Origin of the sequence: Streptomyces sp. NPDC013157, assembly GCF_042899865.1 — a bacterium.
Classification (GTDB): Bacteria; Actinomycetota; Actinomycetes; order Streptomycetales; family Streptomycetaceae; genus Streptomyces.
The window spans coordinates 1-57,671 of the sequence record NZ_JBIBAK010000023.1; the positions used below are offsets into that span (position 1 = coordinate 1).

Genomic DNA, 57,671 nt, shown 5'->3' on the forward strand with positions numbered 1-57,671 from the left:
CTACCCGGTATGACAAGACCGCCACCTCCTACGAAGCAGCGGTCTCTCTCGCCTCATTCCTGCTCTGGGCAAGATCCGTTTGAAGACGGACCCTAAAAGAGCTGGTCAGGCTGGAGAGGGGCTCCGGAGAGATCCGGGGCCCTTCGGCGTTACTGCACGTCCGATGAGGCGAGCTTGACGAACTGCTCCAGAACTTCTCGCGCCTGCGCACCGAGGTCACTCAGCTCCGTTTTGTCGGCTGCCTTGTGCACGGTGGATGTCAGGGCGTAGGCGTCTTGTGCGGTATCGATCAGTGCCCGCGCGCTTGCCATGAGCTGGACCCAGAACAACGCGTGGAGGGCGATCCCGCGGAGTCGGTAAGCCTCCGTGCGAGCTTCGATGAAAGCGGAGCCGTCTGGATCCTCGCTCCTGCGGTGCCAGCGATCCTGCTGCCCGCGCCGGAACTCTGTCAGTGCTCCGGCGATATCGCTGTAGACGTTCATCCGGTCCGAGCGGAGTTGTTGCTGAGACGCGAACAACTGGTCCCGGGCAGACGCGTTGCGCTGAAACGCGTAGGTGAGGGCGGAGCCCAACAACGTCCCTGCAATGGCGATTAAGGCTGAGATGACACCATCCACGGCAGTATGAGATCACAAGATCGTTTGCATGCCCAGGTCCATAATGAGCCTTGCTCGGGACCTTCGAAACGGTGCCTGGCCTGCGAAGAGAGCCTTCAAGATCATTACGTCGTCATTACGTGATCACTGTCATGGAGCTGCATCGAGCCGCATCCGCCTGCACAAACAACAAGACCCCGCACCCAGCAAACTCGCTGGCGGCGGGGTCTTTAGGCACCTCATGCGAAGTGCCCCCGGCAGGATTCGAACCTGCGCACACGGCTCCGGAGCGTCCGATTCCCGCGTGGTTCCGCAGGTCAGCGGCCTAGCTGACGCTCCGTCGGGCCCGCCGTCCCGCGTATGTCCCGCGAGAATGAAATCACCTATTCGCTCGTCTTGTCCGGATCATTCTCCGTTGGCGGTCCATCCATGCACCATGACGTAGATCACGGCTTCCTCGGACAAACGTAGGGGTATATGATGCGCCACTCAATCGAACAGCGAGGCTGTCCGGAGTGCGCGCGCAGGTCAAGCGAGCCGGTTGTGCGCCGGGGGTGCTCCCGCGTGGTGTCGGGGCGACGATGGCTGGTGAGCGTGTCCCGCCGCCGCTTGTCCGCATGCCCTGAGGGCATGCGTCCGTGCTGGGCCTTCGGGCCGGGTGGGAGGTCCATCGCTGACGCGGTCGTCGGCGACCTGCTCGGCTCGGCCCTGGAGGATCTCCAGGGCCATCTCGCCGATCCAGTTCTCGGTGGCGGGGCCGGTCTTGGTGAAGAAGCACCAGGCCGCGCCCCACGCGTACTCCAGCACGTGCACGAAGTCGATCAGCAGGCGTACCTCCAGCCCGCGCGCGTCGCACTGATCATGGATCAGGTCCAGCTGATGGCGGGCGCCGCCGACCAGCATCACCCATTCCCGCTCCTGGTCGGGTCGCGGCGCTCGGCCTCGTCGAACGCCGTGCCGAAGACCTGCGCGGCGTCGCGTTCGACGGAGGCGGTCAGCCACTTCGACTGTGCCAGCCGTGATGCGGATCAGCGGACGTCGACGTAGTCGGTGACCCTGGCGCTTCTGAGGAAGTGGTCGCCGGTCTGGCGGTTGACGGCGAGGGCCCAGGTGCCGTCCCGCTCGGCGCTCACCATGCCGACGAGGTGGCCGTGCTTGTCGGTGTCCAGGTCGCAGACGTAGTGGTAGGTGCTGGAGCCGCGGGGCTTGAAGTAGAGGCTGGGGGAGCCGCCGTAGAGCGGCTTCCAGGTGGTGCCCTTCTTGTACTGCAGGGTGCCGGCGAAGCTGATCGATTGTCCCTTGCGGACTGGGTCGTGGGAGGCGTGGAAGCCGGTGATGCGGGTGGCGTAGCGGTAGAGGTGGACGGGCTTGGTGGTGCTGGTGCCGAGGTCGGGGTTGCCGTCGAAGCGGGCTCGCCAGTAGGCGTCGGTGTCCGGCGCGGTGAGGGTGCGGGCGAACGTCTCCTGGAACAGGGGTTTGTTGTAGCGGATCGGGAGGGGAACGGTGGCGGCGTTCTTCCAGCCGGTCTTGCCGTCCTTGGAGTACTGCAGGGTGACGGTGGGCTTGGCGGGCCAGTGGGCGCGTGCGTCTTCGTAGTAGACGTAGCCGTAGGTCGGCATGGTCCCGTTGTCTTTGAGGGACGCGGTCAGGTCGATGTGGGTGGTGTAGGCGACGTGGAGGCTGAAGGGTTCGGTGGCGATCTGCTGGAAGGGCATGTTGTCGGTGCCCGCCATGAGTTCGGCGGTCGGGGCGGCGTTGTACGAGGAGACGGGCAGTGTGTAGGCGCCCTTGCTGTCGGTGGTGGTCTGGCCGACCAGGAATTTGGGAAGACCGTCCGAGTCGAGGCCGTAGAGGGTGATCGCGGTGTGCGGCAGTGGTTGCCAGCCCGCGGTGGTCTGGATCTCCGCGTGGCCGGTGACGGTGCCGGTGGCGCCCTGTTTCAGGTTCAGGGCGTGGGTGCTTGCCGAGAAGCGGACCGGTGCCTGGGTGGTGTGCAGGTACTGCGAGGGCGTCAGCAGGCCGATCGCCCCGGGGTAGGTGCTGGAGGCCAGGGGTGAGGCGGACAGGTAGATGGACGTCTGGACGGGGACGAAAGTGGTGCTGAAGCGGCCGTCGGCTGCGGTGGTCGCTGTCACCCGGCCGCGCCCGGTCTCGATGTCGACGGGTACGTCGGCGGCGGGGGTGGGGGTGTCGGGGTGGCGGGGATCCTTGGCGAGCACGGTTCCGTTGACGTCTACGTTCTGGTGGAGGTAGTCCGGCACGCTGGGCGTCGCGGCGAGGTCGGGGATGGTGAGGATGGTCCGGTACTGCAGGGGGTCGGGGGAGAGGGCGCCGGTGACGGTGGCGCCGGAGGCGTCCTGGAGGTCGACGGTGACCCGGTAGTCGCCGAGTTCCGCCAGGTGGACCGGTGCCCGCCAGGTGCCGGACGTCGCGTCCTGTCCGGAGTACTGGGTGAAGTCCTCGGTTGATCCGGCCTCTGGGGCTCCGTCTGGTGCGTCCAGCGGATAGAAGTGGGCCGTGATGCGGGTGATCGGGCTGTCGGAGTGCGCTGTCACGAAGACCAGACCCGGCTCGTCCCAGCCGTTGGCGTCGACCAGGACGGGGCCGTCGGTGGTGCCGTCCGCCCGGGCTGGGGTGAGGCCCGTGAACAGGCTGGCGGTCAGTACGGTTGCCGTGGCCGCCGCCAAGAAGGTGCTGCGTCTCATGATGGTCCCCCCAGAGAATTGGTCGACTCTGCAAGCGAGAGCGCAAGGATCCGGCTGCGGCCCCTCGGCACTCTTGGGTCTGTCAAGTGATCGAGAACTGTAGTGGTGTGCTCTGACGGTTCGGTACGTAGGTCTGCTGCATGATCGCCCCGCGGACTCGGCAGGCGCTCGACCGAAGTGACTTGGTCGAGCGCCTGAACGTCCCTCAGCGGTCAGTCGAGTTGGCTGATGGCGGGGTTGTCACCGGTAGCGGCTGCGTCGGCGGGAGGCAGGGCGGTGTTGTAGACGTGAATGTCGCTGATGCCTGCGTTGGCGTACTCGCCGTAGGCGCCGGAGGAGAGTTTGCGGCCGATCTGGAGGGAGCCGGACGCGTTCCAGGGAGTGTAGGTCCAGTCCCTGGCGGCGGTGAGTTTGCCGTCGACGTAGAGCCGGATTTCCTGGTTGGTGGCGTCGAAGACGCCTACCAGGTGTGTCCATTTGCCTATGACGGGCTTGCTGCCGTAGGTGGCCTGCCAGACGGCACCGCTCGCGTCGGTGCTGTGTCTGCCGAAGGCCCACGCCTGGGCGCCCGAGGAGTAGTACAGCTGAAAGCCGTTGTTGACGGCCCCGTCCTGCGAGACGAATGTCGAATTGGCGGACGACGAATTGAGCTTGATCCAGGCAGAGACGGTGAAGCCCCGCGAGGTGTCGACGGCCGCCCCGGAGGTATTGGCATGGCCGGTGGTGCCGTTGAGGTTGATGTACTTGCTTCGAGTCGAGTCGCTGCTCCAGGTATAGGCGCCGCTCAGCGAGGCTGGGAGCCCACCGCTGCAGCCGGAGTCTGTGGCGGTGGCGCAGTCGGCGGCGGTGTTGCCGGTGCCGTCGTCAAGGTTCCACCAGTGAGTCGCGGCGTTGGCGGCGGTGCCCAGGGAGACAGGGGCGGCGAAGTTGGCGGTGGTGCTGGTCGGGGCGGTACCTGGGTACTCGATCAGTTCGCCGTGGGTGTCGGTGACGTAGAGATCGGGGTTGCCGTCCGGGCCGCCGGAGAGGCTGTTCACGTCGCCGGACGATGCGATCTGGGGGTAGACCGTCGGGGGCAGGGTGAGGGGCAGAGCGGTGTGGGTGGTGGCGTGCAGGATCTGGGGCAGGCCGTCGGAGCCGAGGGCGAGCGAGTAGGTGTACAGGGCGCCGGTGGTGTTGTCGCGGGCCCACAGGGTGGGGGTGCCATCGGTGACTTTGCCGTCGCCGTTGGAGTCGGAGCTGAAGGTTCCGCCGACGGTGCCGGGTGCGATGAGGGTGAGGCCGGACCAGTCGCCGTCACCGAGGAGAATCGGGTTCTTCAAATGACCGATACTGTCGGATTGATAGAGCCACAGCTTCTTGTTCTCGACGGTGATGACGGCTGGGTAGTTGTTGGAATTGCCGTAGACATTGCCCGGTGTCACGAGTTGGGTGATGTCCCAGCCTGCATTGTTGTATCCGGCCGTGCGGCAGCGTGTATCGTCGGAAACTATGTCGGACGACGCGCAGCTCTCCTTCGCGACGTTGTTGAAGCGTTTGTCCACGTAGCCGGGGAAAGTCGAGTTCTTCTCATCCGGGGTAGAGCTGTCCACGGGGTCGTGGTCGTTTTTGACAATGTAGAGCTGTTTGGTCTGCTTGTTGTAGGCGAACAAGTCGTCGAATTCCGCGCCGTGCAGGTTGCCGCGGTGAGCGATCAGGTAGTTGTTCCAGCTGGATTGGTCGGGCGAGTCGTCCGGAGTCGAGACGAGTACCGGACCGTTGATCGCGGGCGGTGGTGTGGTGGTGATGGGGCCGGTCTGGGCGGGGGTGGGGCTCTGGGCGGGGTCGGTGTCGCCGGGGATCAGTTCGAGGTCGCCGGTCTTCGTGGTGGCCAGCAGGTCGGGTACGCCGTCACCGCTGATGTCTCCTGGGGTGATTTTGGTCTTCGGATCCCAGGGGATGGTGAAGGTGTAGCTGGCGGGGGCCTGGGAGATGTTCCCGGCTGCGTCGACTGCGGCGACGTAGAGGGTGTGGATGCCCCAGTGGGTGATCGGGACGGGGACTGTTCCGGTCACGGTGCCGGAGCTGTCGCTGCTGGTGACGGCGGCCGGTGTGCCGGTGGTGGCGGTGGGCTGGCTGTCCAGTTGCCACAGGAAGTGGTCGATGCCGCTGGACAGGCAGGCGTTCGGGCTGCAGCTGGTGTCGGAGGGAGCAGCGTCGGTCGCGGTCACGATGAAGGGGGTGGTGTCGGGTCCGGCGTACACCAGCGGGTCGGCTGGTCCGGTGCCGGCGGGTGGGAAGGACTTGTTCGTGGCGATGTCGGGTGTGTCCGGTGGGGTGAAGTCGGTCTTGAACCAGCAGTGGTCGCTGATGTCGGAGGACAGGGGCTTTGCGTTGTGGTCCTGCGCGTAGGCGTCCCAGCCGTACTCGTGGCCGTCTTTGAGGGTGAACCCGATGGGCGCACTGACGTCCCTGGCGGTGTCCGCTGCGACGTAGCCGGTGGTGGGGTTTCCCTTGTCCTGGGCGTTGCCGCTGGAGTCGAGGACGGTGCGGTCCCAGACGTGAAAGATCGCCCTGACGTTCTCGCCGGAGACGTTCGACTTGACCTTCCCGTGCAGTTGAACGTTGCTTCCGGCACCGGAGTAAGTGGTCGCACCGATCCAGCCGTCGCCACTGGTGACACAGGAACCGGTGGCTCCGGTTGCGGACGGCGCGGTGAGCAGGCTCGCCGGGACGTCCGGGGGGATGTCGAATGTCACGGTCATCGTGAGTTTGCTGGACATCCGCAGGTAGTCGTCGTTGCCGGAGGAGATGCTCTCGTTGCCGAAGAGACTGACTGTCCAGTAGTCGCCGCTGGCGCTGTGGTACTGCGCTATCCGCTGGGCCTGATCCTTGACCTCGAAGCTCGCGGTGTGGTTGCTGCAGCTGCTGCCGGAGTTGGCTGCACTGGGAATCGTTGTTTTGACGGGGTCGTAGCTGTCGTCGACGGGGGCGGGCTTGTTGTTCCAGTCAGTGCCGGAGTCGATCGGCCCGGTGGTGTGAAGGGTGATCGGCTGGTTCTGTGAGCAGTCGTAGCTTGCCGCGTAGGTGGAGCTCACGGTGATGAGCGCGTCGTAGACGTGCATGGAGGGGTCGAGCCCGCTGGTGGGGATGGCGTAGTAGGAGCGTTCCAGACCGGTGCCGCAGGCGCCGCCCCAGCGCTGGTAGCCCACGCCCTCGCCGTTGGTCTGCGGTTTGTCGTACTGCGGGCTGTCGGAACAAGTGGAGCTGGAGTACACCTCGTCGTAGTGGCCGGATGCCTTGCTGACCGGGTTGTCGAACGGGTCGATGTACACCGGGTAGGTCGTGTCCGGGTCGTTGAGCACGGTTGTGTCCGGTGCCAGGGTGATGCCGCTGGACGTGGTGCTCATCGGCACCGTGTTCACGTTGGCTCCCTCACCGGGGCCGTCGGCGGAGGATGCCACGGGGGCGGCATCGGCCGTGGTGGTGTCCGGGGCGGGCGTGGTTTCCGCGGGTGCATCCGAAGGGGTGCTGGAGTCCCACATCAGGGGGCGGGGGCTGGTGTAGGCGACGGTGCCGTCGGCGGTGGTGGCGTTCATGCCGCCGGAATCCGTCGCGGAGAGGGCGAGGCCCTGAGTGGAGGCGGCCTCGGTGAGCTTTTTGATGTGCGGGTCGGCTGCGGCTGCGGCGTCGTGGACGATCAGTACGTCGCTGAAGCCACCCTGGTCGGTGACCGATACGGACAGGTCCACGCCAGGCAGTACGGACTTGTATACAGCGGTGTCGTCGCTGACGGTGGGCGCGGGGAGAGCGAAGGGCATGGTCAGAGCCATGCTGTGCCCGTCCTCGTTGGTCATGGTGACCAGAGGGCCGCTGCCGCCGCCGGACAGGGTGACGTCGTTCGGTGTGGCCTTCGGCGCGAGCGTCCCGTCCGCATTCGTGGCGAGAGTCGCGTCGACGGGTGTCCAGGTGCCGTCCTTGAGGACCCGTACCGGCATGACGTTGGTGGTGGAGGTGAACGTGCCGTCGGGGGTGGCGATGACGGTGGAGGTCTCCGTCGTGAGGGAATCGACGGGCACATCGTGACCGCTGGCGACGGCCTCGGCTTGGGCGGCCAGCAGTGGATCACCCGGGGCGGACTCGTCGGCGCTTGCCGGTGCAGCTGGAACGGTGAGCAACAGACCTGCCAGCGCCGGGACAAGCGCCAGACGGCGCATCAGTTCCCTTCTGCTGCGCTGCTTTCGGGTATACCCGGACAACACTTAGCAACTCCCCCTCTTTTTGCAAATGCTTTGCATTCGTGATCTTCGCCACATCAATGGACTTCCAGGCCGTGGCGAGCCGTGTGCTTGGTGTCCGGTTTGCCATCAGGTGTTGATGTTCGTGACTTCACGGAAAGGGCACATCGGGCACTCAGTTGGCATACGTCATGGTCACATCGCCGACACAGGGTATTGAGTTGACCGGTCCCCATCAATAGCCTCCCGACGATCACGCAGCGGGCGTGATTGGGGGGGGCGACGGTCTGTCAGGACCGCTGGTCGTGGGGGGAATTCTGTGAGCGGCAAGCGGCGTTGGTATGCGAGCGTCCAGTACCGGATCTGGGGCAGAGCGCTGACTCTCGCCACAACGGCTGTCGCGTTGTTGACACTCCTCGTGCCCGCTGCGATGGCCGCTGGCGTGGTGGTGGGGCCCTACCGCTTCAAGGGCACGGTGTGGAATCCGAAGCCCCTGCCGAAGACCCCGGCTGTGGGCAGTCATACCCTTCGCCGACCCGCCGCCGTTCACCCCAAGGGCTACAAGGCAGCGAGCCGCTATCAGCCCGTCAATCCGGTGTGGCCGAGGGCTGGCACGAAAACTGTCTCCCTGACGCGCTCCACCGGACCCGGTAACACCGCCTCTGGCACCGCGGCGACGCCGAGTCCGTCGTCCAGTCCCGCCGGCGCCTCCGCTGCATCGCCCAAGGCGGCATCCACGCCTTCCCCGAGCACTCGCGTCCTTCCGGTGACGAAGCCCGTCAAGGCCGGTGCCCTGCCGGTGTGGGTGTCACCGGCACCTGCCGCCAAGCACAAGTCAGGGTCCGCCAAGGCATCCGGCCTGGCGGCGATCAAGGTGAAGGTCGCGTCGCACGCCCAGACCCTGCGCGCAGGCGCCGACGGCATGCTGCTCGCCTTCACTCGCGTCGACGCGAAGTCCGGTGGCGGCAGGGTGCGTGTGGTCATCGACTATTCCGCGCTGGCCAAGGCGTACGGCGGTGGGTTCGGTTCACGTCTGCGGCTGTTCCAGGTGCCGGCTTGTGCGATGACCACGCCTCAGCTGAAGCAGTGTGGGACGCGGACCCCCATCACCTTCACCAACAGGGCGACAGCGGACCAGTTGACCGCCACGCTTACTATCGGCTCCTCCAGCGCTGCGGCATCACGTACCGCGAGCGGCACGGCCGAGCCGATGTCCGCGAACACCACCACGGCGAACACGACGACTGTGGAGGTCACTTCCGGCAGCTCCGGCTCCCAGGGCAACTACGCGGCAACCTCCCTGAACCCTTCGGGGAGCTGGCAGACCTCGGGCACCGGCGCCTTCACCTACTCCTACCCGATCGATGTCCCGTCCGCGGTCGGCGGGAACGCCCCCTCGGTGGCGCTGTCCTACGACTCGCAGTCCGAGGATGGGGAGACCTCGGCCCGGAACTCCCAGGCGTCCTGGATCGGTGACGGCTGGGACTACCAGCCGGGCTTCGTCGAGCGGGCGTATCGTTCCTGCGGCACTCTGCTGGACAGCAGCGGCAAGAAGATCCTCAAGGGATCCGGGGACCAGTGCTGGGCCGGCGACAACGCCACCATCTCCTTCGGATCGCACTCCGGGCAGCTGGTGCCCGACGGCGTTGACTCCAGCGTGCCGGGCGAGATCAAGCAGTGGCGGCTGCAGGGCGACGACGGCACTCTGGTCCAGGAACTGTCCGGAGCCGCCAATGGCCTGCACGGCGGTGTCTACTTCCGGCTGTTGACCACGGACGGCACTGCCGCGTACTTCGGTGCCGACCATTCCCCGACGGGCCCCGGCCCCTCCGGGGCGATGCAGTCCGGTACTCCGGGCGACTCCTCGACCGATTCCGCCTGGGGTGTGCCGGTACTGCACCCGGAATCGAGTGATCCGTGCTACGACTCGGCCAAGGGCAAGGCGTCGCAGTGCGACAAGCACGAGGGCTGGCGTTGGAACCTCGACTTCATCGTCTTGCCGAGCGGGTTCGTGCAGCGCTACGACTACACGACCGAGACCAACTACTACGACCTGGGCGGCGGCCAGGCCGCAACCGGTGACTCGGGGACCCTGACCTCGTACGTCCGCGGCGGCAAGCTCGACTCCGTCTCCTACGGCTACACGCTCACCGACGAGCAGACCGCCCGCAAGCCCGCCGGCCAGGTGGTCTTCACTTCCAAGCAGCGCTGCCAGACCACGGACACCTTCACCGACTGCTCGGCCGGAAACCTCAACGACAACACGGCCCCGCACTGGCCCGACGTGCCGTGGGACCTGCACTGCGACTCCACCGACAGCACCACCCTGCCGTCCGGGTCCACCTCCGTGCCGACCGACGTCTGCATCACCGCCGGACCCACGTTCTGGTCCACCACCCGCTTGGACAGCATCACCACGAAGGTCCACGTCAAGGACTCCTCGACGGACGACCTCGTCGACGTCGACAGCTACCAGCTGGGGCAGGTGTACTCGGACTCCGGCGGGACGGTCGACCCGGTCACCGGTACCACCGTCGACCCCAAGGACGTGGGTTCTCTGCAGGCCGTGATGTGGTTGCAGTCGATCCAGCACACCGGCAAGGACACCTACGGCAACGGCAACAGCGCCATCAAGCTCAACCAGGTCTCCTTCACTGGTACCGAGATCGACAACCGGGTCAACGACACCTCCCCGTCCGCGCCGCCGCTGTACCGGCCGAGGATCTCCTCGATCCAGACCGAGACTGGCGAGTCCATCGCCGTCAACTACAACACCAACTCGTGCGCGAACAAGACGCTGTCGATCTCGGCCGCGGACAGCAACACCAACTCCTGCTATCCGGTCTACTGGACGGTTCCGGGCGCATCGAAGCCGATAGCGGACTGGTTCAACAAGACCACCGTGCACACCGTCACGGCTTCCGACCTGACGATCGCCTCCCAGTACAAACCGAACAGCCAGAACATCCCGGCCGGCTCGGAGATACAGGTCTCCACCTACAGCTACGCCGGTCCCGCCTGGCACCGGGACGACTCGGCCCAGACGGACGACCAGTACCGCACGTGGGACCAGTTCCGCGGCTTCCGCACGGTCACGGTGCAGACCGGTCAGGTTCCCGAGCCGGTGACCCAGCAGACCACCACCTACCTGCAGGGCATGGACGGCGACTACAAGGCCGACGGCACCCGCCGCTCGGTGAGCGTGGACGCCAAGGTCGGCGGCTCCACGGTCCAGACCGTCACGGATGCCGACCAACTCGCCGGCCAAGCCCTGGAGAGCGACACTTATACGGCGGCGGCCGGCACCGTCAACGCGGTGACCGTCAACGGTCCGTTCACCTTCACCACCACCGCCCACGCTGCCCAGACCCCGTGGACGGACTGGACCCAAGACGACAACCCCGGCCAGACCGAACCGGACCTGTCGACCCTCCCCGATCTGAACGCTCTGCGGATCAAGACCGCGCAGTCGCACGGCTACGCGCTGCTCGCCAACGGGACATGGCGCCATACCCGGACCGACACCACGTACGACAGCCAGGGCCGCGTCTCGACCGTCGACGCGCACGGCGACGTGAGCGTGGCCGCGCAGGAGAAGTGCGCCACCACCACCTACGCGTCACCGCCCAGCGCCAACACCATGGCCCTGTCCTACCCGGACCAGGTCACCTCAGTCAGCGGCCCCTGCGGCACGGCGGCCAGTTCCGGCACGCTGCTCGCCGACAAGAAGATCTACTACGACGGTGACGGCACCCTCACCAACCTCGGCACCTTCGGGCAGCTCGACCAGACCGGCAGCACGGCGGTCGGACAGGCCAGTGCTGTGCAGACGGCCACCGGTTACACCGGGACCACGGAGAACTGGCAGACCAGCTCGGCCATGAAGTACGACGGGGCCGGCCGGGTCACCGACGCCCTGGACGCCACCGGGCAGAACACCCACACCGCCTTCAGCCCGGCCTGGAGCCCGTTTGGCGGCAACACCAACCCGACCAGCATCACGACCACCAACTCCAAGAGCTGGACGGTCACCTCCACCCTCGACCCGCTGCGTGGCCTGGCCACCGAGAACGTCGACGCCAACAACCGTAAGACCGACATCACCTACGACGCGCTCGGCCGACGCACAGCCGTCTGGCTACCCGGCCGGGACAAGGCGTCTGGCCAGAGCGCGGACGAGACGTTCACCTACTCGATCAACCCGGGCGCGGTCGCCGCGCCCGGCGGCGCTGTCACCTCGCCGGGCGACCCCTCCGCCGTGACCACCAAGACACTGCGTGAGGACGGCACCTACTCCTCGTCGATCACCATCTACGACGGGATGCTGCAGCCGCGCCAGACCCAGGCCACGGCTGACGGCGACACCAACTCCGGCCGGATCATCTCCGACGCCTTCTACGACTCGCACGGCTGGCAGACCGCGTCGTTCGCGCCCTACTCCGAGCCGAACAACGGCCCTTCGACCACCCTGTACGCGGCCAACGAGAATCAGGTTCCGTCGGAGACCACCACCGGGTATGACGGCGAGGGCCGCGCGACCACCGGCACGCTGTGGCACCAGGCGGTCCCGCAGTGGCACAGCACCACCAGCTACCCCGGTGCCGACGAGACGGACACCACCGCCCCGGCCGGCGGTCGCTCCACCGCGACCTACACCAACGCACTGGGGCAGACCACCAAAGGCGTCGTCAAGAACACCGGCAGCACGGTCAAACTTACCCAGGGCCAGGTCATCCCATCAGGTACATCGCTGACCTCGGACAGCACCCGGCTGGCCATGCAGGCCGACGGCAACCTGGTACTGACCTCCCTCGCGACCGGCAAAACTCTGTGGTCGACCGGCACTTCCGGCAACCCGGGAGCCTTTGCCACCTTGCGGAGCGACGGCAACTTCGTCGTCTACAACGCGGGCGCCACCACCACTCTGTGGTCGACCGGAACCACCACCGGCACCGTGATGCAGATCCAGAACGACGCCAACATGGTGCTCTATGACGGCACCGGCGCCGCGATCTGGAAGACCGACACCTGGCACCTGGCCAGCGAGGCCGACGCCGCAACCACCTACACCTACACCCCCGCCGGTCAGGTCGACACGATCAAGGACAACGCCGGCAACACCTGGTCCTACCACTACAACCTGCTGGGCCAGAAGACGTCCCAGACCGACCCGAACACCGGCACCACCAGCTACGACCAGTACGACGTCGCCGGCAACCTGCAACAAACCACAGACTCGCGCGGGCAAGTTCTGTCCTACAGCTACGACTGGGACAACCGCCCCACAGCCGAGTACAAGGGGGCCTGGTCGGCCACCCCCGACCCCACCAAGGAACTCGCCTCCTGGGTATACGACACGCTCGCGAAGGGCTACCCGACCTCGTCCACCCGGTACGTCGGTGGGACATCCGGTTCGGCATACACCCAGGCGGTCACCGGCTACAACACGGCCTACCAGCCGACCGGCAGCACCTTGACCGTGCCAGCCGCAGACGGCTTCGCAGCGGCCGGGCAGTCCACCGCCCCCAGCAGCGGCACGGTCACCTACACCAGCACGGCGACCTACACACCTGCTGTCGGCCTGCTGTCCACCGTGCACTACCAGGCCGACGGCAACCTGCCCGCCGAGGACGTCGACTACGGCTACACCCAGCAAGGAAACCTCGACGGCATCGGCGGCTTCATCAGCTCGTCCAACACACCCGCCTACCTGGACACCACCGTCCACGACCCCTTCGGCCGGGTCCTGCAGACCAACTACGGACCCACCGGCAAGGAACTCGCCACCTATACCCAGTACGACGTCACCACCGGCCGGGTCACCCAGACGGAAAGCCAACTACAGACGTCCACCACTCCACTGGACTTGACCAACTACCGCTACAACCAGGCCGGCGAGATCACGGCGATCGACGACCTGCAGAACAACACGACCCACGACACCCAGTGCTTCACCTACGACTCCTTCCAGCGCCTGACCGCCGCCTGGACGGACACCGCAGGTATCACCAACTCCACCAGTGCCCCGGTCGGAGCCGTCGGCGGCTGCAACACCAACTCCGTGCAGACCACCACCACGGCACCTGTCACAGCCGGCACAGTCGGCGGCCCGGCCGCGTACTGGCAGACGTACACCTACGACCTGCTCGGTGACCGCACCAGCATGGTCAACCACGACACCACCGGCACCGCGGCCAACAACACCACACAGACCACCGCCTACACCGGCACCGACGGCACCGCGGCCGCCACGCTCCCGGACCAGGCCGGTACCACGACCAGCAGCAACCCGACCACCGGCACGGCGACCTGGACCCCCTCCTACACGGACCCGTCCTACAGCAACAAGAACGCCGGCGACACCATCAGCCGGAAGACCACCACCACCGGCCCGCTCAACACCGGCTTCACCCTTTCCGGCAGCGGGAAGCTCTGCATCGACGACGCAGGCGCCTCCACCACGCCCGGCGGGGTGGTCCGTACCTACACTTGCAACGCCTCCGCCGCCCAGAACTGGACGATCGGCACCGACGGCACCGTGAAGGTGCTCGGCACCATGTGCCTGGACACCACAGGTAACGCCACCACCGCCGGCACCCTCCTGGTCATCGACACCTGCAACAGCGACGCCACCCAGAAGTGGAAGGTCACCAACACCGGCACCCTGGTCAGCAACGCCAATAGCGCGATGTGCGTGACCGACCCGGGCGCCAGCGCCACCATCCGCACCCAGCTCACCCTCGCCACCTGCGGCAGCGCCGGCCAGACCTGGACCACTGCCGGCACTGGAGCCCTGCCGCCCGGCCAGACCCAGACCTTCACCTACGACGCCGAAGGCCGCACCGCCACCGTCGCCACCGGCTCAGGCACCCACACCAACACCAGCAGCTACCTCTACGACGCCGACGGCAACCTGCTGGAACAGGCCAACAGCGTCGACGGCACCGCCAAAACCCGCATCCTGTATCTGTTCGGCGGCACCGAACAGATCACCCTGAACGTCTCCGCCAAAACCTGGACCGGCCTGCGCTACTACCACGGCCCGGACGGCACCACCATCTGCCGCTCCAGCAGCGGGACCGTCACCTACGAAGTCGCCAACGCCCAGGGCACCGCTACCACCGCCATCGACGCCAGCACCCTGGCGGTCACCCGCCGCTACTACGACCCCTACGGAAACACCCGCGGCACCAAGCCCACGTCGTGGGTCTCCACCGACGAGAACCACGGCTACCTCGGCCAGCCCACCGACGCCACCACCGGCCTGGACCTCCTCGGCGCCCGCAACTACGACCCCGCCCAGGGCCGTTTCCTCACCCCCGACCCGCTCTTCGAGTCGAACGATCCCAACCAGATGGGCGGCTACACCTACGCCGGCGACAACCCGGCCTCTGGAAGCGACCCGACCGGAACCGTCCTGGTCAACAACGACGGCACACAGTGCAGCGGCGGCTGGAGCAAGTGCAGCGGCCAGGCGGGCTCGGGCGGTGGCCACACCACCAACACCGACGACTCCAACGGCAACACTTCCGACGACTCGTCTCCGACTCCCTCGCCATCACCAGGCACACCACCCACCCTCGGCTCGTCCCCCTCCCATTCCCACGACGTGGTCTCCAAGGTTGTGGTGGCTGTCGTACTACCGCTCTACGACGTCGCCAAGTGTGAGTTCTGGCTCACCGGAGGCGGCGCCGACCACGACCAAGCCTGCCAGGTAGCCGGCGGTGTCATCTCAGGCGGCGGCCTTGAGGGCAGTGGCGCAAGTGTCGGCGAAGGCGGACTCCTCGGCGAGGGCGAGTCCGCGGGAGAGGGGGCTGCCGAGGGAGACGTCGGTGGTGTTGCCGCCGGAGCTGCCGGCGCAGGGGCCAAGGCCCTCGACGAAGCAGCATCCGACGTCGAGGACCTGGCCGCCCTCAAGCGCGCGAACGCCCAGGAACGGGCCAAAGAAGCGGACGCCGCCGCCACCAAACCCGACGAGCCATCGTCCGGTACGTCAAAGGGCAGAACGAAGCCCTCGAGCCGTTGCAGCTTCGCCCCTGACACCCCGGTCCTCATGGACGGTGGCAAGACCAAACCGATCGGCAAAATCAAGACCGGCGACAAGGTCGAATCCGCGAACCCCGAGACCGGCAAACATCAAGGCGCCCGCACTGTCCAGCACGTGTGGATCAACCACGACCACGACCTGCTCGACCTCACCATCCGCACCAAGGACGGCCACACCGCCACCCTCCACACCACCGCCAACCATCCCTTCTGGGACGACACGACACGCACCTGGGTCGCCGCCGGCAAACTTCACACTGGCGACGCCCTCAACACCGCCATCAACGGCCACGCCTACGTCGTCGCCTCCCAGCCCACACCCGGCACGGCAAACCGCTGGAACCTCACCGTCCAGCAACTCCACACGTACTATGTTCTGGCAGGGGCCACTCCGGTCCTGGTTCACAATACTGATGGCCCTATTTGCGATCTCAACGATGGCTATTTGTACCGCGGGCTCGCTAAGGGGCACCATGAATATGACGCCGCTGTGGAAGGCCGTGCGGTGCCCCGCGGAACCAGCACGGACATCAATTATCACTCAGGTGGAAATGCGACTGATACCATCTACACTTCATGGTCGGACGACCCCGAAGTTGCCCAGTTCGGCGCCGAAAATCTGGGGGACGACTATGTTGGGGAAGGTGTGATGCTGCGCGTTAGGGTGGAAGGCATCGATCCGTCAAGAATCATTCAGATCCACGGTTCCCAATATGAAAGGTTCTTCGAAGACGAACATCTCATCGCTTATGAAATTCTGGCCGACGATATAAGCTTCGACTTCGGGGAGACTTGGTCGCCCATCAGGAGACCATGAGATGAACGAAGTTTCCGCGAGTGAATTGATCGCCGCATTCGATTCCGACTCCGAGGCCAACATTCAGGCCAAGAATGCATTGATTTCTGGAGCGCCTTTCGAGATCTGGCTCGAGCCCCTTCCGGCGTCGAGGCTTCGAGGCATCCTTCGCGGGAGGGTGAGAAGCCTGCAGCGGCGTGGTAAGCCGATTGTCGGGGTTGCTGAATGCCTTGCGAGTCTTGCCGAAAAGGGCGAACAGGGACTTCTCGTAGCCTACGTGGACGATCGCGAGCGAGCCGGATACCTGTTTCCCCTCTACCTCGATCCACAACCGCTCAAAGTGGTCGGATGCCTAGGGTTTGGCTCCTCCTCCGAAGGTGACCCCAATGCTGGTCCCGAGTAACACCCCGGGGAGGAGAAGCCTCACAGTGTCCCACCGGGATCTGTTTCAGGTGGGGCCGCTGTAGTGTCTGACGGCAGTAGTTGATGGCAACGTCAGCGGACGGGGGCTGCACAAAGAGGCGGATCGTCGCCGTCGTCGGCGGCGGTCTCGGAGAGGTTGTCGAGGGCGTGTCCGAGGAGGTCGATGGCCTGTCGCTGGAGGCGGAGTCGGACGTGGGCGTAGACCGTCGGGGTTACGCCGATGTGGGCGTGATCCAGCAGCTCCTTGATGACCACGAGTTCGACGCCCTGTTCCAGGAAGAGGGTCGCGGTTGAGTGGCGGAGGTCGTGAAACCTGATCGGCCGCAGTCCCGCGTCGCGGAGTAGCGCGTTGAAGTGGCGGGTGAGGGTGGCGGGCTCGATCAGGTGCCCGTCCGACCGCGTGAAGACGTATCCGCTGCCTTGCCAGTCCGCTCCCGCGCGGGCTTGCTCCTCGGCCTGCCGATGCGGTGTTCGCGGAGGGAGGTGACGCAGGAGGCGGGCAGGGCGATGCGGCGTTCGGAGTTGATGGTCTTGGTAGGGAGGGTAGCCAGGCCCTTGCTGTTGGTGCGTTGGAGGGTGCGGCGGATGGTGGCGGTGCCGGCGGCGAGGTCTTCCCAGTGCAGGCCGAGGAGTTCGCCCTAGCGTAGGCCGGTGCGTAGGGCGAGTTCGAAGAGTCTGGCATGCCGGTGGTTCTGGGCAGCGGTGAGGAAGCGTCGGGCTTCGTCAAGCGGTGTGTGGGTTGAAGCGGCGGGGCGGGGTGTGGTGCGGACGTTGTGGGCGACGTTTCGGGGGATTCCCTCTTCGCATAGACGCGGCGCTGAAGATGCGGAATCCACATTCGTCTATATCTGGGAAGAAGTCGGGGAACCGGCTTGGTGGAGTACCTCTGGATAAAGGGTCGCTGAACGTTAAAATGGAATTTAGGAAGAGTAATGCCGCAAGATGAGCGCGTGGATCCTATCCAGATCTTTGCTCGAGTTGGAGGGGTTAGCTATCGCCCCATGGATGCCAACAGGGCGTTTGAGGTGTGGGTTCACCTGGCTCGGTCGGCAGGATGGGACGTTGTTGAACTTCCCGCCGATTGCAAGGTGGATGACCCGACAGACCTTGGCGCTGTGATGGTGGAAGGCATTAAGTACCGGATTCACTTCAGCTCCCGCGTGCGTCGGCTCCTAGCCGATGACTCAACCGGACACCTGACTTCTAAGGATGCTCTTGGGCATGCGGCATGGGCTGAGCCGGATCTTGCGGCTCATGAGTAGGATTGACTCATTTCTGGTTTCATGGAACCACGCTAGAAATCGGCGCGGCTCCATGAATATGGATAGCCAATCATGGGTGGCCGTAAGAAAGGAGTGTATCTGAGTCGGGGGTGTTGTGCTGGAATTTTGGCCCGATCTTGGATTCAAAAATTCGATTGCTGTGCAATGCCTCGTTGCAGTGCCGATTGTGGCCGATAAATTACGCTTAACTGGTGGGAGCGGGTAGGGATATTGATCTGAAACGCTAAGTGTTCTGGGTCATTGAATGCTGCGTGAGTGAACTGGCGGGAGATGCACGGCAGTTGTCGCCGTCGGCGCAGGAAGCGTTGCGGCTACGGGCGGTGGCCGCTCTGGTCGAGGGCCGGGACCGCGAGGACGTCGCGGCGGTGTTCAAGGTCTCGCTCAAGGCGGTGGACGGCTGGTGGGCGAAGTGGCAGGCCGGTGGGCGCGAGGCGCTGACCGCGCGTCCGCGTGGTCAGCGCGCGGGTGAGCATCAGGTGCTGTCCGGGGCCGAGTAGGCGGCGGTGCGGCGGGCAATTTTGGATCACCTGCCGTGTGACCTGGGTCTTCGTGGCCAGTTGTGGACGCGTGGCCAGGTGGGTGAGCTGATCGCGAAGCTGTATCGGGTGCGGATGACCGAGCCGGGGGTGGGCAAGTACCTGCGGCGCTGGGGACTGTCGTTCCAGCGGCCCGACAAGCGCGCGGTCGAGCAGAACCCGGCGGCGGTGCGGACCTGGCTGTAGGAGACCTGGCCGGCATCCGGGCGACGGCGAAGGCCGAGAACGGTGAGGTGTGTTCGCAGACCAGGTCGGCATCCGTTCCGATCAGGTCACCGGCCGCACCTGGGGCGAGAAGGGCCGCACCCCTGTCGTGTGCCGCACTGGCAACCGGTTCTCCGTGAATGCGATGTCCGCGATTAGCACGAAGGGCCGGATGCACTTCATGGTGTTCACCGAGACCTTCGACGCGAAAGTCAGGTGCCGCTTCCTCGACCGGCTCATCGGCCACTTCGACCGCAAGATCCACCTGGTGGTGGGCGGTCACTCCGCACATCGCTCCCGCGCGGTCCGCGCATGGCTGGCTGACCACGCCGACAGGATCGAGCTGCACTTCCTGCCCTCGTACTCGCCCGACCTGAACCCCGACGAACTCGTCAACGCCGATCTAAAACGCAGCCTGCCCATGAGCCGCAGGGCCCGCAACCAGGCCCAACTCGCAGCCGAGACACGCAGGTTCTTCCACCGCCGCCAACGCCAGCCCCACATCGGCCGCGCCCACGTTCGCTACACCCTTGAAGAGAACCATTTTAGTTTCTGATCAATAGGACGGGCCTTTAGTTACAGTAGCCACCCGGGCCAGCGAAAGAGGCCCCACCGGAATCGGCGAACCGCTCGCGCAGCACTGCGGCCTTGGCGGCGGCAAGGCCGCAGGCGGCGAACTGCTTGTCCGTGTAGCGCTGGATGCGGGCAAGTGAGTCGGCGAACATCTGCGGATCGAAGTCGTCGTCATTCTGCCTGACCAGTTCCATCAGGCGTTCGCGGGTGTATCCGGCCTTGAGAAGGCCGTCGACGTCGATGGCGTCGCGGACCTCGGCCGGGCCGTCCAATGCGCTGGTCTTCCCTGCTGCGACGTCGTCGGGGTGCAGGACTGGGCCGAGTTCGGGGGGCACGGGCGGATGGTTGAGGAACTCGGCGGCGAGTTCCACCTTGTCCTGGGCGCCGCTGACGGGGTCGGTGACGTTCAGTCGGGTGTAGGTGTGCTCGGGATTCTGGTGGGCCAGTTCGACAGTGAAGCCCGCGGCTTCGTAGGCGGCGATGACACGCTTGGTGGCTGCGGGTATTTCGGCGGTGGCCCGGTTGATCGGAGTGAGAAGAGGTCGACGTCGTCACTGACCCGGCTGACGATCTGGTGGGCCTGGACGGCGTAACCGCCTGCCAGGGCGTAACCGAAGTCGTCGGCGAGTGCGTCGAGCCCGATGCGGATGAGCCGGCGGTGCAGCTCGTCCACTATGCCGCGGCCGCCGCAGGCGAAAGCTCGGGGAAGCGGGCCTGCCAGGCTGCACGTGCCGGCGCGGGCAGGAACAGGTCCGTCCAGTGCCGGCGCAACAGATCGGCGTTCAGGTGTGCCCGTAGGTCGCCGGTGGACTGGGCCTCGCGGATGACCCGCTCGTACATGAGGAGCAGGTCGGCCTCGTCGGCGAGGTCATATTCGTAGTGGGGGCCCCAGTCGATGTGCCGGGGCAGGATCACGGTGTGGGAGGTCGGCCCGATCAGCTCGTCGAGTGACTCCGGAAGCGCGTAGACCCTGGCTGCGGCGTACCTGCTCATACGCCCAGCATGCCGTATCCGGGGGCACCGTGGTACCGACACGGGCAAGCACGCGAGCAGTGGGCGCGATGCCGGATGAAATCCCGTCTCGCAGCGGCGCCCTGTGCTGATCCGGAAAGTCAAACGGCCCATTCCTCTGCATGTTTTCCGACCGCGCACGCGCGAAAAAGTGCAGGTCGCAGCCGTTGTCTGCTGGTGTCGGCTCAGCCTTTCACTGTTCCCGTCCCGTGTATGTCCCGCGCGAGCGATTTCGCGGGATCGGACAATTGGGATTCCATCCATGTGTCTTCGAAAAACCGCAGGTCGAAGGCTCGGAGGATCGAGGGCGCACGATCGGGTGGCCGTGTGCGTTTTAGCATGCACAAGAAAGGCCCTGACCCGCGTTTCCGCTGGTCAGGGCCTTAATGGGATGTGCCCCCGGCAGGATTCGAACCTGCGCACACGGCTCCGGAGGCCATCAGGGGCCGTTGCGCTTTTGGGGTGCTGACCTGCGCCGGAGGTGCGGTCCTGGTCTCCGCTGATGAAGATCATTACGCCCCTATTACGTGGGCGGCCTGTCGGGCGGTCCGTCCGGCCCGTATGGTCGAAGCATGATCTCGGGCAGCAGCGGGGGACCGGACGGCGGCGGCACGGAGTTCACGGCGGAGGGCTTGGAGCCCGTACTCCAAGAGGCCTGCGCGACGGCCGGACTCGACTCCCGCGGTGGCGAGCTGCTGCGGCTCGGTTCGAACGCGGTCTATCGGCTCACCTCGTTACCCGTCATCGTCCGCATCGCGCGTGATCGATCCGTCCTTGGGGACATGGACCGGGCCGTGAGTGTGGCCCGGTGGCTGGAGACGCAGAACTTCCCGGCTATGCGCGTGCCGGCATCGGTCACGCAACCGCTGGTCGTCGGCGGCCTGGTGGTGACCTTCTGGGAGAGCGTCCAAGACCGCGAGGAGTACGCGACGGTCGGCGAACTGGCCGACCTCCTTCGCCGCCTCCACTGGCTTGAGGAACCTGAATCCCTCCGCCTCCCGTACTTCGACCCGCTGGCCAAGCTGGCGGCCTCGCTGGAAGGCCTGGACGGCATCTCGGCAGAGGACCGGACGTTCCTGGACGAACGAGCCGCACGCCTCTCCAAGGACTACGACCGACTGGACTTCGTCCTTCCCTTCGGCATGATCCACGGTGACGCCAGTATCGGGAACATCCTCCGTCACCGGGACGGGCACGCGGTGCTCATCGACCTGGACGGCTTCGCTCTCGCCCCGCGCGAGTGGGACCTGATCCAGACGGCGATGTTCTACGACCGGTACGGCTGGCACACAGAGGCGGACTACGCGGAGTTCGTTCACCGGTACGGCTTCGACGTGATGAACTGGCCCGGGTACGAGACCTTGGCGGACCTGCGTGAACTGATGATGGTCGCGTGGCTCGGCCACCAGGTTACGACCAGCGACTCAGCCGCTGCGGAATTTGGTCGGCGGGTGTGGTCCCTTCGCACCGGAGAGGGGCGAGACCAATGGGGTCCGTTCTGAAGACGCGGCGATGTGTGGATCAGACAACGACATGGTCGCCCGAGGCGATCCATAGCCTGTTCTCCCTGACCTGCTCGGTGAACGTCTGCACGTCCGCACTGCTGCTGGCCACTGCGAGGTTCCGCCGGAACTCGGCAAGGTAGCTGACGCATCGCGCCGATTTGAGCTGTTCGCCCAGGTCAAGCGCATCGAGTGCCACGCGACAGGCCTCCTCGACGTCCCCGGCGCGTAGGTGGGCGTCGGCGAGAACCATGGTCGCGAAGAAGTCGCTCCGTACATGGCTGCCACTCATGGCGTTCTCGGCGTGGGCGACGGCTTGCCGGGCGCTGTTGACGTCACGGAAGCAGTGGGCGGCTTCTGCGGCAAGCTCGGCCTCGTCGAAATAGCTGATCCACTCGGGCTCGTCGTCGTTGTTCCGGCTCTCCAGCGCCTTTGTGGCGGCACTCAGGGCGGCTTCGCAGGCCCGGATGTCTCCGGTCCGGGCAAGCGCGCGTGCCTCCATGGCGTGGAACTGGGCGCGAAGCGTGGGCGTGGCTACGGGAGAGATGCCCATGAGAGCCGCACGGGCGAGCGTCGCGGCCTGCGTATACCGGCCGAGAAACGTTGCCTGATGGCTCATGGCCGACAGAATGCTTCCGGCGAGTCGGCGGTCATTGGCGTCCTGGGCCAACCGGAGAGCTTGGAGGAAGTACCTCTGTGCCAAGCCGTGCCGACAGGCGTCGTAGGACATCCAACCGGCCAGGAGCGTTGCCTCCGCGACGGTCGAGAACAGGGCCCGGCCGACCTGCTCGGTGTATTGGCCGCGCAGCAGCGGCGTCACTTCGGTACTGAGGTACTGGATGGCTGCGTGCCGCGCGTGATCGCCACCGAATCGGTCGTCTAATTCGGCGAACATGTCGGCGGTGGTCTTGATAGCGCCCACGTCTCCGAGACCGACGCGCATTCCGTTCTGCCGTTGCCTGGGAACGGCTGGCCCGGGTGCCACCAACCACCGGAGCGAAGCTTCGTTCCAGGCAGGTTCGGAGGGCTCGGCCTGGAGCAGGGGCTCATACCGGTTGAGATCTGCCCGCCACAGCTGACCGACGGCTTCGATGGCGCCCTCGGGGCTCTCCGGATAGCCGGCGTCCAGGAGCCCCGTGTCCCGCTCGCCTTCGTAGTTCAGCCCGAGTTCGGCGGCACTGAGGTCGTACGCCTCGCACAGCAACGGACCGTAGAAATCGTCCGGCGCGCTGTGGCCGTTCTCCCAACTGGCGATACGGCGCTTCACGCTCGCATCTGACGGGAGCTGGTGGCCACGATGCCTTGCGGCCTGGCGGAGTTCGCGCACCAACCGCGGCTGACTCCAGCCTCGAACCACACGGGCTTGCCGTAAGCGAACACTGGTCGGCTCCATCGAAGACGTGACCGTTCCCTCCGCATCGGCCCGTTGGCGCAACTTTTGGGCGCGTGACTCCTCGACCCTACGACCGAATGTACGCGCTGCTCATCGCTGAGCGCTGCCAGTAATCGGAGATCGTGAGCGATTGCAACATGACGGGGGATGACGCGTGCGCGGGTGACGCGTCATCCCCCGTCACCTCTCGTCATCTGCCCTGGCCAGGGTGGTGCCCCTGAGTCTGGACACAGGGCGGCATCGGGGCCGCAACTGAGTCTGACCGAGGTGAGATGACGTGCAGAGGATGACCAGGAGGGGCATCGAATGGCTCTCCGCGGCGGCTGACGATCCGGAGGGGTGCCGCGCCACCTGGATCGATGATCCCCGTGCACCGTACATGCTGCCGACCGGCCGCTACTTCGACGTGGTGACGGTGGATCAGCGGGTCGGCATGGAGACCTTCGACCAACTGCTCCGCCGGGGGCTGCCGTTCGGCCCTACTGTCCTCGATCACAGGGCACAACGTGTGGGCTTCTTCCTGGGCTCGCGGAGCCAGGAGACTTTCCTCCACTACCTCGCACGGGAAGAGGGCACCGCACCCGCCTACCGCTACCTGAGCCGCGGCTCCGCGGTCGTCGTCCCTGGCCCCATTCCCCTGCGCGGGGACCGTTACGAGTGGCTGCGCGCCCCGGCTCGGCGGCCTATGGCCAACCCGCTCCGTCCGGTGGCCCTGGCGACCATGCTCGTCGCCTCCGCCGAACTGCTGGCTCGGGTGGACCGGTACGGCGAGCGCTACCGGGCCGCGGACACCTTCGGCCTCTCCGCGATTGAGGGGGCTTCGATCGATGGGGCGGGATGATGCCACCGACCGGCACGACGCTGCCACCTGGTCACCGTTGGACAGTGACGGTTGGTACGCCGCGCGTAACGCCACCACCGCCCTGCGGGACGCTCTGATCCGGGCGGGACTGGAGAAGGACTTCCCTTATCTACGGGCCGAATTGAATGCTTTCGGGCACGGCTTGGTCGAACTCGGGCGCGTGTCGCCGGCAACCGCGGAGCGACTGGCGGAGCTGCTGCGGCTGGCGCTGGCTTCGGGCTTGCAGCGGCTAGCGGAGAGCGGCGACGAGACGACCGAATCTCGTGAGGAAAGGGGTTGAACCATGACCGACCGATGGGGCGTAGTCGCCAAGCGTGCGGAGAACCTGATGCCAGGCGTCCCCTACGTCCGCGGCTGGGCACAGGCCCGACGCAGCGCCAGGGCCCTGGCTGAGCAGCTGACAGCCCTGGGCTTGGAGTCGGACTTCCCCGGCCTTGCGGCTGACGTGAACGTCTCGGGCGACGGCTTGGTACGCCTCGGCAGCATCTGTCCGGAGGCAGCGCTGATGCTGGCCGAACTGATCGTGTCGGGCCTCACGGCGGAGACGGCCACCCACGTTGATACGAGGGCGGAGGGGACGATGACTGCCCGTCGACGCCCGTCCGCGGCCTGATCATTTCGACTTCGAAACTCCGGTTGGTTGCGGTCCGAGAGTGCTCCTGCGACCAGTCGGCTTGCCCCGTACGTCCCGCTTCCCCCGGCGGATGACGTACGGGGCATGCTACGCGCTATGCCGTTTCACCGTCGGTCTGCCGCTCGGCCGGGACCGGCGCCCCAGCGCCGCAGCCCGGACGAAGCGGCAGACCCCGCTCGGGGGCTGGCTGGGAGGCTCGTAGCTGACCTGAATGGCAGGACATTAGCCTGGGAAGCTAAGGGCATCTACGGCTTGCTCCAGGGCTGACCTGCCACGGAGCAACATCGGGGCTCGGCGGGCGGTCGACTGGTTCCCCTTTGTTCCCCGTGGTTCCCCCTATAACCTGGCACGCTTCTGGCACGAGCACTCTGTCCCGAACTACCGGCGGTCGGGCATTGGTTCGGCGTCGTGGCTCGGACGCTTCCGCCGCGAGGCACGGACGAGGATCATTCGAACCGTGGACGATGTGCGAGACGGCGTCATCGGTGTGTGGCGGGTCGGCTGGTCGGGTCGGCTCATGGGCTACGTGCTGGCCGCTGGTCCAGAGTGCGGGGCGCTGTCCGCCTGGCTGGGCGTGCTCTCACACCCGCGCACGCAGTCCGTGGGCTCCGCAGGGATCGCTACTGCTGTCGCCCTGGGGTTCGGCCTCTTCGCCTGGTGGGGTCTCCTTCGCATCCGCCTGGAACTCAAGAAGGACATGATCGTCATGGTGAACCCCTGGGGCACTCAGCGTCTGCCGTGGTCGAGTGTCAGCGCGGTGAGCCTCGGCAACTGGGGTGCGCAGTTCCACACGACGGACGGGTTCACGTACTCGGCGTACGCCCTGAGTGGTCTGGCAGGTGGGACTCGGCAGGATGACCGGTTCGCTGATGTGCGCCGGATCGCTGATGCCCAACTCCACAGCGGGCAACCGCTTTAGGAGAGAGGCTGGGTGATCTGCGAGCTGAGCTGCGGCTATCACCGGCCGAGGAAGTAAGCGGCTATTCGACCGTAGGGCACCGGTGTTGACCGTAGCTGCCCCTTGCACCTGGCACGGTTGTGGCACGAACCTCAGCCGACGACGGTCAGCCACGAGGGCGGGTGCGTCGACCGATCAGGCGCACGTGTGCCTCGCTGCACCCCCACCAGCCTTTACCACGTGCCATCAAGAGAGCAAGCGACCACGGCCGGCACGTGGTGCTGATCCCTCAGCTTGGGAAGTTGCTTGCATCTGGGGGCCGTTGGGGCGCTGAACTGGTCGAACGGCTGAAGTGCGGCCCTGCCTGGCTCGGCGGCTATCATTGTGGCTCCCCGCTGTTCCCCGCTCGATCTGGTGCGGTTGTGGTGCGGCAGTCGGGGTCTGCGCTCAAGCAGTGCCGCGCGGGGCCGCCAGCGCGGACCTTCTCTGCGAGGCTACAGCGGTCCGGTGGACCTCGTTAACTTCCTGGCGCGGAGCGCAGCCAGGTCATATCCTGATCCGTTCTTCTCAGCACAGCTTAAGCGCGGAGGATCGGTGTTGACGGACCCGGATGCTATGACAGCTCAGCTTGAAGCACTACTCAAGCAGTACCAAGGACTTGACTTCCTCATGTTCAAACACGGCCCTGCTGCTTCGCAGCGAGGAGACAAGGGGCCTTGGGACGTGGACAGACTTGTCTTGCATAGGATCGAGGCTGCTATCGCGCGCCTCGCGCCCCCTGGCAGCGTTTACATTACACAGCTAAACGGCTACCTGGGATCCACTGCCGATGTAGACCGCAGGGCTCCGTACGTATTTTCTCTCGCGCGTGCGCTCCTGGCCGACCTGCAGGAGGGATGGGTTAAGACGCTGGCTGAGCAGGTCCATGCTGACACATATGCCAGCTACCTCGATATGGCTGAAGGGCTGCTCGAAAACGGATTTAAAGACGCTGCAGCCGTTATTGCCGGGACGTCTTTGGAGGTGCACGTACGAGAACTATGCATGAAGTCCGCAGTGCCTATCGAAGTAAACGGCAAGTGGAAAAAGGCCGACACCATGAACGCCGACCTCAAGAAGGCCGGTGTGTACGGAACCTTGCAGCAGAAGCAAGTGACAGCATGGATGGACCTTCGAAACAAGGCTGCCCACGGGAATTACGGAGAATACGACCAAAGCGAAGTGCGGTCCCTTATTCGGGGTGTGCGCGACTTCATGCTCAAGTACCCGGCGTAGTCAAGGTAAGAAAGGGGCGAGGGTGGCTAGCGTCGATAAGGTAGTCGAACAGCTTAACTTTCTGATCAAGGCGTCTGATAACTACATCAAGGACGATAGTTGGTCGTTGGGAGGTAGTACGGAATCCGATCCTATTGTTCTCAGTAACCGGCTTGAAGCCGCGATTGAGCGAGCTGCGCGGCCGGGCTCTATTTATATGAAGCAGCTTCAAGCTGCTCGCGGTAAAGTTCAGCCTTATCGGCTCAGAGAATTGCGTATCGTCGCACTGGGACTGCGCGACGACCTAACCGCCGGATGGGTCGAATCGGTCCTGGAGCTGGTGCACGCCGATACCTACCGCGACTACCTGGAGATGGCTGAAGGGTTGCTCGACAAGGGCTATAAGGACGCGGCGGCGGTCATCACGGGAACGTCCCTCGAAGTCCACGTGCGTGCCCTCTGCGTGAAGAATGGAGTGACCACCACGGTGGCAGGCAAGCCGAAGAAGGCCGACACCATGAATGCCGACCTCAAGAAGGCCGGCGTCTATGACGGGTTGCAGCAGAAAGAGGTCACCGCCTGGATGGACCTCCGGAACAAGGCGGCGCATGGCAACTACGCCGACTACGACCGCGACCAGGTCCGACGACTCATCGATGGCGTTGAGGCCTTCATGAGGAAGTATCCGGCATAGGCAGCACGGCTGTGGCACGCGACCTCTGGGTCCCGAGGGTTGAGGGACATTTGGCGGTCGGCCGTAGCAGACGCACGGTTACCCGTTGAGGCTGGGCTTCTCTCCGATCGCTGTTCCCGGCTTTCGGTACTCCTCAGGCAAACGGATCGTGCGAAGTCGCATCTGCTGAGCCCGGAGGCGCATTCCGATGTCGTCCGTCAGGACGCTGGCCCTGGCATCAGGCAGAAGCTGGTCAATTTCGGCTGCGCAGTCCAAAATTGCTAGGTCTGCGTCGCCATCTCGTCTGGGGCTGTGATTTTCTGGCCAAATCTCAAGGGTTGCTTGATCCTTTCTGATTTCTACCGGTACTCCACTGTCACGATTGCTCAAAACTCGGTCCAGATAGCGAATCGCAGTGGCTGCCTTTCGCGCGAGATCTCCTTGTCCGTACTTCTGTCGATCCAGTTCATCGATTACTTTCATGGGGATCACCAGTCGTACCAGTCGAGGTTTGATCCCGCACTGTCTGAGGACAGTTGGCCAGACGATACCACCCGGTTGCTGCCAGTGGTTAAGCATGTTTGTATCGTAGACAATGGGCATTCCTGGATGCATCGACAACGCTTGCAGTTTTAGAAGCTGAATATAGACGGTTTCCATGGCGGCAAGCTGGGCCTTGACCTCACGTTGGACCACGCGCGGCCCTTCTCGCAGGAATCCGCCATCCATGGAGACGGCGTGCCAATAGGTGGTTGAGTGAAGCCCTCCCGCTAGGTCCGGCTCGGCGAAAGCCCACGATAGTCGAGAATACGTGGAATCAACCGCGCTAAAGTATGCATCGAACACCGACCCTCCGTTTAGGATGTTCTGCCACGCGGTTTGAGTCTCATGGAGGACACGCATGGCCTCAGAGATCAGTACACCGTTTCTCAGCCGCATAAATGCAATGTTCTCAGACGGCGAGCCTGCGTGTTCCGGATTTTGTCCCACTCGGGAACTGAAGCAGCGCGGTCGGGGGCACGACGTTGGCCGGGAGCTGCTTTGGCGCGAGTGATCACGGCCCCGTGAGTTTCCGGCGCATCGGGCAGTCTCGCACGGCCCACAGACAGCCCGGGATGAATCACCGCGGATACGGGCCTGCGCCTGGCTGACGACGGATGCCCCCAGCGGGCTCGCCCAAGCCTCAGCCGACGACAGCCAGCCACGACGGCGGGCGCGCCGACCGGCCAGGCGGGCGTACGTCTCGCTGTACCCCCACCGGCCTCCACCACACTGTCAGTACCGTCGACCAGAGCAAGCCACGACGGCCGGCACGTGATCACGGTGCCTGAGCCCTCGGCTTGGGAAGCTGCGAGCATTTGGGTGCGGTTCGGTTACTGACCTGGGCGAACGGTCGGGCCGGAGCGTCGTCGGCCCCACTGGCCTTCACCGTGATTCCCCGCTGTTCCCCGCTCGATCTGGTGCGCTTGTGGTGCAGGCCGTACGGCGTCGGTACCACGCTCGGGGGCGTGTTGTCAGTGGGCATGGCGAACGTCTCAGACGCGCGGTCGGCTTCCGAGGCGTCCAGCTCTGTAGTGCAGGTGCATCCCCGGCTTTGTTGGGGGTGGCCCGGGTACAGCCCGGGACCTAACCAACGGTCGGGCTTCGTCGATGGCTAAGGAGAGACCTGCCAGCGTCGGCTGCGCATCGAGCAGCCCGCTGTGAAAGCAGACGCACGCTTTCCAACTGTGCGTGTGACCGTTCAGAGACGTTCGCGAGGGTCCAAACGCCAGTTGAGAGGGGGTGCGCGTACGGCAGCGAACGATGGCGGCCGTGGGCGCACTGGACAAAGACCAGAACAACGAGCGCCCCCAATGCGCCTGGTCAGCCACGTGGTTGTGCATCGCAGCTATCCCTAGTTGTCAGTGCCTGCTACTAACCTGATGCTGACTGACTTCTAGGGGGAACAGTGTCGACCGTTCGTGCGAGTCGCAAGATCGAGAGGGCGGGCGTCAACGCGCTTCGTGCGCTTCTTGAGGAGCACGAGCACATCGTTCAGGAGATCGACGGCGGAAACGATCATGGCGAGGACATGATCGTAAACTTCACGCGCGGCGGTAAGCGGACGCCGTATTGGATCGCCATTCAGGTAAAGAGCGGCAAAAAGTACAAGCGAGTGAATGGTTATGCCATTCCCGTTGAAGATCACTTCGACGATTGGAGACAGAGCCGCATTCCAATTCTCGGTGTCGTGTGCGACATGAAGAAGCGGGAGTTATTTTGGGTTAACCTCACGGATCGGCTGAAGTCCGTGACGGAAAGTCCCGGATGGGTTCAAATAGCGAATAGCTGCCCGCTGAACTCGGGAACGATCGAGAACTTCTTCACGGAAGTTGCTACATATGCCGGTGACGCGAGAATGCGTATCCGTGCGGCGACTGAAGAAGAAGCGCTCAGTGAAGCGGTGCGTGCAAGGCAGGGACTCGACCCATCGACTGCCCCGAACCTCATGTTTGAGGGGCTCGCGGACATTGCGCTAAAGTATGAAGAACGCCTAAGGGTGATCCGTAGAAACCTCGTCGCAGCTCTGCCGATGATGATTCTAGTAATTATCATGCTATGGGCATGGCCCTACCAAATCCGTTTCGTTGAAGGTTCGATTTTCACGCCCGCATGGATGTGGGTTTCCAACCTCTACCTGTTCATGTCCATCATGGCCATGGTCATTTTCTTTGAGCTCAGGGTGGGTCGATTTCCCATTGAGACCGGAAAATGGTTGTGGTTGATCGCTGGCAACTTCTTTTGGCTGCCAGTAATGGACCCGGATGGGGATAGCGGGTGGTGGGGGACATTCTGGATTGCTGCTGGCGTGTTCGTTCCTTCCTTCGGTCTGAAACTCTTGTTTGTCACGTTTATTCGCTTTGCGATGGATCGCATCAAGAAGAGGCGTGCGCTGGAAATGGGGTAGGCGCGCTGCTCATGCGGCGAAACCCAACCTGGGTTGTGCGTCAGTGTTCGCCACCGATCGTGTTCGCGGGTGCCCTTCCCGCAGCCAAGAGGTGCGAGCTGGCAGCCAGCAATTCCGGGTACGGCTCCGCCATGCGGGCCGCGTCCATGGCAGATGCGATCAGTTCATCCGTGGGGCCTTCGCCAGGTTGCTGCTCGGCTGCCTTGACCAACGATCACGCCGGGCCCTCGATGCCGAAAACCTGCACATCGGTGAGGCTGGAGGCCACCAACTCTGAGACCAATTCCTCAACGCGGTGGAAGTAGGACAAGGTGAACCCTCGTACGCCGTCATAGACGGATGTCTCAAGAATCTCGGAGACAGAGTCCCGGATTCGCTCGATGTGCAGGTGGGCGTATGTCACGTGCACGAACAGCGACGCGTACCGGTTGATGGCCGCTGCTGCGACCAGACCGCCCGGCTTCACCACACGACGTGCCTCCGCCAGTGCGGTACGCCGGTCCTCCGAGTCCGGCAATTGGCAGAGCGGCCCCAGGAGCTGCACGACGTCGTTCTCGCTCAGGTCTCGGCATCCCCCACAACCGCAGGGCACACGGCTGAAGCGTGGTCGACGTGCCGCGGCACCGGGTCCACCAGCGTCACGTCGTAGCCGTCCTTCACCAGATCGGTGAATAGCGACATGGCCCCATGGCCTCGCCATGGTTAGCTGATCTAGCTGGGGGCCATGATCCGCAAGGGCGGGGGAGCGGCCACCCGGCAGGGGTGATGTGGCATCCGCGCGGCACGGCCTCGAACACGACGAACGGCCAGCCCGGAGGAAACCCCTCCTGATCTGGCCCTTAAGTCTGCGCCCCCGGCAGGATTCCAACCTGCGACACCCGCTTTAGGAGTTCGATCGCAGCGCGGTGCGGCGTGCCGGAACAGGGCGCACGGATCGCTCCCGGATCCGGCGCCAGCTGCCGCCGTGTGCCATCGTCCGCCGCCGTTGATGTCAGTTGGTGATGTCAGACCGACGAACGGTCTATGCGCTGACGGGCAACTCTCGTGCACGCTGCCGGGCTTGGGACCTCAGTTCCTTGAGGCGGCTGTGGAACGGGTTGTGGCGGTTCTGGTCGAGGTTCAGCGGCAGGTCGAGTTGAGAGATGAGCTCTGACTCCAGGGTCCACGGTTCGTCGTGCTCGATCCAGCACACCCGGGCGTTCTCCGCCATCCACTGACTGAGAACTGCTTCCCCGGCCTTGCCGAAGGTCATGCGTGTCCCGCTCCTGCCTACTCGACGCAGCTCGATCCCGAGCAGGCAACCGAGCGTGAGGCGAAGCGTCGATCCGGCCGCGTTGCCTCGGTAGTGGTACCGAACGCGCCTGCGCAGGTTCTGTGTGCTGGTCCGGTTCGCCATGTACCGCGGGGCTATCCCGACGTAGAGCAGGTACCCGGCCGCGAGGTCTGCAGTGGGAGCCTTCTCGAAGTACCACCCGTAGACCCCGGCCGCCGCCGGCACCGGGCTGGGACGCAACAAGACCTCCTGCGCGGACCACAGCCGATCCGGTTCGGTGAGAGCGGCACGGGCCACGAAGCCTCCAAGGTCAGCCAAGCGCTGTCTGCCGCAGGCTACTGCCTGGCTGCGTCAGCCCTGGCAGATACCGAACACCGCCCGCTGCCTGAACCTCTGCCCGGGGATGGCTGGCCGCGAACCCGCTAGGAAGCGGTGTCTTAGGGATCGGCTACGTTGCACGGATGACTGACACGGATCCGCTCGTGCCGGCGCTCACCGGCTTGCTCGTTGACATCGTTTGGTGGCTGGACAGCTGCGAGGGCGAGGAAGTGGATCCGGACTCCGCGGTGAAGATGATGGAGAACGTGGGTTGGGTGCTGCTGCAGCTGCCCTCAGACCAACGGGAACGACTCCTGCAGGCGCTCGCAGACTTGGCCGAAGCGGAGCAAGATCCGGCACGGCGCGAGTTCCTGGAGTCATTTCCCGTCGCCTTCGGCATCGTCGAGGACGAGGAGAGCTGACCCAAGTCTGGCTGCTGGGAGCCAGTTCAGCCACAACTGACGCGTGGCGGCCGTGACCTGCGGCCGCCTGACCGACCATCGCTCTGACCTGCTGCCGAGCTGTCGGCAGTTGTCGACGTTGGTCACCGCTGAGCGTCCTTCCACGGCCCGAGGACGGCCCGGGGAGGGCGCTCGGCCGTAAAGGCCTCAAGCATGAGCAGGTACTGGCTTCCCATCGTGCGCGCCTGGCGACGGCCCTGCCAGTCGTGTTCGGGGTCATGGCAGAGCGATTGGTCCTTGCAGCTTTAATGACACGCATGAGTGAAGGGATGTACACCCTTGCGGGTGCCGTCGTTGGAGGCCTCATCGGTGTCCTGGGAACCATAGGCGCTGCGCGCATCACAGGACGAGACCAAAGGCGAAACCAGCACGAGCAATGGCGCCGTCAGCTGCGTAGGGATGCATACAGTCTGTTCCTTGTCCGCGCTGGAGCGGCGCTCCGCGCAGCCAACATGGCCCATGAAGCTGCGCGCACAGACGCTAGTGACGTCTTCCAGCGTTTCGATGAGCTGAAGGCTGCAAGTGGACAGCTGGAAGAGGCGGCAACCTTGGTGACGTTGGAGGGACCGGAAACCATCGCGGACGCTGCCATGAATGCCTACTTCCGTGTCGATGCTTGGAAGAACGCTTTGCGTGCAGCGCATAGCGGTCCCCTTGAGCTTCGAGACGCGGCCTGGGACAGGGCTTTGCAGGCGAACGGCGACTCTGAGCGATGCGTCGAAGGGTTCGCCCCACTGTGCCGCGAGCTGCTCGATCAGAGCTAGGCAAAGGCAGATCCGCAGTTCGTCACTTGAAAGAACACCCCATCTTGCCTGACGTCTAGCCTCGGGTGTTAACCCGTTTGGTCCGGGTGCTGTGACCTGGGGTTTCGCCGTTGGCCACACTGACCCACCTGTCACTGTCGGTCGCTGTCGCGTGCCCTCGGGGAGCCTCGGACGGCCCAGGGGGCAGCCGTCACGCGCCCACCCTGACCAGGTGGTGGTGGCCACATCATTCGAGCGGGACGGGAGCGACCGGGAGCTGCTCGCTGTAGAGCCAGGTGAAGGTCCGGTCGGGTTCGAGGTGCGCCTCTCCCCAGTGGATGACGTGGATGCCGCCCTCTATGTCAGAGGTGAAGAACACGCAGACAAGCTTCGTGGAGGCACCTAGCTCCTCGAAGGTCTCGTGCAGATCCAGGTACTCGTCCGTCGTCAGGTCGTCGTCGATCTCGAACAACCCCTCGGGCGACTGCGGTCCGTGTGCCGAGAACAGCCGTCGGCGGGTAGGTGAAGCGTTGGAGGGCAGTCGAGCACGATCAAGAGACCTCGGCCGATCCGCGTACCTATACGGGAAGAGGGCGTACTCATTGATCACCGCGTACTCGTACCCGCGCACGTCACGCACGGGCTCGCCCAGCTCCCGCGCCACATCCGCCAAGTTCTCGCGCACGGCTTCCGCGAGCGTGACCCCGTAGGGACTCCGCTTCTTCAGCCCTGCTGTGAGATGCGTGGCGTGGGCCTTCGCATGCGCCTTGGCCAGTTGTACTGGAACTGCAGCGGCAAGCGCGCCGGCACGTAGCCCGAACCGATCAATTACCCAGGCCGACGGTGCTCCCGGATCGCCACCCGACACGGACATGCAGCGCCCCCCTCCGCCCGACTATCCCATCCCTCTCAACTGTGTGACACGTACACGAAGGGCACACAAGGGGGCGATCCGGCCACGGCGTGAACGAACCGCCTCTTCCCCGCCCGGAAAGTTCTCAGATTTGGCCACCGATGTCCGAACTGCTGGGCTACGATCAGGCCTTGACAAAGGGTCAGACCGGGGCGTTCGAGGCAAGGCGTCGTGACACGCATATTTGAGACACAGAATTCTGCAGCCTGCATAAAGCTTTTGGGCGCCCAGAGGCGACTATATTCCGACGCGAAGAATATATGCAATTTCAGGGTATCTCTTGTCTTCTGCTCCAGCATTCTCAGCATTTTGGCCGCATCGGTTTTTCCTGATGCTCGTTTGTACATAGGTGCTGGATCAGCTTTCATGGGCTTCGGAGTCAGCCTCCTCGGATCAGCCAGAGAGAAGAGAAAAGCACGGGAAGCCTCATCCGTGCAGGAGCTTTTTGACGTTACGGTTTTCGAACTACCGTGGAACGATGTCCTCTCGGAACGGCCATCCAGCACCGTCATAAATGAGGCAGCTCTTAGGTATACGAAGAACGATCTGCAAGACTGGTATACGGACACTCAATCCGTTCCGCGTCCACTCGATGTGCTGATATGTCAGCACAGTAACCTGGGGTGGTCCATTTCTGCCCACCGCGCTTGGGCGGCTACGATCGCTGGCCTCACATTGTGCCTTATCTGCTTCACTACGGCACTTTCACTGCTGCTAAACGCTTCACTCGCGGGCGCAATTGTTGGCTTCTACCTTCCTCTCCTCCCCTCGGCGAAAGAAGCGGTGGAGATTTGGCGAGCCAATATGGATAGTCTGCACACGAAGCAAAAGGCCGAGGCTAAGGCTCTTGCCATATGGCGTCGCGCTACAGAGCAAGAGGATAAGCCAAGCGTCAGCGACTGCCGACAGCTGCAAGACTTCATTTTGATAAGCAGGCAAAGTAACGCACCGATTCCTGACTGGTTTTATGAGAGGCGTAAGAAGCGAAGCCAGAAGACTACGAATATGTCCGTCGAAGATTTCGTGCAAGAAGCCCGCGACGCCGGCCTGACCTAGGGTGCGACGTGAAGGATTTGGGAGGCGAATTGGTATGGCCAAGACTGTGGATCAAGCGTTCTCTGAGCTGATCTCCAATCTCACCCCTACGCCGACGCAATTTACGGCCGCTAGTAAACATCGTCAGGAAATTGAATCCTGCTTGAACTCCAGGCTCGGAATTTTCCGCCTCTTTGAGACCGGATCTTTGAGACATGGCACCGGAGTCCGAAATCACAGCGATTCGGACTTTATGGTTAGTCTGAAGGGAGATCGCCCTTCTTCTGACACCGCACTGGCAAGAGTCAAATCAGCGCTGTCTGCTCGGTACCCCCTCACCCCGGTAAGAGTCTCCAGGCCCGCCGTTGTTTGCAAATTCTGGAATGGAGATGTTGAGGTCACCCCTGCTTATTTGAGGTCGACGGGTGAATATTTTTCTTACTGGATCCCGGCACCGGGTGGCGACTGGATCATTTCTTCCCCTGACGCCCACAATAAGTATGTGACAGAGATCAATACGAGGCCGGGCATCACGGGCTCCGCAAAGCATATGGCTCGCCTCTTGAAAGGATGGAAATACTTCAACGACGTTCCCGTTTCGTCGTTCTACCTTGAGATGCGGGCTGCGGAATACATTTCACGGCAGTCCACCGTAGTCTGGGTGTACGACCTGTGTTATTTGTTCGAGGAATTGCAGTCGCAGGGTCTCGCCGCCATGAACGACCCAAAGAGGGTCTCTGGACGGATCAATCCATGCAGCTCGGATTACTCCAAAGGAGTATCTCTTAGTAAGATAGAAAGTGCCGCTAAACGTGCCCGGCGGGCCCTTGAGGCTTACAAAAACGAGAGACCCGCCGACGCATTCAGTGCGCTTAACTTTCTCTTCAATGGTAAGTTTCCAAGCCGATGGTGATCGCCTAGCTGCGTAACTAGGTCGGTGGAACGGCTTTGGGCTGGAGCTGCTTTGGGGCGAGTGATCATGGCCCCGTAAGCTTCCGGCGAGTCGGGCAGTCTGTGGACCTGCCCGTTAAAGCACGACGTTGGGGCCATGATCTTAGAGGCTCGCCCCAAAGTGGCTGCCTAAAGCCGTGGAGCCGACCGCCCCAGCCACAGAGGGTTTCTCCCCCTTCATGCCCGCAGTCGCGAGCGCGCCGCCTGGCGCGGCCAGCCGGGGCGAAGACAGAGGCAGGCCGCGCAGGGGCGGCGCGCGCCCGCGCCGTGCGCGGGCCTTGATCACGTGAAGAAAGTCTGAGCCACCAGAGGTCTGGCTACAGCTTGAACGACAACTCCAACTCGTCGCCTGGTAGGTGGAACTCCTCCAGGGCCAAGGGCTTGTCTGCCGCCGTGAGTGTCACGCGCAGGACATGCAGGAGGGGCACCCCATCCGTGAGTCGGAGGGCCTGGGCCTGGTCTGGCAGAGGCATGCGGGTGCGGACGTACTCCGTGAAGTGGAGTTCGTGGCCCAGATCGGTGAGGGCGGCGTAGAGCTCCGGGGCCGGCGGTGGGGGTTCCTCCTCGTACTTGGTGTCGATGAGGACCGAGAACGGCACGTACGTCCGGTGGAGTTGGCGGAGATGGCCGTTGTCGGCCGTCTGTAGGGCGTCGTACGTGAACATTGGCTCGCCCGGCGGGATGCGGAGCAGGTCCGCCAGGGCCAACGGGGCGTCGGTGCGGGTGGCTACCGGCGGCTCGGCGTCGGTCCAGCGGATGCCGTCGGCTTCGATGTAGCGGCCGTCCGAGGCTCGGCGTACGCCGCGTGGGCGGGTGAGGCCAGGGCGGCTGTGGGGGGAGCGGGCGAAGGTACCGCGGCCCATGATGGCCTCGACGAGACCGGATGCCCTCAGCTCGGCCAGCCCCTGGCGGACTGTGGGGCGCGTCACGCCGAACTGTTTCGCCAATGCCTCCTCGGACGGGAGTGGTTGGCCGGCCGGGAAGGTGCCGTGCAGGATGCCATCGCGCAGGTAGTCGGCGATTTGCCGGTACTTCGGCTGCGTGTTCTTCGGCGGCATGCGGGCCCTCCGTGGCGGTGGCTTCTGCGGCTGTCCGTCGCCGTGGACGGCTTGCCCACGATCGTGGGCAGTTTCTCGTATCGCTAGGTCGGTTGACAACCCGTACTACGGGTCGGCAATCTGGTCTGCGTCACCCGTACTACGGGTGGTCTAGCAACCCGCAGGATCAGCTTGCGGGTGCCAGAGACGAGGAGAGACGAACAGTGGCAAGCCTTCCGATCGACACCGCGAAGTTCACGGGGATCATCTGCGCCGTGCCCCCGGCTCCGCGGGTCGCCAACCGAGAGACCGGTCAGTTGCGGGTCGACCGTGAGACCGGCAAAACCATGTACCAGGTCGGCCTGTGCCTGATGGCCGGGGCGTCGGCCGACGTCGTGAACGTGAGCGTGGCCGGTGAGCCGACCGGTGTGCAGCTCGGCATGCCGGTGGCCGTGCGGGATCTGGTCGCCACGCCGTGGGAGAACGATGGGCGGCACGGGATCGCGTTCCGTGCGGCGGAGATCCGGCCCCTGAGCGCTCCCGCTCCGGCGGGCAAGGGGGCCGGGCAGTGATGAAACTGGCCTCCACCACCACATCGGCCGGTGCGACCGGGCCGAGTTGGGTGCTGTTGGTGGCCGCAGTGCTGGTGTCGGGCCTGCTTCTGGTGGGCCCGGCCCTGCGCCGCCGTCATCCCGTCGCCTGGTGGCTGTTACTCGGCTTTCCGGTCGCCGCCTTCCGGGTCGTGCGGACCTGGCGGCCGCTGATGGCCGGGTGCGGGCTCGCTGTGAGCCGGCGACCGGCGCTTACGGTCGTCTCCGGGCTCGTCGGCAACGGCGCACCTCCGCCACAGCCGCGTGTGCCGCACCGCGGTCTCATACGGCCGACTGCCGGCGGCTTCGTGTTGCTGGTCCGGCTGTTACCAGGGCAGGTGCCCGAGGACTTCGTCAAGGCGGCACCGGCCATGGCGGAGGACTGGCAGGTGCACGCGGTGCGGGTGACCTCCTGGAAGCCGGGGGTCGTACGGGTCGTCGCGTCGGCGTCCGATCCGTTGGCTGCTCCGCGGGTGCCGAAGCAGCGAGGCTCTGGCCATCTGCTCCGGGTGGCCGTGGGCGTGCTGGAGACCGGGGCCTCGTGGGTGGTCGACCTGCGGCGCGTGCCGCACTGGCTGATCGTGGGGGCCACCCGTTCCGGCAAGTCGACACTGATCAACGCGCTCGTGGCGGGTCTCGCCCCGCAGCATGTCGCCTTGGTCGGGATCGACTGCAAGGGCGGCATGGAGCTGTCCCTCTACGAGCCGCGGTTGTCCGCCCTCGCGACCAACCGTGAACAAGCGGTCAGGCTGCTGGCTGCGCTCGTTGATCTGACCCTCGACCGCATGAGCATGTGCCGGGCGGCACGGGTGCGAAACGTCTGGGGTCTGCCGGACAAGGAACGTCCCGTACCCGTCGTCGTGATCGTCGACGAGATCGCGGAACTGTTCCTCGTCGCGAGCCGCAGCGAGAAGGACGAAGCGCAGGCGGCCGGTACGGCGCTCATCCGGCTGGCCCAACTCGGCGCCGCACTGGGGGTGTTCCTCGTCGTCGCCGGCCAACGCGTCGGTTCCGATCTGGGGCCCGGGGTCACCGCTCTGCGGGCGCAGCTCGGCGGCCGGGTCTGTCACCGCGTGGCTGATCCCGGAACAGCCGAAATGGCGCTCGGCGACCTCAACCCCGATGCGCTGAAGGCGGCGCAGGCCATCACACCGGAACAGGCCGGTACTGCCGTCCTCGCTTCCGGCGACGGCTGGGAACGGGCCCGCTCGCACCTGGTCACCGAGGCGGAGGCGGAAGCCGTCGCCGCAGAGTACGCGCACCTGACCCCTGTCCTGTCCGAACTGCACGTCGAAGCGCCGTGAAAGGGGCCTGCCGTGCTGGTGTCCATGTCCGCCGTTCTCCTGCTGGGCCTGCTGATCTGGTTCCTGCTGCGCATCCGGTACCTGCGGTGGGCCGACGCGCTGCTCTGCGGAGCCTTCGGCTTCCTGCTCTCCAAGACCGTGGCCGCGCCGTTCGCTCAGGCCTTCCTCGACGGCGTGAACGGCTTCCTCAGTCAACTCCGCTTCTGAAAGCACCTGTTGAGAAGAGAAAGGGACTTCCTGTGTCCGAGTACGTCATCCGCTTCGGCGACCGGGCCGCGTTCATCGCCGGCCTTCGGGAGCTGGCGGACTTCCTGACCGCCAACCCCGCTGTCCTCGTCCCGCGCAACGCGTCCTTCGGGGTCTTCGTCGACGCGTCCGACGCCGTAGCTCGCCGGGAGGGCGCGGAGCATGTCGCCGCGTCCCTCGGCGTGCCCGTCGAGGACATCGGCGAGGGCTACTACGACGCACGCCGTGACTTCGGCCCGATTGCCTACAGCGTCATCGCGATCCCGCCCAAGGAACGGCAGTGATCGCCCCTACGACGGGCTCCCGACGGGGCGCGAAGTCGCCAAACCCGACCCCGTCAGGAACCCACTCCATCCGCCACGTGAGCAGTGAAAGGAGCACTCACACTTTGTCCACTGCGCATCATTCGCGCAAATCTCCGCTGCCCGACTGCGACCTCAGGGGAGACGGTCCCGAGGTCTCGACCTGCGAGGGACCCGAACGCGTCGTCCTCGTCGGGCTCGACCACACCGAGCAGCACCTGTGCCCGGCGCACGCTGCCGCGGTCTGGCTCACGGATCCGACGTTCCGGTTCAGCGCCAAGACTCGGCCGGAGGCAATCTCGGCCGTGATGCGGCACGCGTTCGGTGGGGGCGGTGGTCGACGATGACCACGACCCTCGTACCGGGTGGTGCTGCCGCCCTGGTCGCCAGGGCCTCGGAACCCGAGTTCGCCGCCTGGCGCCGGAACATCGTCCGCCTCGGCGGTTGCACCAACCCGATTCACCTCGTCGGCACGGCGACCGTCTTCGACACGACCACGGGCGCGGCTCTGCACTCGTACGGGTCGGACGTCTATGGCGGTCGCCTGCTCACCGCATGCGGCAACCGGCGGGCGACGGTGTGCCCGGCCTGCTCGGCGCTGTACCGGGCGGACACGTACCAACTGGTTCGAGCCGGACTCGTCGGCGGCAAGAACGTCACGGAGGCGGTGAGCGGGTACCCGCGCGTGTTCGCCACGCTCACCGCTCCCGGCTTCGGGCCGGTCCACACCCGGCGGGAACACGATGGGCTCGTACGGGCCTGTCGTCCCCGCCGGCCGGGGGAGTGCTGCCCGCACGGGCGGCCGGTCGGATGCCGTACACGCCACGCGGCCGACGATCCTCGCCTCGGTGAACCGCTCTGCCCGCGCTGCTACGACTACGCGGGCGCCGTTCTCTGGCACGCCTACGCCGGTCGGCTCTGGCATCGGTTCGGGCTGGAGCTGCGGCGGGAGGTCGCCCGGCGGGCCGGGCTGTCGCGTACGGAGTTCGGGGAGGTCGCCCGACTCTCGTACGCGAAGGTCGCCGAGTATCAGCGGCGGGGCCTGGTCCACTTCCATGGTGTGATCCGCCTCGACGGACCGGACGGGCCCGACTCACCTCCGCCGGGCTGGGCGACTACGGCACTGCTGGCGGAGGCCGTTCCGGTGGTGGCTGGTCGGGTGCGGCTTACGGCCCCGGGTGTGGACATCGTCGGTCCGCGGGAGCTGCGATTCGGCGGGCAGGTCGACGTACGGCCCGTCACTTCGTACCGACGGGACGCGGGGGAGCGGCCAGCCTCTGCCGGGGCCGTCGCGGGCTACATCGCCAAGTACGCGACGAAGGGAGCGGAAACCGCTGGCGCGGTGGACGGCCGGATCTACGACGCGCGGGACATGGTCATGCTGCCCATCCGGGCGCACGTGCTGCGCATGATCGGCACGTGTTGGTGGCTGGGCGGCCTGCCGCAGTTTGAGCCGCTCGGGCTTCGGCGCTGGGCCCACATGCTCGGGTATGGCGGCCACTTCTCCAGCAAGTCACGCCGCTACTCGACCACGTTGACCGCTCTTCGGCAGGCCCGTGCCGACCACCGTGCGGAGCAGCAGCGAGCATCCCTCGGTCTGACTGACGTCACGACCGTCACGGTTGGCCAGTGGCGTTATGCGGGGCGCGGCTACTCACCGGCGGGGGAGCTCCTGGCCGCCTCGGTGCGGGAGAGCGGTGGTCTTCATGGGGCGTGACAGCCGTGCGAAGACGGCCGAACTGCTCACCGTTCGGCAGGTGCTCGACGAACTGGGCGGCATCTCCCGGCGCACCTTCTACCGCTGGCGGGAACTGCGCATCGCCCCCGCCTGCATCCGGCTGCCGAACGGGGAGCTCCGCGTCCGGCGGGACGTGCTGAACGACTGGTTGGAGGAGCGGGCGGAGGGGGCTGCGCCGTGAAGTCGTACAAGGTCTCCGTCTGGAAGATCTCCGTCAACAAGACCACCAAGAAACCGACCTATCTCGTGCGCTGGGTCGTCGGCGGCCAGCCGTTCAGCGAGTCGTACAAGACCAAGACGTTGGCTGACCGCTTCCGCGCGAAGCTGGTGGGCGCGCTCGACAAGGGCGAGCCCTTCGACACGGTGACCGGTCTGCCCGATTCGCTGCGTGGTGGCAAAGCTGCCCTGTCGTTCCTCGACCTGGCGGTCAAGTACGTGCACGCCCGTTGGGCGGAGGCGTCCGCTAAGCAGCGGGACAGTGTGACGGATGCACTGGCGACGGTCGTTCCCGTCCTCGTGAAGGCGGGACGGGGGCGGCCTGCTCCTGAGGTGTTGCGGCGGGCCCTGCGCTCGTACGTGCTGCCCGTACCCCGTAGGGAGCGGGAGCGGCCGGAGGAGATCGCCGCCGCCGTGCGGTGGATCGAGAAGGCGTCACTTCCGGTGGGAGAGCTGCAAGAGATCGCTCGGGTTCATGAGCTGATCGACGTACTGGGCCGGAGGCTGGACGGCAAGCCTGCGGCGACCCAGACGTACCGGAGGCGGCGTGCGGTGGTCTTCAACATGCTTGAGTACGCCGTCGAACTCGAACACCTGCCGTCCAACCCGCTGAGCCGCGTCCGGCGCAAGCGGGGGAAACGGGCTGTGCAGGAAGTCGACCGCCGCGTGGTGGTCAACCCTCGGCAGGCTCGGGAGCTGCTGGCCGCGCTCACGTACGTGGGTGGCTACGACCGGGCGAGCGGTCGACGGCTGCGGGCGTTCTTCGGCTGCCTGTACTACGCGGCCATGCGGCCAGGGGAGGCACTGGGGCTACGACGTTCCGACTGCACGCTTCCAGCATCTGGGTGGGGCCGTATTGAGCTGACGGAGACTCGCCCGACGGCGGGCAAGGCGTGGACGGACTCCGGGGAGGCGCACGATCGGCGCGGGCTCAAGCAACGGGCCCACGGTGAGGTGCGCATCGTCCCGATTCCGCTCCCCTGGTGCGTCTGCTCCGGGATCACCTGAAGGAGTTCGGGACGGCGAAGGACGGCCGGCTGTTCTCCAGCGAGCGGGGGAACGTGATCGCTGCCTCGACGTACTCCCGTGCCTGGAAACAGGCTCGGGAACTGGCGCTCGTCCCCGATCAGGTCTCCTCGGTTCTGGCCTTCCGGCCCTACGACCTTCGGCACGCGGGTGTGTCCCAGTGGCTCAACTCCGGCGTTCCGGCGCCGGAGGTCGCCGCCCGCGCTGGCCACTCGGTCGACGTCCTTCTGAAGATCTACGCCAAGTGCATCGACGGCCAGGAGCAGGAGATGAACGACCGGATCATGCAGGGCCTGGGGGAGGGGGACGACCTCACGAACTGACACAACGACATGACCGCCGAATGGGTGCCCCGGACTGCCTATAGTCCGGGGCTCTGGCCTGTCCACATGTGGGCGGCCAATCGCCTGTAATGGTCGGCTGGCTAAGCTCCCGGCCATGGCGAACGATCTTGGCTTCACGTGTTCATGCTGCGGGGAGTTCCACGCGGAAATTCCGATGAGCTACTCGACCATGGCCCCTGATGTCTGGCACCCGAGCTTCGCGGACGATCCCGACAGCATGCTCTCCTCGGACCAGTGCGTCATCAAAGGCCAGCACTACTTCATCAGGGGCCTGATCGAGATACCGGTGATCGGCGGGGAAGACCTCTTCTCCTGGGGCGTCTGGGTCTCCCTGAGCCGTAACAGCTTCGCCCGAGCCCTGGACATGTGGAACACCCCCGGACGCGAAGCTGAGGAGCCGTACTTCGGCTGGCTGACCACCGAGCTCAAGCTGTACTCACGCAGCACGCTCAACCTGAAGACGCACGCCCACACCCGTCCGGTCGGTCAACGTCCCTTCATCGAGCTGGAACCCACCGAACATCCTCTCGCCGTCGAGCAGCGCACCGGCATCACGCAGGACCGCATACGCGAGATCGCGGAGGCTGTCCTTCATCCCGGCGACAACGCTTGATCCGAGTCGCGTGACCGGTGCGCCCTGGGCCCACAGGACTACCCTGAGGGGTGCGCGGAACGCCCGCTGACCTGCCGCGAAGCCTTCCAAGATCAACACGCTATTACAACGTGATCACTGGCAAACGGCTGCTTTCGGCGGCATCCGCCTGCACAAACAACAAGACCCCGCACCCAGCAAATGCGCTGGCGGCGGGGTCTTTAGGCACCTCATGCGAAGTGCCCCCGGCAGGATTCGAACCTGCGCACACGGCTCCGGAGGCCGTTGCTCTATCCCCTGAGCTACGGGGGCGTCTGGCGTTGAGCTGTTGCTCGCGGCGACGGGTAGAACACTACCAGCTCGGTCGGGGTGATCAGGAACGGGTTTCCCCGGGGGTGCTCGCTCGCAGGGGGCGGAAGTCGGGAAAACCCGGACGCGGTGGCCGGTCCGGACCTACTCTCGAGTTGTGCCAGGGGCGTCGGGCCGGGTGCTTGTTGTGGACGACAACAAGGTCATCCGGCAGCTGATCAGGGTCAATCTCGAACTGGAGGGTATCGAGGTCGTGACCGCGGCCGACGGTGCCGAGTGTCTGGATGTCGTTCATCAGGTGCGTCCCGATGTGATCACCCTCGACGTCGTGATGCCTCGGCTCGACGGGCTGCGGACCGCCGCTCAGCTGCGTGCCGATCCGCGGACCCACGATCTTCCGCTCGCCATCGTCAGTGCCTGCACGCAGTACGAGGTCGAGACCGGCCTCGGTGTCGGCGTCGACGCGTTTCTCGCCAAGCCCTTCGAACCCGCTGAACTCGTCCAGTTGGTGCGGGAGCTGATCGAGCGGCGGCGAGGTGAGGGGGAGGGGGAGGATGCCCGGTTCTCCGGGGAGCGGGCCGGGGGCAACCCCGCCTATCCGTAACCCCCCCGCCACGCGGCACCCCCCCGCCACGTGGCACCCCCCGCCACGCGGCACCCCCCGCCTAGCGGCACCCACCGCCAAGCGGCGTCCACATACCGGACGGCCACCCAAACCTGCTCGCATACCCACCCCCTTCCTCCCCTACGCTTGTCCCGTGACTCCCGTCGAGCTCTCCCGTACCGTGCAGCGCGCCGTGCGCCGTGCCGTGGACGCGGGGGAGCTCTGCGTCACCGTGCCGGAGCGGGTCGTCGTCACGCCGCCCGGACCCGGCGGCTGCGGGGACTACGCGACCAACGTCGCGATGCAGCTCGCCGGGGCCGCCGGGCAGCCGCCGGTGCGGGTGGCCGAGATCCTGGTGCCCCACCTCGCGGACGCGACCGGCGTCGAGGACGTCGTCGTCACCGGGCCCGGGTTCCTCAACATCTCCCTCAGCTCCTCCTCGTCCGCGACCGCTGCGCTGGTCGGGGAGATCCGCAGCCGCGGGGCCGGCTACGGGCACGGCGACGCCCTCGCCGGGCAGGTGGTCGCGCTGCGGGTGCCGTACGACGTCCGGGCCGAGGTCGTCGCCGACGCGGTGGTCAGGATCGTCGCGACCCAGGGCGGGCGGGGTGAGGTCGAGCACGGGGAGCCGGTGAGCCTGCGGCCTGTGCCGGCGCCGGAGGACCCGGCGCCGCTCGGGCCCGACGCCGCCCAGTGGGCGCTGTTGTATCCGGCGGCGCACGACCGGCCCAGGATCACCGCCGATCATCTCGTGCAGCGGGAGAGCAACCCGCTGTTCCGGGTGCGGTACGCGCACGCCCGGGTGCGGGCCGTCGGGCGGGGTGCGGGGCGGCTCGGGTTCGGTGCCGTGCCCGGCGACGTTCCCGACGCCCCGGGCGGTCTCGTCACCGCCCTCGCCGACTACCCCCGCATCCTCACCGGCGCGGCCACCCACCGCGCCCCCGACCGGCTCGCCAGGCACCTCGTCACCGTCGCCGATGCCGCGCTGCCGTTCCTGCCGACCGTGCTGCCCCGTGGCGACGAGAAACCCTCGGCCGCCCACCGTGCCCGGCTCGCCCTCGCCGAAGCCGCCGGGACGGTGCTGGCCGGCGGCCTGTCCCTGCTCGGCATCGACGCACCCGATCACCTCTGAGAGAGCCCGAAGAGCAATGAGCCGTTCCGCGCACCCCGCCGGGCCCCGGCACGCCGACGTCCTGCCCGAGGGGCACTACGCCGCCCCGCCCACCGATCTCAACGCCCTCGACCCCAAGGTGTGGGCCCAGACCGTCGACCGGAACGCCGACGGCGTCGTCACCGTCGGCGGTGTCGACGTGAAGAACCTCGCCGAGGAGTTCGGCACTCCCGCCTATGTCCTCGACGAGGACGACTTCCGGGCCCGGGCGCGCGCCTGGCGCACCGCGTTCGGATCGGACGCCGACGTGTTCTACGCCGGGAAGGCGTTCCTGTCCCGGGCCGTCGTGCGGTGGCTGCACGAGGAAGGGCTCAACCTGGACGTGTGCTCCGGCGGTGAGCTGGCCACCGCGCTGTCCGCGGGCATGCCCGCCGAGCGGATCGCCTTCCACGGCAACAACAAGTCGGAGGGGGAGATCCGGCGGGCCGTCGAGGCCGGGGTCGGGCGGATCGTCCTTGACTCCTTCCAGGAGATCGTGCGGGTCGCCCACATCGCGCGGGAACTCGGCACGCGGCAGCGCGTGCAGATTCGTATCACCGTGGGTGTCGAGGCGCATACGCACGAGTTCATCGCCACCGCCCACGAGGACCAGAAGTTCGGGATTCCGCTGGCCGGCGGGCAGGCCGCGGAGGCCGTGCGGCGGGCGCTGCAGCTCGACGGGCTGGAGCTCATCGGGATCCACTCGCACATCGGGTCGCAGATCTTCGACATGTCGGGGTTCGAGGTCGCCGCGCACCGCGTGGTCGGGCTGCTCAAGGACATCCGGGACGAGCACGGGGTCGAGCTGCCCGAGATCGACCTCGGCGGCGGGCTCGGGATCGCGTACACGAGTGACGACGACCCGCGCGAGCCGCACGAGATCGCCAAGGCGCTCACCGAGATCGTGACCCGGGAGTGCGAGGCCGCCAGGCTGCGGACGCCCCGGATCTCCGTGGAGCCGGGGCGGGCCATCGTCGGCCCCACCGCCTTCACCCTCTACGAGGTCGGCACCATCAAGCCGCTCGACAACCTCCGCACCTACGTCTCCGTCGACGGCGGCATGTCCGACAACATCCGCACCGCGCTGTACGACGCCGAGTACAGCGTCGCCCTCGTGTCGCGGACGAGCGACGCCGAGCCGATGCTCGCCCGCGTCGTCGGCAAGCACTGCGAGAGCGGGGACATCGTGGTGAAGGACGCGTTCCTGCCGGGCGATCTGGCACCCGGTGACCTCATCGCCGTACCGGCCACCGGTGCCTACTGCCGGTCCATGGCCAGCAACTACAACCACGTGCTCCGGCCGCCCGTCGTCGCGGTGCGGGACGGCGCGGCCCGGGTGATCGTGCGGCGGGAGACGGAGGAGGACCTGCTCCGGCTCGACGTCGGATGACAGGTGGATGAGCAGGGGGATGGTGCGGGAGGAAGATCTCCTGTCGGCCATCGCCGCACAGTGAAATAGATGTCTCACGATCCGGACGAAGGGTAGAAACTCCCGTCCGGTGAGTGAGACTGGTCCAACCGTAGACGGTATGAGGAAACGAGGTCGGATGATGCGTACGCGTCCGCTGAAGGTGGCGCTGCTGGGCTGTGGGGTTGTCGGCTCAGAGGTGGCACGCATCATGACGACGCACGCGGACGACCTCGCCCAGCGGATCGGCGCCCCGATCGAGCTGGCCGGTGTCGCCGTACGGCGGCCCTCCAAGGTCCGTGAGGGCATCGACCCGGACCTGGTCACCACCGACGCGACCGCGCTCGTCAAACGCGGCGACATCGACGTCGTGGTGGAGGTCATCGGCGGGATCGAACCCGCCCGCACCCTCATCACCGCCGCCTTCGAGCACGGCGCGTCGGTCGTCTCCGCCAACAAGGCCCTGCTCGCCCAGGACGGCGCCGCCCTGCACGCGGTCGCCGAGCAGCACGGCAAGGACCTCTACTACGAGGCCGCCGTCGCCGGTGCCATCCCGCTGATCCGGCCGCTGCGCGAGTCCCTGGCCGGCGACAAGGTCAACCGGGTGCTCGGCATCGTCAACGGCACCACTAACTTCATCCTCGACAAGATGGACTCCACCGGGGCGGGTTACCAGGAGGCCCTCGACGAGGCGACCGCGCTGGGGTACGCCGAGGCCGACCCGACCGCCGACGTCGAGGGCTTCGACGCCGCCGCCAAGGCCGCCATCCTCGCCGGCATCGCCTTCCACTCCCGGGTGCGGCTCGACGACGTCTACCGCGAGGGCATGACGGAGGTCACCGCCGCCGACTTCGCCTCCGCCAAGAACATGGGCTGCACCATCAAGCTGCTCGCCATCTGCGAGCGCGCCGAGGACGGCGGCTCGGTGACGGCCCGCGTGCACCCCGCCATGATTCCGTTGACCCACCCGCTCGCCTCCGTGCGCGGCGCGTACAACGCCGTCTTCGTGGAGTCCGACGCGAGCGGGCAGCTGATGTTCTACGGTCCCGGCGCCGGCGGCGCCCCGACCGCCTCCGCGGTCCTCGGCGACCTCGTCGCCGTCTGCCGCAACCGGCTCAGCGGGGCAACGGGGCCCGGCGAGTCGGCGTACGCCGGTCTGCCCGTGTCGCCCATGGGCGATGTCGTCACGCGCTACCACATCAGCCTCGACGTCGCCGACAAACCGGGTGTTCTCGCCCAGGTCGCCACCGTCTTCGCCGAGCACGGGGTTTCCATCGACACGGTTCGGCAGACCGGCAAGGACGGCGAGGCCTCCCTCGTCGTCGTCACCCACCGGGCCTCCGACGCCTCCCTCTCCGGGACCGTCGAGGCGCTGCGCAAGCTCGACACCGTGCGGGGTGTCGCCAGCATCATGCGGGTTGAAGGAGAGTAACCAGCAATGACCCACCAGTGGCGCGGAATCATCGAGGAGTACCGGGACCGGCTGCCCGTCTCCGACACCACGCCGGTCGTGACGCTCCGTGAGGGCGGCACGCCCCTCGTGCCCGCGCAGGTGCTCTCCGAGCGCACGGGTTGCGAGGTCCACCTGAAGGTGGAGGGCGCGAACCCGACCGGGTCCTTCAAGGACCGCGGGATGACCATGGCCATCAGCAAGGCCAAGGAGGAGGGCGCGCAGGCTGTGATCTGCGCCTCCACCGGGAACACCTCCGCCTCCGCCGCCGCGTACGCCGTGCGCGCGGGCATGGTCTCCGCCGTGCTCGTCCCGCAGGGCAAGATCGCGCTCGGCAAGATGGGCCAGGCCCTCGTGCACGGCGCGAAGATCCTCCAGGTCGACGGCAACTTCGACGACTGCCTCACCCTCGCCCGCAAGCTGAGCGAGAACTACCCGGTGGCGCTGGTCAATTCGGTCAACCCGGTGCGCATCGAGGGCCAGAAGACGGCCTCCTTCGAGATCGTGGACATGCTCGGCGACGCGCCGGACGTCCACGTCCTGCCGGTCGGCAACGCCGGCAACATCACCGCGTACTGGAAGGGGTACAAGGAGTACGCCGCCGACGGCATCTCCACCCGGACGCCCCGCATGTGGGGTTTCCAGGCCTCCGGCAGCGCCCCGATCGTGCGCGGCGAGATCGTCAAGGACCCCTCGACCATCGCCACCGCGATCCGCATCGGCAACCCCGCCTCCTGGCAGTTCGCGCTCGCGGCCCGGGACGAGTCCGAGGGCCTCATCGACGAGGTGACGGACCGTGAGATCCTGCGCGCCTACCGGCTGTTGGCCGCTCAGGAGGGCGTCTTCGTGGAGCCCGCCTCCGCCGCCTCCGTCGCCGGTCTGCTCAAGGCCGCCGAGCAGGGCAAGGTCGACCCCGGCCAGCGCATCGTCTGCACGGTCACCGGCAACGGCCTGAAGGACCCCGACTGGGCCGTCGCCGGCGCCCCGCAGCCGGTCACTGTGCCGGTCGACGCGGCCGCCGCGGCCGAGCGGCTCGGGCTCGCCTAGAGCACGGCTCAAGGGGTACTCGAGAAACACTCGAGAAGCACTTGAGCAACCCCGGCCGGGCAACCGGCCGACACCCTGCGGCGTCCCGGACAGGGAACTCCCTACGGAGGGGGCACAGGGGGCTTACGACACGCATCGTGCGCCTCCTGTGCGCCCTATGTCGCCACAGAACCTTCCTTCGATAGGCTGTACCGAACCCGCCCGCTGCATATGCCTCCGCATATGGCGCGGTGCCGCGCCGTCTCCACGGCCCGAGGGTCCCCCCACGTACCTATCGAATGTCATTCGACCATCACGCAGCTCAAGGAGAGTCATCGAGCGATGGCCGGTCCAGCGTTCCGCGCCGCCGCCGTCCGGGTGCGCGTCCCCGCCACCAGCGCCAACATCGGCCCGGGCTTCGACGCCCTGGGCCTCGCGCTGGGGCTCTACGACGACGTCGTCGTCCGGGTGGCCGACTCAGGGCTGCACATCGACATCGCGGGGGAGGGCAGCGAGACGCTGCCGCGTGACGAGAGCCACCTTCTCGTGCGTTCCCTGCGCACTGCCTTCGACCTGCTGGGCGGACAGCCCCGCGGCCTGGAGATCGTGTGCGCCAACCGCATCCCGCACGGTCGCGGCCTCGGCTCCTCCTCCGCGGCCATCTGCGCCGGCATCGTCGCCGCGCGCGCCGTGACCATAGGCGGCGAGGCCCGGCTCGACGACGCGGCCCTGCTGGAGCTCGCGACCGAGATCGAGGGCCACCCCGACAACGTCGCGGCCTGCCTGCTCGGCGGCTTCACGCTCTCCTGGATGGAGTCCGGCGCCGCCCGGGCGATCAGGATGGAGCCCAGCGATTCCATCGTTCCGGTGGTTTTCGTGCCCGGGAAGCCGGTCCTCACCGAGACCGCGCGCGGACTGCTCCCGCGCACCGTGCCGCACGTCGACGCCGCCGCCAACGCGGGCCGTGCCGCCCTGCTCGTCGAGGCCCTCACCCGGCGCCCCGAGCTGCTGCTGCCCGCCACCGAGGACCGCCTGCACCAGGAGTACCGCGCCCCCGCGATGCCGGAGAGCGCCGCCCTGGTGGAGCGGCTGCGCGCCGACGGCATCCCGGCCGTGATCTCCGGCGCCGGACCCACCGTGATGGCGCTCGCCGACGCCGGCAGCGCCGAGAAGGTACAGGCCCTGGCGGGTGCGGGCTGGGCCGCCAACCGGCTGAACCTCGATGCCCAGGGAGCGTGCGTGCTGCCGCTCGCGCCCGCCAATGACACATCCAGTGACATGTGACGCGCACGATTGCCGGATTTGGAGAGGGGGAATGTTTGTTGGATCCGGTAGTGTTAACCTCAAGTCTGCACCCGACCCCACCATGGCGAGGTGCTTCGTGTCCCCGTCCGGGACAGACATTCTTCCGGGAGTCTCCCAAGCCATTCAGCGTTCTGTATGACGTACCTGGGCAGTACGCCGTACCCGGGCACTGAGAGGGCCGCTGGGCACGCTCCGGAACAGGTGCTACCACGCCACGTGACACCGGGTGTCACGGCTCGTCGGAAGCGCCGTCACCAGAAATTTCTTCCGCCGTTCCGGCGGACCACCGCCCCGGCACGGTCCACACAAGCAAGGACCGAAAGCCGGACAGCACAACCGGTCGCCGAGCCAGACAGGCCGACGTCCGCTCCAGGGAAGGACCCTTCGTGAGCGACACCACCGATCTGATGGGCGCACGTGTCGAGGAGACCGCTGCCGCGCCCGCCACGGACGCCTCCGCGCCTGCCTCCGGTGCCGGCTCCCGGCGGCGCCGCGGTACCGGCCTCGAGGGCATGGTGCTGGCCGAGCTTCAGCAGGTCGCATCCGGCCTCGGCATCAGGGGCACCGCGCGGATGCGCAAGAGCCAGCTGATCGAGGTCATCAAGGAGGCGCAGGCCGGAGGCGGAGCCCCCGCCAAGGCCGAGGCCGCCACCGAGACCAAGCCGAAGCGCCGGGCCACCTCCAAGGCCCGTACGGGTGACGAGGCCGCCGAGAAGAAGGCGGAGCAGGCCGCCGAGGCCCCCGCCGAGAAGGCCGTGGCCCAGCAGCAGATCGAGATCCCCGGCCAGCCGGCCGGCCGCGCGGGCGAGGCCGAGCGCGACGGGGACGACGCCCCGGCCGAGCGCCGCCGTCGCCGGGCCACCGCCGAGGCAGGCAGCCCCACCGCCACCGGCGCAGAGACCGTCGCCGCTGAGGCCAGGACCGAGCCGAAGGCCGAGACGCCCGCCCAGTCCCAGCAGCAGGGCGACGCCGGTGACGACGGCCGCGGCCGTCGCGACCGCCGTGAGCGCGGGCGTGACCGTGACCGGCGCAACAAGGGCGACGAGCAGCAGGGCGGCGGCCAGGGTGGCCGTCAGGACCGTTCCGACCGGCAGGACCGTTCCGACCGCCAGGACCGTCAGCAGCCGCAGCAGCAGGGCGGCGGCCGTCAGGACCGCAACGCCGGTCCGCAGGACGACGACGACTTCGGCGACGGCCGCCGTGGCCGCCGTGGCCGCTACCGCGACCGCCGTGGCCGCCGTGGCCGTGACGAGATCGGCGGCGCCGAGCCGCAGCTGGCCGAGGACGACGTCCTGATCCCCGTCGCGGGCATCCTCGACATCCTCGACAACTACGCGTTCATCCGGACCTCCGGCTACCTGCCCGGTCCGAACGACGTGTACGTCTCCCTCGCCCAGGTCCGCAAGAACGGCCTGCGCAAGGGCGACCACATCACCGGCGCGGTCCGCCAGCCCAAGGAAGGCGAGCGGCGCGAGAAGTTCAACGCGCTGGTCCGCCTGGACTCCGTCAACGGCATGGCGCCCGAACACGGCCGCGGCCGCCCGGAGTTCAACAAGCTGACCCCGCTCTACCCGCAGGACCGGCTCCGTCTGGAGACCGACCCGGGCGTGCTGACCACCCGCATCATCGACCTCGTGTCGCCGATCGGTAAGGGCCAGCGCGGTCTGATCGTGGCCCCGCCGAAGACCGGCAAGACCATGATCATGCAGGCGGTCGCCAACGCGATCACGCACAACAACCCCGAGTGCCACCTGATGGTCGTCCTCGTCGACGAGCGTCCGGAAGAGGTCACCGACATGCAGCGGTCGGTCAAGGGCGAGGTCATCTCCTCGACCTTCGACCGCCCGGCCGAGGACCACACCACGGTCGCCGAGCTCGCCATCGAGCGCGCCAAGCGCCTGGTGGAGCTGGGCCACGACGTCGTCGTGCTGCTCGACTCGATCACGCGTCTGGGCCGTGCGTACAACCTCGCGGCGCCGGCCTCCGGCCGCATCCTGTCCGGTGGTGTCGACTCGACGGCCCTGTACCCGCCGAAGCGGTTCTTCGGTGCGGCCCGCAACATCGAGGACGGCGGCTCGCTGACCATCCTCGCCACCGCCCTGGTGGACACCGGGTCCCGCATGGACGAGGTGATCTTCGAGGAGTTCAAGGGCACCGGCAACATGGAGCTCAAGCTCGACCGGAAGCTCGCCGACAAGCGGATCTTCCCGGCGGTGGACGTGGACGCGTCCGGCACCCGTAAGGAAGAGATCCTGCTCGGCAACGAGGAGCTGGCCGTCGTCTGGAAGCTGCGGCGCGTGCTGCACGCGCTGGACCAGCAGCAGGCGATCGAGCTGCTGCTCGACAAGATGAAGCAGACGAAGTCGAACGTCGAGTTCCTGATGCAGATTCAGAAGACGACGCCGACGCCGGGTAACGGCGACTGACGTTGTCGTCCGGCCGCGGGTAGTTCGTGGCTGGTCGCGCCCACGCGGCGGCAGCCGCAAATCAATGTGGTCCCGCGCCCCTGAAGGGGCGCTCCAGGAGCCGCCCCCTGCAAGTGCAGGGGGCGGCTCCTGGCGTTTTCCTCCCCGGGGTACGATCGCGCCCTTCGGTCAATTGACCGAATCACGAACTCCTTATCCCGAGGGGGGACTTAGGTGGGTACACCCACGTCCGGGAGCGGTCGTCACAGACGCCGGATACGTTTCGCTCTGCCCGTGGCCGCGGCCGGAATCGCCGCCGCCGTCACGGCCGCACTGATCTCGACCTCCGCCAGCGCGGCCACCCAGCCGGCGCCCACGGCCAAGCAGGTCGTCAGCACGCCGTCGCAGGCCGTCCTGAACAAGCGGATCGCCCGTGCGATCACCGCCGACAGCGGTACGACGGCCACGCAGAAGTCGACCGCCACCGCGAGCGGTTCGGCCGTCTCGCCGAAGATCATCGGTGGCGGTACGACCACCATCTCCGCGGCGCCGTGGATGGCCCAGCTCTGGTACTACGACGACAAGGGCACCACCAGCACCAGCGACGACGTCGGCTTCTTCTGCGGCGGCTCGGTCGTCTCGCCCACGAAGATCCTCACCGCCGCGCACTGCGTCAAGGGCTTCAAGTGGAGCACCACGGACTCCGCGGTCGTCACCGGCACCGCCTCGCTGCCCACCACCAACAGCGACGGCACCGCCAACCTGCACGGCGGCACCGCCACCGCCGTGACGCGCCAGTGGAACCACCCGTCGTACAGCCTGTCGGCCGACGGCGCCCCCAACAACGACATCGCCGTGCTCACCCTGGCGGTCCCCGTCAAGGCGACCCCGATCCGCATGACGACGAACACCGACACCGCGTCGTACACGGGCACGGCCGCCAAGACCGCCAAGGCCTACGGCTGGGGCCGGACCAGCTCCACCACGCAGGACATCTCCGACACGCTGAAGACGGCCACGCTGCCGATCGACTCGGACGCCACCTGCACCGCCGCCTACGGCAGCACCGACTTCGTCAAGGGCCACATGGTCTGCGCGGGCACCGCCGCCACCGGCAGCGACACCGGCACGACGACCACCTGCAACGGCGACTCCGGCGGCCCGCTGGTCGTCGGCGGCCGGATCGTCGGCGTGGTCTCCTGGGGTGTCGAGGACTGCGTCGCCAAGGGCGCCTACGCCGTCTTCACGAAGGTCAGCACCTACGTCGGTGCCGCCTACGCGCAGATCACCGACACCAACCTGAGCCTGTTCAACAGCCTCGAGGACGGCAAGGCCGACCTGTTCGCCCGCAAGTCGTCGACCAAGGTCGGCTACGAGCTGGACTCCAAGGGCACCTCGCTCGCCTCCCGCGCCTCCTGGGGCGACTGGAGCGGCGTCAACGTGATCCTGCAGGCCGACCTCGACCGCGACGGCTTCCAGGACCTCGTCTACCGTGTGGCCTCCACCGGCGACGTCTACTGGGACCACTTCGTGCTGAACAGTGCCCAGACCAGCGGCTCCTGGGCCTCGAAGAAGATCTTCTCCGGCTGGAAGACCCGCAAGGCGATCGTCATCCCCGGTGACCTCACCGGCGACTACCTGCCCGACGTGCTCTCCGAGGACTCCAGCGGCGTGCTGTGGCTGTACCCGGGCAAGGGCAACGGCACCTTCGCCGCCCGCGTCAAGATCGGCGGCGGCTGGAGCCAGTACAACCAGCTGCGCGGCTTCGGCGACTTCAACGGCGACGGCAAGGCCGACCTGCTGGCCCGCAGGAGCAGCGGCGGCGACCTGTACCTGTACAAGGGCACCGGCAAGTCCGGCACCGGCCTCTTCTCGGCCCGGGTGAAGGTCCGCTCCGGCTGGACGGGCTACAACACCCTCGCCGCGGTCGGCGACCTGACCGGCGACGGCAAGGCCGACTTCCTGGCCCGGACGACCGGCGGCACGCTGTACCTGTACCCGGGCACCGGCAAGGCGACCAGTGAGATCTTCGGCACAAGGAAGTCGCTCGGTACCGGTTTCCAGCAGTACGACATCTTCGGCTGACATGGCTGGTGAGCGGGGTTTCGCCCCACTTGCCCCGTGACCGGCGATCACGCAGTGTGCCCATCGCTCCACGCGGTGGGCACACTGCGTTGTGCAACCCTTTCCCGAGTTTCGCCGTCTGACCATGCGGAGCGACGATGGTCCGGATACGTGCCGATGATCCTGGTACGCCGGGCCTGACCCTGAAAGCAGGGGGTAACCGAGCAGTCGTACGAGAACAGAGGAGCCCATGTCCGCCGAGAGCACGCCTGGTCCTGGCATACCCGGGCCGGGTACGAATGCCACGAGCCACCGCAGGCCCCGAAGGGCGGGCCGCAGGGCGCTGCTCGTCACGGCCTGGACGGCGGCAGGCATCCTCGTCCTCGGCGGCGCCGGTGTCGGCTACCTGTACTTCAAGCTCAACGGCAACCTCAAGACCGTCGACATCAACCAGATGCTCGGCACCGACCGGCCCACCAGGGTCGACGACGGCTCCGAGAACATCCTGGTCCTCGGCTCGGACACGCGTTCCGGCGCCAACAAGAAGCTCGGCGGCGGCGCGGACGACGGCAGCGCCCGGTCCGACACGGCGATGATCATCCACATCTACAAGGGCCACAAGAAGGCCGCCGTGGTCTCCGTCCCCCGGGACACCCTGATCGACCGCCCGTCCTGCACCGACGCGCGGGGCACCACCCACTCCGCCGCTACCGGCGTGATGTTCAACTCCGCGTACTCCACGGGCGGCGCGGCCTGCGCGGTCAAGACCGTCGAGTCGATGACCGGCATCCGGATGGACCACTACCTGGAGGTCGACTTCTCCGGCTTCCAGAAGCTCATCGACGAACTCGGCGGGGTCAGGGTCTCCACCACGAAGGCCATCGACGACCGGGAGAGCCACCTCGACCTCAAGGCCGGCACCCACACGCTGAACGGCAAGCAGGCCCTCGGCCTCGTCCGCACCCGGCACGGCGTCGGCGACGGCTCCGACCTGGGCCGTATCCAGCTCCAGCAGGCGTTCGTCAAGGCCCTCGTCGACCAGATCAAGCAGGTGGGCGTCTTCACCAGCCCCAAGAAGCTGTACGACCTGGCGGACACCGCGACGAAGGCGGTCACCACCGACTCCGACCTCGGCTCGGTGAACTCCCTGATCGACTTCGCGAACGGCCTGAAGTCCATCGACTCCAAGAACATGCGCATGGCCACGATGCCGGTCGAGTACGACCCGTCGAACCCGAACAGGGTGATCGTGGCGAAGGCGAAGGCGAAGCTGGTGTGGAACGCCCTGAAGAACGACCGGCCGATCCCGGCCTCCGCCACGAAGGGGACGGCGACGGGGCAGGCCAAGGGGGTCGTGACGTCGTCGTGAGGCTGCGGCCCGGTGGGGGCCGGTCGCGCAGTTCCCCGCGCCCGCACGCGACGAAACCGTGGCACCCCCTCAGGCGCACCCTCCCGCCCTCGCGGAATAAAGATCAAAGCCCCCCGGTTTTGGGAGATACGGCCAGCCCTGGCAGACTGGTACGTCGGCCCCGGTTCACGCCCCGCAAGCCCGCGGTAGCGACCCGGTGCCCTCCCGATATCTAGGAGACACCTTGAAGCGCGAGATCCACCCCGAGTACGTCGAGACGCAGGTCAGCTGCACCTGTGGCGCGTCGTTCACCACCCGTAGCACGATCACCAGCGGCACCATCCGCGCCGAGGTCTGCTCCGAGTGCCACCCGTTCTACACGGGCAAGCAGAAGATCCTCGACACCGGTGGCCGTGTGGCCCGCTTCGAGGCCCGCTTCGGCAAGGCTGCCGCCGGCTCCAAGAAGTAGCGAGCCCCATTTCGCCGGTCCATGGCCACGCCCTCGCGGGGGCGTGCCCGGGACCGGCGTTTTTGGTCGCCCGCCTTCCCTTCCCACGCCGCAGCAGTATCAGGAGCCAAAAATGTTCGAGGCCGTCGAGGAACTCGTCGTCGAGCACGCAGACCTGGAGAAGAAGCTCGCCGACCCGTCGGTCCACGCCGACCAGGCCAACGCGCGCAAGCTGAACAAGCGCTACGCCGAACTCACCCCGATCGTCGCCACGTTCCGCTCCTGGAAGCAGACCGGCGACGACATCGAGACCGCGCGTGAACTGGCCGCCGACGACCCCGACTTCGCCGCCGAGGTCAAGGAGCTGGACAAGCAGCGCGACGAGCTCACCGAGAAGCTGCGCCTGCTGCTCGTCCCCCGGGACCCGTCCGACGACAAGGACGTCATCCTGGAGATCAAGGCCGGCGCCGGCGGCGACGAGTCCGCCCTCTTCGCCGGTGACCTGCTGCGCA

The 57,671-nt window shown here is 66.4% G+C and carries 43 protein-coding genes, 1 tRNA gene and 4 pseudogenes (1 of these 48 running past the window's edge); 34 read left to right on the top strand and 14 right to left on the bottom strand.

Translation table 11 applies throughout. From position 1 onward, the window contains the following. Positions 1–149: 149 nt before the first annotated feature. The 4 genes from ACFY6U_RS45780 to ACFY6U_RS45795 all read right to left on the bottom strand — a co-directional run bounded on the left by ACFY6U_RS45780 (position 150) and on the right by ACFY6U_RS45795 (position 7,497). Positions 150–617 carry a hypothetical protein gene (locus ACFY6U_RS45780; protein ID WP_390048154.1) on the bottom strand — a complete coding sequence of 156 codons (468 nt, stop codon included), beginning with the start codon at positions 615–617 and terminating at the stop codon, positions 150–152. Between the two features lie 507 nt (positions 618–1,124). After that, positions 1,125–1,502: a hypothetical protein gene (locus ACFY6U_RS45785; RefSeq protein WP_390048156.1), complete on the bottom strand. Its 378-nt coding sequence runs from the start codon at positions 1,500–1,502 to the stop codon at positions 1,125–1,127. 122 nt (positions 1,503–1,624) lie between these two features. After that, entirely contained in the window at positions 1,625–3,301 is a 1,677-nt protein-coding gene (locus ACFY6U_RS45790) for a hypothetical protein (RefSeq protein WP_390048158.1), read from the bottom strand. Between the two features lie 212 nt (positions 3,302–3,513). Next, a complete protein-coding gene (locus ACFY6U_RS45795; protein WP_390048160.1) occupies positions 3,514–7,497 on the bottom strand; it encodes a LamG domain-containing protein in 3,984 nt (1,327 codons plus the stop codon). A gap of 787 nt (positions 7,498–8,284) precedes the next feature. Here ACFY6U_RS45795 and ACFY6U_RS45800 point away from each other — a divergent pair. Together ACFY6U_RS45800 and ACFY6U_RS45805 are read left to right on the top strand one after the other, a co-directional pair. Then, positions 8,285–16,381 (top strand): ricin-type beta-trefoil lectin domain protein, encoded by an 8,097-nt coding sequence (locus ACFY6U_RS45800; RefSeq protein ID WP_390048162.1) that lies wholly within the window; start codon positions 8,285–8,287, stop codon positions 16,379–16,381. 1 nt (position 16,382) lies between these two features. Continuing rightward, positions 16,383–16,763: a hypothetical protein gene (locus tag ACFY6U_RS45805; RefSeq protein WP_390048164.1), complete on the top strand. Its 381-nt coding sequence runs from the start codon at positions 16,383–16,385 to the stop codon at positions 16,761–16,763. A 92-nt stretch (positions 16,764–16,855) separates the two neighbouring features. Here the strand turns inward: ACFY6U_RS45805 and ACFY6U_RS45810 are convergent. Continuing rightward, positions 16,856–17,586 (bottom strand): annotated as a pseudogene (locus ACFY6U_RS45810) (site-specific integrase); the annotation flags it as partial. A 761-nt stretch (positions 17,587–18,347) separates the two neighbouring features. Between ACFY6U_RS45810 and ACFY6U_RS45815 the strand changes: the two are divergent. Beyond that, positions 18,348–19,362 (top strand): annotated as a pseudogene (locus ACFY6U_RS45815) (IS630 family transposase). A gap of 16 nt (positions 19,363–19,378) precedes the next feature. Here ACFY6U_RS45815 and ACFY6U_RS45820 read toward each other — a convergent pair. Both ACFY6U_RS45820 and ACFY6U_RS45825 read right to left on the bottom strand, forming a co-directional pair. Further along, positions 19,379–19,906, bottom strand: coding sequence for a hypothetical protein (locus tag ACFY6U_RS45820; protein WP_390048350.1), 528 nt, complete (start codon positions 19,904–19,906; stop codon positions 19,379–19,381). A 145-nt stretch (positions 19,907–20,051) separates the two neighbouring features. Continuing rightward, the gene (locus tag ACFY6U_RS45825) at positions 20,052–20,372 is read right to left on the bottom strand and encodes a hypothetical protein (protein WP_390048166.1); all 321 of its coding nucleotides are present in this window, start codon (positions 20,370–20,372) and stop codon (positions 20,052–20,054) included. 590 nt (positions 20,373–20,962) lie between these two features. Here ACFY6U_RS45825 and ACFY6U_RS45830 point away from each other — a divergent pair. Next, positions 20,963–21,892, top strand: a complete 930-nt coding sequence (locus ACFY6U_RS45830) for a phosphotransferase family protein (protein ID WP_390048168.1) — start codon at positions 20,963–20,965, stop codon at positions 21,890–21,892. A 19-nt stretch (positions 21,893–21,911) separates the two neighbouring features. Here ACFY6U_RS45830 and ACFY6U_RS45835 read toward each other — a convergent pair whose 3' ends face one another. Further along, positions 21,912–23,159, bottom strand: a complete 1,248-nt coding sequence (locus ACFY6U_RS45835; protein WP_390048170.1) for a hypothetical protein — start codon at positions 23,157–23,159, stop codon at positions 21,912–21,914. A 403-nt stretch (positions 23,160–23,562) separates the two neighbouring features. On the opposite strand from ACFY6U_RS45835, the gene ACFY6U_RS45840 reads away from it, so the two are divergent. The 6 genes from ACFY6U_RS45840 to ACFY6U_RS45865 all read left to right on the top strand — a co-directional run bounded on the left by ACFY6U_RS45840 (position 23,563) and on the right by ACFY6U_RS45865 (position 27,627). Beyond that, positions 23,563–24,126 (top strand): bifunctional DNA primase/polymerase, encoded by a 564-nt coding sequence (locus tag ACFY6U_RS45840; RefSeq protein WP_390048172.1) that lies wholly within the window; start codon positions 23,563–23,565, stop codon positions 24,124–24,126. Further along, positions 24,113–24,427 carry a hypothetical protein gene (locus ACFY6U_RS45845; RefSeq protein ID WP_390048174.1) on the top strand — a complete coding sequence of 105 codons (315 nt, stop codon included), beginning with the start codon at positions 24,113–24,115 and terminating at the stop codon, positions 24,425–24,427. The genes ACFY6U_RS45840 and ACFY6U_RS45845 overlap by 14 nt, the downstream gene beginning before the upstream one ends. A 3-nt stretch (positions 24,428–24,430) precedes the next feature. Next, positions 24,431–24,760: a hypothetical protein gene (locus ACFY6U_RS45850; RefSeq protein WP_390048176.1), complete on the top strand. Its 330-nt coding sequence runs from the start codon at positions 24,431–24,433 to the stop codon at positions 24,758–24,760. A 478-nt stretch (positions 24,761–25,238) separates the two neighbouring features. Beyond that, entirely contained in the window at positions 25,239–25,700 is a 462-nt protein-coding gene (locus ACFY6U_RS45855) for a PH domain-containing protein (RefSeq protein ID WP_390048178.1), read from the top strand. A 486-nt stretch (positions 25,701–26,186) separates the two neighbouring features. Next, entirely contained in the window at positions 26,187–26,954 is a 768-nt protein-coding gene (locus tag ACFY6U_RS45860) for a hypothetical protein (RefSeq protein WP_390048180.1), read from the top strand. 22 nt (positions 26,955–26,976) lie between these two features. After that, complete coding sequence (locus ACFY6U_RS45865) at positions 26,977–27,627, top strand: hypothetical protein (RefSeq protein WP_390048182.1); 651 nt, start codon at positions 26,977–26,979, stop codon at positions 27,625–27,627. Positions 27,628–27,705: 78 nt separating this feature from the next. On the opposite strand, the gene ACFY6U_RS45870 is transcribed toward ACFY6U_RS45865, so the two are convergent. Beyond that, entirely contained in the window at positions 27,706–28,452 is a 747-nt protein-coding gene (locus ACFY6U_RS45870; protein WP_390048184.1) for a PIN domain-containing protein, read from the bottom strand. A gap of 1,102 nt (positions 28,453–29,554) precedes the next feature. On the opposite strand from ACFY6U_RS45870, the gene ACFY6U_RS45875 reads away from it, so the two are divergent. Then, positions 29,555–30,553, top strand: a complete 999-nt coding sequence (locus ACFY6U_RS45875) for a DUF4365 domain-containing protein (RefSeq protein ID WP_390048186.1) — start codon at positions 29,555–29,557, stop codon at positions 30,551–30,553. A 40-nt stretch (positions 30,554–30,593) separates the two neighbouring features. On the opposite strand, the pseudogene ACFY6U_RS45880 reads toward ACFY6U_RS45875, so the two are convergent. Next, a pseudogene (locus ACFY6U_RS45880) lies at positions 30,594–31,216 on the bottom strand (class I SAM-dependent methyltransferase); the annotation flags it as partial. Positions 31,217–31,574: 358 nt separating this feature from the next. After that, positions 31,575–32,123 (bottom strand): GIY-YIG nuclease family protein, encoded by a 549-nt coding sequence (locus ACFY6U_RS45885; RefSeq protein WP_390048188.1) that lies wholly within the window; start codon positions 32,121–32,123, stop codon positions 31,575–31,577. Positions 32,124–32,287: 164 nt separating this feature from the next. Between ACFY6U_RS45885 and ACFY6U_RS45890 the strand changes: the two genes are divergently transcribed. Both ACFY6U_RS45890 and ACFY6U_RS45895 read left to right on the top strand, forming a co-directional pair. Next, positions 32,288–32,566 carry a hypothetical protein gene (locus ACFY6U_RS45890; RefSeq protein WP_390048190.1) on the top strand — a complete coding sequence of 93 codons (279 nt, stop codon included), beginning with the start codon at positions 32,288–32,290 and terminating at the stop codon, positions 32,564–32,566. Positions 32,567–32,862: 296 nt separating this feature from the next. Beyond that, positions 32,863–33,369, top strand: a complete 507-nt coding sequence (locus ACFY6U_RS45895; protein ID WP_390048191.1) for a hypothetical protein — start codon at positions 32,863–32,865, stop codon at positions 33,367–33,369. Between the two features lie 226 nt (positions 33,370–33,595). Here ACFY6U_RS45895 and ACFY6U_RS45900 read toward each other — a convergent pair whose 3' ends face one another. Then, positions 33,596–34,222 carry a hypothetical protein gene (locus ACFY6U_RS45900; RefSeq protein ID WP_390048193.1) on the bottom strand — a complete coding sequence of 209 codons (627 nt, stop codon included), beginning with the start codon at positions 34,220–34,222 and terminating at the stop codon, positions 33,596–33,598. Positions 34,223–34,432: 210 nt separating this feature from the next. Here ACFY6U_RS45900 and ACFY6U_RS45905 point away from each other — a divergent pair, with 210 nt between their 5' ends. Continuing rightward, positions 34,433–35,317 (top strand): S-4TM family putative pore-forming effector, encoded by an 885-nt coding sequence (locus ACFY6U_RS45905; RefSeq protein WP_390048195.1) that lies wholly within the window; start codon positions 34,433–34,435, stop codon positions 35,315–35,317. A 34-nt stretch (positions 35,318–35,351) separates the two neighbouring features. Further along, the gene (locus ACFY6U_RS45910; RefSeq protein WP_390048197.1) at positions 35,352–36,209 is read left to right on the top strand and encodes a nucleotidyltransferase; all 858 of its coding nucleotides are present in this window, start codon (positions 35,352–35,354) and stop codon (positions 36,207–36,209) included. A gap of 355 nt (positions 36,210–36,564) precedes the next feature. On the opposite strand, the gene ACFY6U_RS45915 is transcribed toward ACFY6U_RS45910, so the two are convergent. After that, entirely contained in the window at positions 36,565–37,305 is a 741-nt protein-coding gene (locus ACFY6U_RS45915; protein WP_390048199.1) for a GntR family transcriptional regulator, read from the bottom strand. A 203-nt stretch (positions 37,306–37,508) separates the two neighbouring features. Between ACFY6U_RS45915 and ACFY6U_RS45920 the strand changes: the two genes are divergently transcribed. The 8 genes and pseudogenes from ACFY6U_RS45920 (at position 37,509) to ACFY6U_RS45955 (ending at position 43,663) form a co-directional block, all read left to right on the top strand. After that, on the top strand, positions 37,509–37,856 hold the full coding sequence (locus ACFY6U_RS45920) for a hypothetical protein (RefSeq protein ID WP_390048201.1): 348 nt from the start codon (positions 37,509–37,511) through the stop codon (positions 37,854–37,856). Further along, positions 37,856–39,178, top strand: coding sequence for an FtsK/SpoIIIE domain-containing protein (locus ACFY6U_RS45925; protein WP_390048203.1), 1,323 nt, complete (start codon positions 37,856–37,858; stop codon positions 39,176–39,178). Before ACFY6U_RS45920 ends, ACFY6U_RS45925 begins: the two co-directional genes overlap by 1 nt. A 12-nt stretch (positions 39,179–39,190) precedes the next feature. Next, positions 39,191–39,385, top strand: a complete 195-nt coding sequence (locus tag ACFY6U_RS45930; protein WP_390048205.1) for a hypothetical protein — start codon at positions 39,191–39,193, stop codon at positions 39,383–39,385. Positions 39,386–39,417: 32 nt separating this feature from the next. Continuing rightward, positions 39,418–39,708: a hypothetical protein gene (locus ACFY6U_RS45935; protein WP_390048207.1), complete on the top strand. Its 291-nt coding sequence runs from the start codon at positions 39,418–39,420 to the stop codon at positions 39,706–39,708. Between the two features lie 361 nt (positions 39,709–40,069). Next, entirely contained in the window at positions 40,070–41,443 is a 1,374-nt protein-coding gene (locus ACFY6U_RS45940; protein WP_390048209.1) for a replication initiator, read from the top strand. Continuing rightward, complete coding sequence (locus tag ACFY6U_RS45945; RefSeq protein WP_351321915.1) at positions 41,433–41,645, top strand: helix-turn-helix domain-containing protein; 213 nt, start codon at positions 41,433–41,435, stop codon at positions 41,643–41,645. The genes ACFY6U_RS45940 and ACFY6U_RS45945 overlap by 11 nt, the downstream gene beginning before the upstream one ends. Beyond that, a pseudogene (locus ACFY6U_RS45950) lies at positions 41,642–43,029 on the top strand (tyrosine-type recombinase/integrase). Before ACFY6U_RS45945 ends, ACFY6U_RS45950 begins: the two are co-directional and overlap by 4 nt. 175 nt (positions 43,030–43,204) lie before the next feature. Then, positions 43,205–43,663, top strand: a complete 459-nt coding sequence (locus tag ACFY6U_RS45955; RefSeq protein ID WP_390048211.1) for a DUF2199 domain-containing protein — start codon at positions 43,205–43,207, stop codon at positions 43,661–43,663. A gap of 219 nt (positions 43,664–43,882) precedes the next feature. Here ACFY6U_RS45955 and ACFY6U_RS45960 read toward each other — a convergent pair. Continuing rightward, positions 43,883–43,954: transfer RNA gene (locus ACFY6U_RS45960), tRNA-Arg, on the bottom strand. Between the two features lie 154 nt (positions 43,955–44,108). Here ACFY6U_RS45960 and ACFY6U_RS45965 point away from each other — a divergent pair. The 11 genes from ACFY6U_RS45965 to prfA all read left to right on the top strand — a co-directional run. After that, positions 44,109–44,555 (top strand): response regulator, encoded by a 447-nt coding sequence (locus ACFY6U_RS45965; protein WP_390048213.1) that lies wholly within the window; start codon positions 44,109–44,111, stop codon positions 44,553–44,555. A gap of 154 nt (positions 44,556–44,709) precedes the next feature. Then, positions 44,710–45,687: an ArgS-related anticodon-binding protein NrtL gene (gene nrtL / locus ACFY6U_RS45970; RefSeq protein WP_390048215.1), complete on the top strand. Its 978-nt coding sequence runs from the start codon at positions 44,710–44,712 to the stop codon at positions 45,685–45,687. A 16-nt stretch (positions 45,688–45,703) separates the two neighbouring features. After that, on the top strand, positions 45,704–47,095 hold the full coding sequence (gene lysA / locus ACFY6U_RS45975) for a diaminopimelate decarboxylase (protein WP_390048217.1): 1,392 nt from the start codon (positions 45,704–45,706) through the stop codon (positions 47,093–47,095). A gap of 157 nt (positions 47,096–47,252) precedes the next feature. Continuing rightward, positions 47,253–48,545 (top strand): homoserine dehydrogenase, encoded by a 1,293-nt coding sequence (locus tag ACFY6U_RS45980; protein ID WP_294011045.1) that lies wholly within the window; start codon positions 47,253–47,255, stop codon positions 48,543–48,545. Positions 48,546–48,551: 6 nt separating this feature from the next. Continuing rightward, the gene (thrC, locus tag ACFY6U_RS45985; protein WP_390048219.1) at positions 48,552–49,610 is read left to right on the top strand and encodes a threonine synthase; all 1,059 of its coding nucleotides are present in this window, start codon (positions 48,552–48,554) and stop codon (positions 49,608–49,610) included. 321 nt (positions 49,611–49,931) lie between these two features. Further along, positions 49,932–50,873 carry a homoserine kinase gene (thrB, locus tag ACFY6U_RS45990; protein ID WP_351497104.1) on the top strand — a complete coding sequence of 314 codons (942 nt, stop codon included), beginning with the start codon at positions 49,932–49,934 and terminating at the stop codon, positions 50,871–50,873. A 407-nt stretch (positions 50,874–51,280) separates the two neighbouring features. Then, positions 51,281–53,320 carry a transcription termination factor Rho gene (gene rho, locus ACFY6U_RS45995; protein WP_390048221.1) on the top strand — a complete coding sequence of 680 codons (2,040 nt, stop codon included), beginning with the start codon at positions 51,281–51,283 and terminating at the stop codon, positions 53,318–53,320. A gap of 273 nt (positions 53,321–53,593) precedes the next feature. Further along, positions 53,594–55,384: a trypsin-like serine protease gene (locus ACFY6U_RS46000; protein WP_390048223.1), complete on the top strand. Its 1,791-nt coding sequence runs from the start codon at positions 53,594–53,596 to the stop codon at positions 55,382–55,384. 229 nt (positions 55,385–55,613) lie between these two features. Further along, positions 55,614–56,732 (top strand): LCP family protein, encoded by a 1,119-nt coding sequence (locus tag ACFY6U_RS46005; protein ID WP_390048224.1) that lies wholly within the window; start codon positions 55,614–55,616, stop codon positions 56,730–56,732. A gap of 223 nt (positions 56,733–56,955) precedes the next feature. Further along, on the top strand, positions 56,956–57,180 hold the full coding sequence (rpmE, locus tag ACFY6U_RS46010) for a 50S ribosomal protein L31 (protein WP_030049623.1): 225 nt from the start codon (positions 56,956–56,958) through the stop codon (positions 57,178–57,180). A 112-nt stretch (positions 57,181–57,292) separates the two neighbouring features. Further along, positions 57,293–57,671 carry the 5' portion of a peptide chain release factor 1 gene (gene prfA / locus ACFY6U_RS46015; RefSeq protein WP_390048226.1) on the top strand. The gene runs 698 nt beyond the window's last position, so only the first 379 of its 1,077 coding nucleotides appear in the window; it begins with the start codon at positions 57,293–57,295; its stop codon lies beyond the right edge, outside the window.

Bases quoted from the DNA above. Each gene is read 5' to 3' on its own strand.
- ACFY6U_RS45790 (WP_390048158.1), bottom strand. From the start codon at position 3,301: ATGAGACGCAGCACCTTCTTGGCGGCGGCCACGGCAACCGTACTGACC.
- ACFY6U_RS45795 (WP_390048160.1), bottom strand. From the start codon at position 7,497: ATGCGCCGTCTGGCGCTTGTCCCGGCGCTGGCAGGTCTGTTGCTCACC.
- ACFY6U_RS45805 (WP_390048164.1), top strand. From the start codon at position 16,383: ATGAACGAAGTTTCCGCGAGTGAATTGATCGCCGCATTCGATTCCGAC.
- ACFY6U_RS45825 (WP_390048166.1), bottom strand. From the start codon at position 20,372: ATGAGCAGGTACGCCGCAGCCAGGGTCTACGCGCTTCCGGAGTCACTC.
- ACFY6U_RS45830 (WP_390048168.1), top strand. From the start codon at position 20,963: ATGATCTCGGGCAGCAGCGGGGGACCGGACGGCGGCGGCACGGAGTTC.
- ACFY6U_RS45845 (WP_390048174.1), top strand. From the start codon at position 24,113: ATGGGGCGGGATGATGCCACCGACCGGCACGACGCTGCCACCTGGTCA.
- ACFY6U_RS45850 (WP_390048176.1), top strand. From the start codon at position 24,431: ATGACCGACCGATGGGGCGTAGTCGCCAAGCGTGCGGAGAACCTGATG.
- ACFY6U_RS45890 (WP_390048190.1), top strand. From the start codon at position 32,288: ATGACTGACACGGATCCGCTCGTGCCGGCGCTCACCGGCTTGCTCGTT.
- ACFY6U_RS45895 (WP_390048191.1), top strand. From the start codon at position 32,863: ATGAGTGAAGGGATGTACACCCTTGCGGGTGCCGTCGTTGGAGGCCTC.
- ACFY6U_RS45900 (WP_390048193.1), bottom strand. From the start codon at position 34,222: ATGTCCGTGTCGGGTGGCGATCCGGGAGCACCGTCGGCCTGGGTAATT.
- ACFY6U_RS45910 (WP_390048197.1), top strand. From the start codon at position 35,352: ATGGCCAAGACTGTGGATCAAGCGTTCTCTGAGCTGATCTCCAATCTC.
- ACFY6U_RS45915 (WP_390048199.1), bottom strand. From the start codon at position 37,305: ATGCCGCCGAAGAACACGCAGCCGAAGTACCGGCAAATCGCCGACTAC.
- ACFY6U_RS45925 (WP_390048203.1), top strand. From the start codon at position 37,856: ATGAAACTGGCCTCCACCACCACATCGGCCGGTGCGACCGGGCCGAGT.
- ACFY6U_RS45940 (WP_390048209.1), top strand. From the start codon at position 40,070: ATGACCACGACCCTCGTACCGGGTGGTGCTGCCGCCCTGGTCGCCAGG.
- ACFY6U_RS45945 (WP_351321915.1), top strand. From the start codon at position 41,433: ATGGGGCGTGACAGCCGTGCGAAGACGGCCGAACTGCTCACCGTTCGG.
- ACFY6U_RS45955 (WP_390048211.1), top strand. From the start codon at position 43,205: ATGAGCTACTCGACCATGGCCCCTGATGTCTGGCACCCGAGCTTCGCG.
- lysA (WP_390048217.1), top strand. From the start codon at position 45,704: ATGAGCCGTTCCGCGCACCCCGCCGGGCCCCGGCACGCCGACGTCCTG.
- ACFY6U_RS45980 (WP_294011045.1), top strand. From the start codon at position 47,253: ATGATGCGTACGCGTCCGCTGAAGGTGGCGCTGCTGGGCTGTGGGGTT.
- thrC (WP_390048219.1), top strand. From the start codon at position 48,552: ATGACCCACCAGTGGCGCGGAATCATCGAGGAGTACCGGGACCGGCTG.
- thrB (WP_351497104.1), top strand. From the start codon at position 49,932: ATGGCCGGTCCAGCGTTCCGCGCCGCCGCCGTCCGGGTGCGCGTCCCC.
- ACFY6U_RS46005 (WP_390048224.1), top strand. From the start codon at position 55,614: ATGTCCGCCGAGAGCACGCCTGGTCCTGGCATACCCGGGCCGGGTACG.